The following is a 57,671-nucleotide window of genomic DNA, read 5'->3' on the forward strand; positions in this document are numbered from 1 at the left end:
GTGAAGAACCAAAAAAAAGCCCCATCACACCGGACGGGGCTTTCACATTCCAACTCAATCGCAGTGCTTAGAAAACCACACCCTGACTACGCAGGTAATCGTCATAAGTACCGCTGAAGTCGATCACCCCACTTGGGCTCAGCTCAATAATCCGGGTCGCCAGCGACGACACAAACTCCCGGTCATGGCTGACAAAGATCAGCGTGCCCGGATAGTTCTCCAGCGCCAGGTTCAGCGCTTCGATGGATTCCATGTCCAAGTGGTTGGTCGGCTCATCCATAATCAGCACGTTCGGCTTTTGCAGGATCAACTTGCCGAACAGCATGCGGCCTTGCTCACCACCGGAAATCACCTTCACCGACTTCAGGATCTCGTCGTTGGAGAACAGCATGCGGCCCAAAGTACCGCGAACCACTTGCTCGCCTTCCTTGGTCCAGCGGCCCATCCAGTCGAACAGGTTGGATTCGTCTTCGAAGTCCGAAGCGTGGTCCTGGGCGTAGTAGCCCAGCTCGGCCGCGTCGGTCCACTTCACAGTGCCCGCGTCCGGGGTCAGTTCGTTGACCAGGGTACGCAGCAGAGTGGTCTTGCCAATACCGTTCGGGCCGATGATCGCCACGCGCTCGCCGGCTTCAACCTGGAAGCTGAAGTCCTTGAACAGCGGCTTGCCGTCAAAGCCTTTGGCCATGCGATCGACGATGACCGCCTGGCGGTGCAGCTTCTTGGTCTGGTCAAAGCGGATGAACGGGCTGACGCGGCTCGACGGCTTGACTTCGGCCAGCTGGATCTTGTCGATCGCCTTGGCGCGGGAAGTGGCCTGCTTGGCTTTCGAGGCGTTGGCCGAGAAGCGGCTGACGAACGATTGCAGCTCGGAGATCTGGGCTTTCTTCTTGGCGTTGTCCGACAGCAGTTGCTCGCGGGACTGGGTCGCCACGGTCATGTATTCGTCGTAGTTGCCCGGGAACAGGCGCAGCTCGCCGTAGTCCAGGTCGGCCATGTGGGTGCAGACGCTGTTCAGGAAGTGACGGTCGTGAGAGATGATGATCATCAGGCTCGAACGTTGGGTCAGGATGTTTTCCAGCCAGCGGATGGTGTTGATGTCCAGGTGGTTGGTCGGCTCGTCGAGCAGCAACACTTCCGGATCGGAAAACAGTGCCTGGGCCAGCAACACGCGCAGCTTCCAGCCTGGCGACACTTCGCTCATCGGGCCGTTGTGCTGCTCGATGCCGATACCCAGGCCCAGCAGCAATTCACCGGCGCGGGATTCGGCGGTGTAGCCGTCCATCTCGGCGAAGTCGGTTTCCAGCTCGGCCACGGCCATGCCGTCGTCTTCGGTCATTTCCGGCAGCGAGTAGATGCGGTCGCGCTCGGCCTTGACCTTCCACAGCTCTTCGTGACCCATGATCACGGTGTCGAGCACGCTGAATTCTTCGTAGGCGAACTGGTCCTGGCGCAGTTTACCCAGGCGTACGTTCGGCTCCAGCATGACCTGGCCACCCGATGGGTCGAGGTCACCACCGAGAATTTTCATGAAGGTCGACTTGCCGCAACCGTTGGCACCGATCAAGCCATAACGGTTGCCAGCGCCGAACTTGACCGAAACGTTCTCAAATAGCGGCTTGGCGCCGAACTGCATGGTGATGTTAGCTGTGGAGATCAATTACTTTACCTATCAATAGCTTGAGGTGCGCTAATTTGGGCCGGGCCCATTTTGGGGCCCAGGCCAACGGGCATACGTCGGCAGCGACAGCCAGGCGTGGGCCCAGTCGCTGAGCAGAAAAATGGGGTGCATGTTGGAATTTGGCGCGCATTGTCGCATATGTCAGGCGGGAGTTGTATGGCGCTGCGAGGATGGATTCACCCGAGTCTCCGGCATCGCCAGCCACAACAGCCCCAATGCAACCGCGGCCACACCCGCCAGGGTCAGGAAAGCCGCGTTGTAACCCGCCCACTGCACGACAAAACCCGCCAGGCTGCTGCTCAGGGCCGCTCCCAGGCCGAATACCGTGGACAGCGCCCCCAGGCTCACATTGAAGCGCCCGGTGCCCTGGGTCAGGTCTTTGACAATCACTGGAAACAGCGCGCCGAACACTCCGGCCCCGACCCCGTCGAGCATCTGTACCGCAACCAGCCAATAGGGGTCATTGGACAGCGTATACAGCACGCCCCGCAGGGGCAGGATCATGAAGCCGGCGAGCAGCAGTGGCTTGCGCCCCCACACGTCGGCCTTGACGCCCACCAGCCAGGCCACCGGCACCATCACCAGTTGGGCCGCGACAATACACGCCGAGGTCAGTGGCGTGGCCATCTGCAGGTTGATCTGCGACAGCTTCTGGCTGACCAGCGGCAACATCGCCGCGTTGGCCAGGTGAAACAGCGCGCAGCAGATGGCAAACAGCAGCAGAGGTTTATTCGCCAGCAGTACGGACATTCCCGAAGGTTGTTCGTGTTCGACGCCGTGGGCAGGGTCGAAGCCCCGCGCCACGTCGTGGTCGATCGCCTTGGCCGACACGCAACTGACCGCAATCACACTGGATACCGCCATCACCGCCATCAGATAGAACACCGCCACCGGGCCAAACAGATAAGCGAACCCGCCGGCGAGGAGGGCCGCCACCGCGTTGCCTGCGTGGTTGAAGGTTTCATTGCGGCCGGTGCGGCGGGTGAAGGCGCGGGGGCCGGTGATGCCAAGGGAGATCGCCGAGATGGCCGGTGCGAACACCGAGGCCGCCGCTGCGCTGGCAGCCTGGGTCAACGCTACCAGGCTGAAAGAACTGACGAAGGGCAGGGCCAGGCAGCAGGCAGTCACCAACAGCGCGGCAATCGCAATCACCGCCCGCTTGCTGCGGGTTCGGTCAATCAGCGCCCCGGCGGGTGTTTGCGTCAGCAGGGCCGCGATGCCGGCGAGGGTCATGACCACGCCGATGCTGGCGGGGTCCCAGTGATGCACGGCCAGCAGGTAAATCGCCAGGTAAGGCCCCAGCCCGTCACGGACATCCGCGAGGAAGAAATTCAGGCTGTCCAGGGACAAGGTATTGCGCAGGTCAGAGCGAGTGGCCATGGCAGGTCTTCGAGCAAGAGGTCGGTAGCGATAGTGACCCGTGGCGTGAAGGGATAGTTCTGGCGTCTGAGTCGATCCCCGGCGCTCTCAGAGGTAGAAACATCTACAACGGTGGGATAATTGCATCGAAAAATAGCGCAAACCAACGTTTTCTCAGTGAATTTTATGGTTAACAGTTGAACATCCAATAAACGTGGCTTATTTTTCGTCCGTTCGCCCTACAGCGACGGCTCTTTACCGGTTCAGGGATGGCGAGGCTGTTGGTGTAGGGCGAGCTTCCTTTTTCGCAACAATTAGAACGTTTTGGAGACGCAAATGGACGTGCTGTCAGCCCAAGAGGCTATCTCCAGCAACAAGCACGCCTGGAACGAATCCGCCAGGCTGCACAAAAACACCGCCAACTGGAAAGCCTTGCTTGAGGATGTCGCCAAGCCCGGTTTCTCGCGCCTGGATCCGACCTTGACCGCATTGCTGCTCAAGGTCGGTGTCAATGGCAAGGATGTGGTGCAACTGGGCTGCAACAATGGCCGTGAAAGCCTGTCGTTGTTCGGGTTGGGCGCGCGCACGGTGGTGGGGATCGATCAGTCTGAAGCCTTTCTGCAACAAGCTCGCGAACTGGCCGAGGCTTCGCCCCACAATGCCGAGTTCATCGAGGCCGACATTCACCATTTGCCCCGCGGGCTGACCGAACGCTTTGATATCGCCTTGATCACCATCGGCGTGCTGAACTGGATGCCGGACATCGCGCTGTTCATGGCCCACGTCGCCAGCAGCCTGAAGCCCGGCGGCAGCCTGGTGATCTACGAAACCCATCCGTTCCTGGAAGTGTTTGACCCGACGGCGCCCAACCCGATGTTGCCGGCGAGTTCGTACTTCCGGCGCGAGCCGTTCGTGCAGCAAGAGGCCATTGTCTACGAGGGCGATACCGAAGGTGTTGCGGCTGCCTCCTATTGGTTCGTGCACACCCTGGGGCAGATCGTCAGCGGGGCCATCGCCGCCGGGCTGCAGATCAGCCATCTGCAGGAGTTTGCGCACTCCAACCGCGAGGCGCTGTACGACCCGTATGAAAACCAGCCGGCGCAATTGCCGCTGTGCTACACCCTCACCGCCATTAAACGCCCGGCCTGACTGGCTGCCAGGCAGGCAAAAAAAAGCCCGCGAGGACGGCGGGCCAAGGTGTTCACTGGAGTAGGTAGCCTTCACCCTATAGGTGGAGAAGTGAAGGCCATGTGAAAACCATGTCGCAGGAACGGATGGCCCCTCCGGTCAGCCTCTGCGGACGAAGGTCCGCATGGTTTGCCCCGGGCCCGTGCTGAAACGGGTGGGCCGGGGCATGCCTTCGTCGGCGGCAATAAACACGAAATGGTCACCCTCCAGCTGATAACTGGCCGGCAACTGCTTGCCGGCATCATCGCCCATGGAGTCTACCCAGGTAATGCTCTTGGGCGTGGTAGCAGGGTCCAGGGTAAAGCTGCCCGCCAGCAACACCTCGCCGCCAGGTGTAACGACCTTGAACTGGCTGCCGCTGATGGTGGTGATGGCGCCGGGCGCGCTGTGCTCATCGGCAGGGTTGAGTACGCCACTGTCTTCCAATGCGGTTTGTTCCCAGGTTCCCTGGAGCGCGTGGAGATCATCCTTTGAAACATACGTCATACAAACTCCTTTTTGATTAAAAACGGCCAGTCAATGCCCTGGGTTAGCCATGTCTGAAGGATTAGCTGAACCGATTTTGTGAGAATTGTCTGAATTCTTAATATTGTGTCCGAATTTTCCTAATAGTCTCGGGTAGTTAAGGCTATTTTATGCCCAGCTTCAGACACGGATGTTTACAAGCTGGTCTACGCTCAGCGCATCGGGAATGACCCCTAAGTATCTGAATGAAAACAATCTTCAATTATGTGGGACTTTTCCGGGGTCGGGGTGGTCCGATGACCATCGTTAGACCGTATGTGTTGTGTGTCGAGGGCGTTGTCCCTCTTTTTCACGCGGTTATTCAGCATTTCATGAATATGTGCGGCCGTTGACTGTCGACTTTTTTAAGGTGCATCCGTTTTGAATAAAACTCCTCGGTTCCAGGCTCATACAGCATCGGATGAAATTGATCTGTTTGAGTTGTGTCACGGCATCTGGCGGCAAAAAAAATTAGTGCTTGGATGCACGATTCTGGCGGGTGTCCTGGGCGTTGGGTATGCATTTCTGGCACCGCGGGAATATCAAGTCAGCAGCGTGCTGCGTCCCGCCGCCATCAACGAACTGGATGCGCTGAACCGCTCCGAAGTCTATAAGCTGCCCCCGGCCGATGCCCTGAACAAAGTGGGGGCACAACTGGACTCCTACGAAGCCCGCCTGGGGTTCTTCAAATCCCATGAGGAGCTGTTCAAGGCGGTCCAGAAGCCCGGGCAAAGCCTGGAGCAGAGTTTCGAAGAGTTCAACCGCAACTCCATCAACCTGAGCCTGCCTGACCCGAAAAAAGCCGACTCCCTCAGCAGTTATATCCGGCTTGAGTTGCAATACCCGAAAGACATCGATGGTGTGGCGATTCTCAACGGTTTTGTGGATTACGCCATCAATTTGGAACGTGCCCAGGTCGGTGCAGACCTGAAGGTGATCGTCAATAACCGCCTGAACGAACTCAAGGGCAAGATTGACGCGGCGCGTTCCAACTACGAAACCGAAAAGGAATCGAAGATTGCCAAGCTGCTTGAAGCCGACAGGCTTAAGCGGGCCCAATTGGGGGACGAGTTGGTTGCCCTGCGCTTACAGATGAAGATGGAGCGAACGGACCGGCTGCAGGAGCTGGCCGAGGCCATTTCCATCGCCAAGTCGATGGGCATCAAGACACCGACGACCCCCTCGTCGATGGCGGATGCCTCCCGTGGTGGCTCGAATCAAGTGATGCGCACCGAGGTCAATAATCAGAAGATTCCGCTGTATTTCCTGGGTACGGAGGCGCTTGAGGCGGAGCGCACGGCCTTGCAGGCGCGTACGAACGACGACTTTACCAACAGCCGCATTGCACAAATTGGTAAAGAGTTGCAGATGCTCGAGGTTAACCGCGAAGTGGAAGTGCTGAAAAAGCGCGGTAATGAAGACATTTTCTTGCAGGATGTTGAACCGTTACGCGCGGAAGTCGCGCGGTTGCGGGGTCTCAATATCGACATGAGTGGCCTGAAACTGGTCACCATTGACCGCCGTGCTCAGGAGCCACTGGAGCCGATCAAACCTAAAAAGGTACTGGTCATCGTGTTGAGCCTCATTGTGGGCTTGATGCTGGGTGTAGTGACGGCGTTGGGTCGCCAATTAATCCTGGGTCGCCGTGAAGCCGTGCCTTATTCGCTGCAGGATGACCCTCGACTCTCTCAGCGTCCACGCAAGGATGACGAACCGCACATTTAAGGCCGACAGCCTTCGGGCTTGCCGCCAGGCAAGTCCGCTCCCGCTCTTACTCGCACAGTCAATGGACACCTTTTCACAATTCTTGATTAACCTTTGGTTACAAAGTGTGGCTAAAATAGCTATCAATGGCCATGACCGGATTGTCACCCAGCCCGTCGTGTTGCCTGTTTGTGAATTGTGATTTCAGGTGCTGCATCTTCAATCCTCGGCCGTCGTGGGCACGCAGGAGCAGCCTGTTCTCTTCTGACTTGTGACGAATACCTTGAAACTCATTATTGTTGCTCTCTACGTTCTCTCTATTGCGTACGTTCACCTGCGTGGCCGGGTGCGACACAAGCTGGGCCGTCAGCTCAGCGATCACTCGACCTTCCTGGCGCCGGTGAACTGCTTTCTCTACCTGTTTTCCAAGCTGCCCAGCCGACCCTACCTGTCCCCCAGTGACTTTCCAGACCTGAGCCCGCTCCAGGAACATTGGGAAGAGATTCGCCTGGAAGGCCAGAACCTGCTGCGCGCCGGCGAGATCAAGCGCTCTGACCAATATAACGACGTGGGTTTCAACTCGTTCTTCAAGTCGGGCTGGAAGCGCTTCTATTTGAAGTGGTACGGCGACAGCCATCCTTCGGCGATGAAGCTGTGCCCGCGCACCACTGAACTGGTGCAAAGCATCGGTTCGATCAAGGCCGCGATGTTTGCCGAGCTGCCGCCGGGCTCCAAGCTGGTACGCCACCGTGACCCTTACGCCGGTTCCTACCGTTACCACCTGGGCCTGGACACGCCGAATGACCCGGGCTGCTACATCAACGTGGACGGTGAAAACTACTTCTGGCGCGACGGCGAGCCGGTGATGTTCGACGAAACCTTCATCCACTACGCCGAAAACACCACGCAGCAGAACCGCATCATTTTGTTCTGCGATATCGAACGCCCGATGAAGTACCGCTGGGCCGCTGCCTTCAACCGCTGGTTCAGCCGCAACGTGATGGCGGCGGCCGGTTCGCCCAACGATGCCGGTGACAAGACCGGTGGGTTGAACCGCGCCTTTACCCGCCTGTACAAGATCCGCCTGCGGGGCAAGGAACTGAAGAAACGCAACCGCGCGCGTTACTACCTGGAAAAGTGGGCGATCTTCGCCGGCTTGGCGCTGATCTTCATCCTGATCTGAATCTCTCAGCGGAGCGCATCAGCCTGGCGGATGCGCTCCCAGCTTGTCCCACATCTTCTTGCTGATTTTCTGCCGGTTGGCATAGCCCGCCCACGGGTCCTTCGTCATCCCCTGCAAGCGTTCATGCAGATTGGCTACCGTCCACTGCTGGGCGCCGTGCAAACGCTTCAACTCATCGCGACTCACCGGCACCGACACCGGCAGGCCCGGCCGCGCGCGCACCGAGTAGGCCGCCACCGTACTGGCGCCTCGGGCGTTGCGCAGGTAGTCGATAAAGATCTTGCCGACGCGATTTTTCGGGCCGGAGGTCGCGGTAAAACGTTCCGGCAGTTGTTGGGTCATGAACTGGGCGATCGCTTTGGCAAAGGCTTTCACCGTGTCCCAATCGTCCCGGCGCGCCAGCGGCACCACCAGGTGCAGGCCTTTGCCGCCGCTGGTCTTGACGAACCCATCCAGCCCCAACTCATCCAGCACTGACAAGGTCAGTTGCGCCGCCTCCACCATGCTTTTCCACGGCAACGCCGGGTCCGGGTCAAGGTCGAGCACAAACAGGTCGGGGGTTTCGATCTTGTCAGCGGTGGCGCCCCAGGTATGTAGCTCAACGGTGCCCATTTGCACGGCACCGATCAGCGCGGCCGCGCTGTCTATCTCCATCAGCCGTGCATGGCCCGGGTCCAGGGCCTGGTCCAATTGTTTGATATGCGGAATCGCCAGGCGCTCGGCATGCTTCTGGAAAAACGGCTCGCCCGCGATACCTTCCGGCGCCCTCAGCAAGGACACGGGTCGGTGGCGTAAAAAGGGCAGGATCCACGTGCTGATGCCCTCGTAGAACTGCGCCAACTGAAGTTTTTGGGTGCCGCTTTGAACGTCGATGACCCGGTCGGGATGGGTAACCCTGACGCCCGCCACGGCGCCGGTTTCAGCGGTCTTTTTGCGCGGTTTTTCCTTCAGCGACTTGGCCGCCCGCGGCTGCTCGTGAACGATCTGCTCCGCCGGCTTGTCGCTGCGCAGCCCGACAAAGGCTGCCTGGCGCACCACGCCTTCGCGGGTCCATTCGGCAAAGTGCACTTCGCCCACCAACTGCGGTTCAACCCAATGCACGCCTCGCGCCTGGGCACTGGTCAGCGGTTTGGCCAGTGGTGAAGCCTCGCGCTCCAGCGCCTTCAGCTGTGCGCTGATTTTTTTCAGCGCAGCTTGATCAAACCCCGTTCCCACGCGCCCGGCATACACCAGGCCGGTCTCGTCATTGACGGCCAGCAACAGCGCGCCAAACCCGCTGCGTGAACCCTGCGGGCGAGTGAAACCGACGATCACGAACTCCTGGCGCAGCCGGCACTTGAGCTTGACCCAGTCCGGGCTGCGGCTGGAGACGTAAGGGCTGCCGGTCCGTTTGCCGATCACGCCCTCCAGGGCCAGGTCACAGGCGCTTTCGAAGATGTCCCGGTGGTTGGCGGCAAAGGATTCGGAGAAGCGCAACAGCTTGCTTCGGCTGCGGGCCAATGCGTCCTTCAGCGCGGCGCGACGTTCTTCCACGGGCGCCTCCCGCTGGTCGCGGCCCTGGAGAAACGGCGCGTCAAACAGGTAATAGACGATGTCCAGGCTGCGGCCGATATCAAAGGCGTTTTGCAACGCCTGGAAGTCCGGCAAACCCTCGGCGTTCAGGCTGACGACCTCGCCGTCGAGCCAGCTGTCCTTGAGTTTCAGGGCCTCCAGGGCCTTGGCCTGGCGCGGCAGGCGATCGGTCCAGTCATGGCCATTGCGGGTGAACAGCCGCACCTCACCTCCTTGAATGCGCGCGAGGATCCGATAGCCGTCGAATTTGATCTCGTAGACCCAATCGCCGTCCGGCGCACGGTCCACCAGTGTTGCCAACTGTGGCGTGAACTGGTCGGGCAGGGCGGTTGAAAGTTTGCGGGTGGTTTTCTTCGGTGCTGCGGGCTTTTTCGCACGTCCCACGGTCGCATCGCTCAGCACGCTTTTCGGCTCGGCCTGGACCACATCGTAGTCAGCCACCGGGCGCGCCTGTTGATCGTTTTCCTTGATCAGCAGCCATTGCTCCTTATCGCCGCTGCCCTTGAGGCGGGTACGCACCAGCGTCCAGTCGCCGGCGAGCTTTTCGCCGATCAGGGTGAATTTCAGCTTGCCGGCTGCGTAGGCTTTGCGCGGGTCGTCGTGGGGTTGCCACACGCCGCGATCCCACACGATCACATCGCCGGCCCCGTATTGACCGGCCGGGATGCTGCCCTCGAAACTGCCGTAGCCCAAGGGGTGGTCTTCCACCTGTACCGCCAGGCGCTTCTGGCTCGGGTCGAGGCTCGGGCCCTTGGGCACCGCCCAGCTTTTGAGCACGCCATCGAGTTCCAGGCGCAAGTCGTAATGCAGGTTGCGTGCATCATGTTTTTGAATCACGAAGGTTAACGCCTGCGCCCGGTTCCGGCCGCGAGGCGCGCTGCCGGCAGGTTCGGCGGTTACCTCGAAGTCGCGCTTGGCGTTGTATTCACTCAGGGGCTTGGCCATGGCGGTCTACCTCATGAAGCCTTGCGGGATTTTTTCGCGGCGGGTTTCTTCGCCGGGCTTTTACCGGCCAGGCTGCGTTTGAGCAGTTCCGTCAAATCAATCACGTCGGCAGATTTGCGCTCATCCACGCCCTCGCCGGATTCCACGTCTTCGATCTTGCCGGCCTTGGCCTTCTTCGCCACCAACGCCATGATCTTGTCCTGGAAGCTGTCGCGGTACTCGTCGGGCTGCCAGTCGGCGCTCATGTCTTCCACCAGCCGCTTGGCCATGTCCAACTCGCCCTTGGCCAGGGTCGGCTTGGTCACGCCGCTGCCCAGTTCCAGTTCGTCCAGGCCACGCACTTCGGCGGGCCAGCGCAGCATGACCAGCACCAGCGCCGACTCCAGCGGCATCAGCGCTGCCAGGTGTTGCTTGGTGTGCAGCACCACGTTGGCCAGGGCCACCTTGCGGGTTTTTTTCAGGGTTTCCCGCAGCAGCGCGTAGACCTTGCCGCCGCGCTTGTCGGGCGCCAGGAAGTAGGGGGTGTCAATGTTCTGCAGCGGGATTTGATCGCTGGCCACAAACGCGATGATTTCGATGGTCTGGGTGGACTTGGGGTGGGCCGAGCGAATTTCGTCTTCGCTGAGGATCACGTAGCGGCCTTTCTCGTAGGCCACGCCCTTGACGATATTGTCTTTGGTGACTTCCTTGCCGGTGGCCTTGTTGATGCGCTTGTAACCCACCGGGTCCATGCTGCGCTTGTCCAGCCAGTCGAAGTCGACGCCCTGGGAGGACGTTGCCGAGACCAGCGACACCGGGATGTGCACCAAGCCGAAACTGATTGCGCCTTTCCAGATAGCCCTTGGCATGTCGATTTTCCTGCACGGTGTGAGTCTTCAGGTGACACGGCAGGTTCGGCAAAAGTTTCCCTGGATAGCCGGTTGGCGGTGGGGTTTTAGACAGATCGTGTTACACCTAATGAGAAACTATTTAGTTACCAAAGCCGAACCCAAGGCGTAGCGTGTTATCGAAAGCACGTATTACTCGCGCCCAGAGAGGCTTTGTCATGAACACCCGTTTGCGTAACCTTGCCGTATTGACGTTGGGCCTGGCCTTGAGTTCGCTGGCACAGGCGCAAAACCTGCCTGGCAGCAACAACCCCTACAACGGCCCGATTCACCAGGCCAACCCCAACAGCATGCAGGGCACCCAGCCCAACGCGCCGGCTGCGCGGGGCACCTTTATCCCGCCGGCCCAACGGCCGCCCACCCTGCAAAACGGCGGCATCGGCAACAGTGTCCAGCGCCGCGACGGCGCGCAGACCCCGCCGGCGATCCAGCCCAAAGCCCCCACGCGCGACGCCAATGGCAATCGCGGCGATTGAGTGTGTAAAGACGACAAGGAAACCCACCGTATGTTGCTACGTAAAACCCTTCTGGCGACCTTCTGCGCCGCTGCCTTGCTGCCTCTCGCGCTGCCCGTTTCGGCCGCCGACACCCAACAATTCCCCAGCGAACAGGGGAGTATCACCGTCACCCCGATCGCCAAGGGCCTGGACCACCCGTGGGCGGTGGCGTTCCTGCCGGACAAACAAGGCTTCCTGGTCACCGAGCGGCCCGGGAACCTGCGCTTCGTCAGCCCGGACGGCAAGCTCTCTGCGCCGCTGACTGGCGTGCCGAAGGTGTTTGCCAAGGGGCAGGGCGGCTTGCTGGACGTGGTGCTGTCGCCAGACTTCAAAGAGGATCGCCTGGTGTATCTGTCTTACGCCGAGGGCGGCGGCAAGAATGGCACCGCCGGTACGGCGGTGGGGCGCGGGCGCTTGAGCGATGACCGCAGCGGCCTCCAGGACTTCAAGGTGATCCTGCGCCAGGAGCCCAAGCTGTCCACGGGCAATCACTTCGGCTCGCGGCTGGTGTTTGACCGCGACGGATACCTGTTCGTGACCCTGGGAGAGAACAACGATCGGCCCACCGCCCAGGACCTGGACAAGCTGCAAGGCAAAGTGGTGCGAATCTTCCCTGACGGCCGTGTGCCGGAAGACAACCCCTTCGTGGGCCAGGAAGGCGTAAGGCCGGAGATCTGGTCCTACGGCCAGCGAAACCCTCAAGGCGCCGCACTGAACCCCTGGAGCGGCACGCTGTGGGAAAACGAACATGGCCCCCGTGGTGGAGATGAAATCAACATCATCGAGCGTGGGAAAAATTACGGCTGGCCGCTGGCGACCCATGGCATTAACTATTCCCTGACGCCCATTCCGGAGGCGAAGGGCAAGACCGCTGAAGGCACTGTGCCGCCGCACCACGTCTGGGAGAAATCCCCGGGGGTGAGCGGCATGGCGTTCTACGATGCCGACCGTTTCAAGGCGTGGCAGCACAACGTGTTTATTGGGGCGCTGGTGAGCCGGGAGTTGATTCGCTTGCAGTTCGATGGTGACAAGGTCATCCACGAAGAGCGTCTGCTGGACGGCTTGAAGGCGCGAATCCGCGATGTACGCCAGGGACCGGATGGCTACCTGTATGTGCTGACGGATGAAGATAACGGTGTGTTGTACCGGGTGGGGTTGAACCAAGACTAGCGGACACTGCAAATACCCCTGTGGGAGCGGGCTTGCTCGCGAAGGCGGTGTGTCAGTCGCTGAATTGGTTGACTGAACCACCGCCTTCGCGAGCAAGACCGCTCCCACACAAGCCCGCTCCCACAGGTGCGCAGCGTCAGGCCTACAACCCCAGCTCCGACAAGCCCGGATGCTCATCCGGACGCCGCCCCAGCGGCCAGTGGAACTTGCGTTCGCTTTCCTTGATCGGCAGGTCGTTGATGCAGGCAAACCGGTTCGCCATCAACCCATTCTCGTCAAACTCCCAATTCTCGTTGCCGTAGGAGCGGAACCAATTGCCGGAGTCGTCATGCCATTCATAGGCGTAGCGCACCGCAATGCGGTTGCCGGTAAACGCCCACAATTCCTTGATCAACCGGTAATCCAGTTCCTTGGCCCATTTACGGGTCAGGAAACCCTTGGCTTCTTCGCGGTTATGGGCGAACTCGGCACGGTTGCGCCATTGGGTATCCAGGGTATAAGCCAGGGATACCCGTTGCGGGTCCCGGGAGTTCCAGCCGTCTTCGGCCAGGCGGATCTTTTCAATCGCCGATTCGCGGGTGAAGGGCGGCAACGGTGGGCGTATTTCTGCGTTGGTTGACATGGGACGGCTCCTGAACACGTTGAAGTAACAGTGGGGTCAAAGTTGCAATAAGGTTCGCGCCATGGCGTGCGCGTTATCAGCAGCGGTTAAATCGCCCATCACCAGGGCGACGGTAATGGCGCCATCCATCAGGATCAGCAGGTACGCGGCCTGGCGTTCCGGCTCGGGGGTGCCATGTGCTCGACACAGTTCGAGGGCGTACTCGAACAGTTTCTGTTTATGGGCCTTGGCCAGCAGGCGCACGGGGTCTTGCGGGTCGCCGGTTTCGCCGCTGGTGTTGATGAAGGCGCAACCGCGAAAGTCGTCGGAGCCGAACCAGGTCTTCAGTGCACTGAACAGGCCCAACAGCCGCTCGCCGCTGGTTGCATGGCGTTCCACCTCGGTGCGCAGCCAGTGCATCCAGCGTTCGTCACGGCGTTGCAAGGCAGCGATCACCAGTTCGTCCTTATTGGCAAAATAGCGGTAGACGCTCTTTCGAGAGACGCCGGCGGTCTTCACCAGAAGGTCCATGCCGGTGGCGGCGATGCCGTTCCGGTAGATCAACTTTTCGGTAACGTCGAGGATGATGTCGCGAGTAATATCGTTCATGTTAACCACAGTAGAACGATCGTTCTCCTTGGTCAATTAATTATTTTTAACTCTGGGCGGGAAGACCTGAGCCACCCCATGGTGTAAGCTCTCGAGTCCTTCGGATTCGACCCCTTGCGAGCCCTATGCCGTCGTTATTCAAACGTTCCCTGTTGCCCAAGCTGCGCGGTTTTCCTATCGCTCCCGACGCTATCGAGGTGCTGTCCGGCGCGGCCGAGTACCGCCGCTGCCTGCTGGAGAAAATTTCCCAGGCTACCCAGCGCATCTACATCGTGGCGCTGTACCTGCAGCAGGATGAGGCGGGGCAAGAGATCTACGACGCGTTACACGCCGCCAAGGCCAAACGGCCCGGGCTGGATATCGTGGTGGTGGTCGACTCGTTGCGGGCCCAGCGCGGCTTGATCGGGGCCGGCAAGCAACCGGGCAACAGTGCCTGGTACCAGGCCATGACCGAGTCCCACGGCACCCAAGTGCCGATTTACGGTGTGCCGGTGCAAACCCGCGAACTGTTCGGCGTGCTGCACCTCAAGGGCTTTGTGATCGACGACAGCGTGCTGTACAGCGGTGCCAGCCTGAATAACGTGTACCTGCACAAGTTCGACAAATACCGTTATGACCGCTACCACCTGATCCACAACAAGGCCCTGGCCGACTCGATGCAGCACCTGGTGGAGCACGGCCTGGTGGCCGCCAAGGCCGTGCATCGCCTGGACCTGCCCAACCCACCGACCACCCGCAGCCTGCGCAACGACATCGGCGACCTGCGCAGCCGCCTCAAACACGCGGTGTACGACACCACGGCGGGGCAGTTGCCCAACGGCAACCTGTCGGTCAGCCCGTTGCTGGGCGTGTGCAAGAACAACCCCCTGAGCCGGGTGATCTGCGAACTGATCGCCAGTGCCCAGCACCAACTGACCATCTGCACGCCGTACTTCAACCTGCCGCTGCCGGTGACGCGGGAAATCAACCGCGCCCTGGCGCGCGGGGTGAAGATCGACATCATCGTCGGCGACAAGACCGCCAACGACTTCTACATCCCGCCAAGCGAACCGTTCAAGGTCATCGCAGCGCTGCCCTACCTTTACGAAATCAGCCTGCGACGCTTTGCCAAGCGCCACCAGCGCATGATCGACAGCGGCCAGTTGAACCTGCACCTGTGGCGCGACGGCGACAACACCTATCACCTCAAGGGCATGTGGGTCGACCAGCGCTACACCTTGCTGACCGGCAACAACATCAACCCGCGAGCGTTTCGCCTCGACCTGGAAAACGCCTTGCTGATCGATGACCCCAAGGGTGAATGGGTAGGGCCACGGCGTACTGAACTGGCACAGATTTTCCAGCACACCACGCGTATCGAGCGCTATCAGCAGTTGGAAACACTGGTGGAGTACCCGGCGGCCGTCGGCAAGTTTTTGCGCCGGGTCAGCCGGGTGCGGATTGAGCGGTTGCTTTACCGTATTCTGTAAACCTCAGGTCGGTTGCCCGGCAGCCGGCCAACGACTCAAGCACTGCACCCGATTCGACACTTGGGACTTTGCCTATTCGCCGGACGTTATTCGCCTTGTAGTTTCTCTGTTGACGGTTCTTAAGGACGGGAACTCTTGCCATTTTCATCGGTGAAGAGAACTTAACGTGTCGATAAACGTATCAAGCAATACCGCAAGAACCCCCAGCGCGCCTTCGGCCCCGGTGCAGACCCCGCAGGCTCAAGCAACGCCGTTGACTGAGCCCCTCTCCCAACCCTCGCTATCGCTTGTACCCTCTGATCCTTCGTCAGGTACACCGTCTGAGCACCAAGGAAAACGCCTGCCTCGCAGTCAGTTAAGGCAGGTGTCACTGAATCAGGCATCACCGCAGGACGTCACGGGGGTTTCTCCGGGAGGCAATGGCATACCGTCTCTGGAGCAGGCCAGACAAGCAGACGGCAGGTTGCAGAAAAACCTCACTCACTGGCTGACTACCGGCAAACTCAGGGCGCAACCCATTCCCGAAAATGCCTCTATCGAACCCTTTGTGGGCGCTTACCGCACGGCCGTAGGCGACCCGCAGGTGCAGGCATGGTTTAAGTCGAAACACCTGAATCTATCGACCGTGCGGGTGTACAGCGACAGGGTCGAAGGGGTGGTCGTGCGTGACGGCCAGGAGGTACAGGCGCAGTTTTCGACCACGGATGGTTCTGGCTGGTGGGAGGTCAGTGCGAAGGTGCGGGCTACCCAAAAAATGTTAAGCCCGAGCGATATCGGCATTCTGCTGCCGGATGCCAGCACCGGAAGTTTTAATCATGTTGATACGATTCTGGACTTTTACGGGGTCGTTATTCCTAACGACCCTACCGCGAGCAAGGTACTTGGCGAGCAGCTCAAAACCAGCGGCTGGCCGGTTATTTCCGACGATAAAAGAATTCAGTGGGCTCAGCAGCTCGCGCAATGCTCACAGCGGAACACCGACAGGGAAGGGCGTTCAGGTCTGGCCGTTCAGTTGAAGACGCTGCTCAACGGCAAGCGTGAGGGCGACGACCTTAAGCTGTCGGAGCAAACCGCAGTCGTTTCCCCTGAGTCGACCCTGGCGCAGAAAAGCCAGGTACCACGGCAACGCTTTCTCGAGTTTTTGGCGTCGCCACCCTTCAAGGCCTTTATTGAGAAAACCGGGTTCGGCGGCGCCAATCAGGGTTTCAGAATATCCGAGGGTACGCTCCAGTTACGCGACTCAGCCAACCAGTGGATCTCCCTGAAACGCTTTTTCGATGATGAAGTCAGTAAGGTCTCGGCGGGTGGAAATGCACAGGAGCGGGCCGCGGTTGACCGACTCAACGCTGACTTGAATCAACTGGTAGACATGAGCAACCACACAGGTAAAGCGCTCTATTCCACCTTCACCTATGACGTGCGCCAGGTACTGGAGTTTAACTGCCTGGGCAGCCCCGTCACGGTTGCGCAAACCCGCGACGCGGTTGACTGGTTGAACAGTCAGCTGCCGCCGCCGCCCACGGCCGGTGACTATGCGGGGCTGTCACCTTACACATGGACGGCCGGAGCACTATCACCGGGGAATTACCCCGTGTTGAAGGCGATGTCCAACGGGCCGGGCTCGGTGTCTGAACGGTTGGCCCGCTATGCGGTAGTGGCCCAGGCCAAGGCGGGCGGGGCCGCCGAACCCGACCTGACGCTGCACACCTTTTTTGATTCCCCCGACGCGCTGGCCAAGGCCGAGCAAATGGCCCGGGCGCTGGAGTTGGCGGAAGTGGCCGACGGCCGGCCGCTGTCCAGGGCCATGCGTCATCAGTTATTGAGCACTGCGCTCAAGCTGAGTGTGGACCCGGATCTACCCGGTAAGCCGGGTCTGGTTGCCGGCTACGACATCTATCAGCCGAACAACCTCGGGCGAACGCTGGATGAAGTGCGCAGCGATATTGAAAAACACCTGGAACGAAAGGGCGTCAGCGCAAGCAGTGCGCCGTTGGTGGCGCACCTGTTCCTGGCACAGGCGGCGCCCGAGTTTTTGATCCGGCCGGACCCCACTGTTTCGCTCCAGGCGCCAAAGGAACTGAGGCTGTCCCCGGGGCAAGTGACTGTGGGTTCCACGGCCTGGCTCGACATGCGCCTGGGCTGCGCAATGGCTGAAAAGCTAGCCGGTGCGGGCAGTTCGCGAGCAATGAACTATACGCAGATTCTGAACCTCACCCGCCTCAATGCCACGACACTGGAGCAAGAGGAACTGATCAAGGACCTGGGGGCCAAGCCCTTGCTGGATTGGGCGATCATGGCCGGCATTTTCCCCAAGACCCGGGACGGACGTTATTCGCCGGGTGACTATGAGGCGGCGTCAAAAGCCTTTGCCGCACGAGAGGAGGCCACGCGCCAGGCGTTCGCGACCCTCTCCCAATGGCCGGGCCCTGCGCCCGTGTATGTGCCCAACAGTTTCTCTTCGACAAAAACCGGGCAAATCGCTGAGGCCATCCTCAACAGCACGTTCGATGGGCGACGAGAACAACTGCTGGAATATGCCAATGAGCCGACAAAAATGGAGCAGCGATCCAGCTTTCCTTTTGACTCCGGCAAAGTGTTTACGATCGACAACCTGCGAACGGTTCTGAGCCTCACCCCGTTCGTGGGGAGCGTTGTGAATATTGCCGATGGAAATATCGGTGAAGGCCTCAAAGGCTTGCTGATCGACTTTACTTCCTTTGCGGCAACCGGCGGGCTAGTGACCGCCAAGGCGTTCTACAAGGGCATCAAGGCCGTGGTTCCTTTGGGCAATCGCGCCTTCAGCATGACCGCGTTGAAGGGGAGTGGACCGTTCTTGCGCAGTCTCTTCAACCCTCTGGACGGCACGCTCAACGTGCTGAAGTCGGGCGCAAGCGCATTAAGGTTCAGCAAAACCATGTTGTCCGGCAACTGGGTTTCCGTGGGCGAGGGCTTGTTTATGGCGGCGACGGCATTTGAAAAGTGCCGGTGGGGGATGGGGGTCTATGATCAGTTGGCCGCCAATGCTGCAACCCAGGCTGCCAATCGATACCCGGGGAGTCGCGCAGGCACCAGTCAAAATAGCCCGGTGTATGCTGTTCAGAAGGGGTCGAAGTGGTACGCGATCGACCCGGCTACGCGTCAACCAGCCGGGGCACCGCTTGAAGATTTCAAGGCCGACAGCGCCCTGGAGTAACGGCTTGCCAGCCACTCAGGCTGGCGTTTGAAACGTGGCTCGCAGGCCCCCGGGCCGCGTACTTTGCAGTCATGCGAATACGCGACCCGAGGGGTTTTATCAGTTCAAGCCAAGCTTGCCACGCAAGGTCGACAGGTCTTCTGCCAGGGTGTTGACCGGGCCAACCAGGGCTTTACGGTCAGCTTCCTTGACCTTGTCGTAGGTCTCAAAGCCGCCATCCTTGGTTTTGTACTTGGCCAGGATCTTGTCCACGGCGGCGAAGTTCTTGTCGACTTTGGCAACGAATGCCTTGTCTTGCTTCTCGATCTGCGGACGGAACAGGTCGACGATTTTCTTCGCGCCGTCGATGTTGCCCTGGAAGTCATACAGGTCGGTGTGGCTGTAACGGTCTTCTTCACCGGAGATTTTGGTTGCGGCCACTTCTTCAAGCAGGGCAGCAGCACCGCCTACGACTTTTTCCGGCGGGAAGGTCAGGCCGTCCACGCGGGTTTTCAGGTCGAGCACGTCGCTGTTGAGCTTGTCAGCCAGGGCGTCCAGGCCTTTGGTGGTGTTCTCGGAGAACAGGGTGTACTCGATGCGGTGGAAGCCGGTGAAGTCTTCGGCTTTCACGCCTTTTTCGTGGTCGTCGACACGGGAGTCGATCGAGGCGTCGAGGTCGCTGAACAGCTCGGCGATGGGCTCGATGGACTCATAGTGAACGCGGGTGGGCGCGTACAGCTTCTTGGCGGTCGCCAGGTCGCCTTTTTTCACGGCGTCGGTGAACGCCTGGGTCTGGGTGACCAGCTCACCGATTTCTTCGGTGACGTAGATCTTGTAGTCCGACACCGGCCCTACCAGGTCCAGCGGCGCGGTGGCGGCGAAGGCGGCCAGCGGCGAAAGGCTCATTAACAACGACAATGCGAGGGACGACTTCTTCATGGGACGATTTCCGCTCTGGGGTGTGTTTTAGGTGTTGGCAGTGGTGTGTGGATGTGTCGCATCAAGCAGCGTGCGCCCGATGAAATCCTGGGCCCCGGTGACGCCTGGCAAGGTGAAGAAATAACCGCCGCCGACCGGCTTCAGGTATTCCTCCAGGGGCTCGCCGTTGAGCCGGGTTTGCACGCTGATAAAGCCTTTCTCCAGGTCAGCCTGGTAGCAGATAAACAACAGCCCCATGTCCAGCTGACCGTTTTTATTGACGCCGTTGGAGTAGTTGAACGGCCGGCGCAGGATCAGGTTGGCCTGGGTCTGCGGGGTACGCGGGTTGGCCAGGCGGATGTGGGCATCGAGCTTGGTCAACTTGCCTTCCGGGTCCTTGGTGTAGTCCGGGACCTGGGTTTCTTTCTGGCCATCCATGGGCGCGCCACTGGTCTTGACCCGGCCAATGATGCTTTCTTGCTCTTGCAGGGGCGTGCGGTCCCAGCGTTCGACGAAGTTGCGGATGATCCGCACCGCCTGGTAGCTGCCATTGGCGGCCCAGGCCGGTTCGTCGCTGCCGGGTTGAACCCACACAATCTGGTCCATCGCCTTGTTGTCGTTGGAGTTCGGGTTGGCCGAACCGTCGCGAAAACCGAGGAAGTTGCGCGCACTTTGTGCCGGCTCGCCGGGGCGGGCAGGGGCCTGGGGCGGCACGCTGCCTTCCTGTTTCCAGCGCACCAGCAGCAGGTCCGGCAGGTTTTTCACGATGTCGCGCAGGGCGTGGATATTGGTATCCGGGGTGTTGGAACTGAACTGCAGGCTCAGGTCGCCGTGGCACTGCGCCGGTTCCAGCGCATCGTTGGGGAAACCCACCATGCGGATCAGGCGCTTGGGCTTGGCCGCGGCCAGGCCGAAGCGTTCGTCGAACAGCGACTCGCCCACCGAGACGGTGATGGTCAGGTTATCCGGCGTTACCACCGGGCCGAGGATGCCGGAGTCGGTGGGTGGCAGTTTCGGGTCGACCTGCACCACGGTGCCGCCGGTCATCAGGAACGCGATGCGCTCGTTCAGGGTGCGGAACAGCCGCTCCAGGTCTTCGCGGTCGCTGGCCAGCACATCGAACGACACCAGCATGCCGCAGGCCGGGCGCGGGGTGACGATACCGGTCTGGTGCTTGCCGTGGTAATCGTGATGGTCCTGGGTCTTTTCACTGCTGGGTGCGGTGGTGACTTGTGCGGCCGCGTTGGCGGCCATCGCCGGGCAGCTCAGGCTGCTGCCGGCAATCGCGGCGCCGGTGGCGGCCATGCCCAGCAATACACGACGACGCTGGGAAGAAAATTGTTCTGAATCACTCATGTCTACGGTCGTCTTCACTTCAGGCCGGAAAGGCCAAGGGCGGGGTCGATTCCATCGAGTGCAACGGCCAGAGCCTTGGCCTTGTCGGCGATCTGCTTGCGCTGATCGGCCGTGACGCTGTCATACGTGGCGTAGCGGCCATCGACTTTGAAACCGTTGAGCTCGGCGTCGAAGGCGCTGATCGCACTGTCGATGCCCGGCAGCAACGGCGCGGCAGACTTGGTCAACAGGGGGCGCATCAGGTCGACCACCTTGCGGGCGGCGTCCAGGTTGGCGGCGAAACCGTTGAGGTCGATATGGCTGTAGCGTTCTTCCTCGCCGCTGGCGGCGCGTACGTCGGCCAGGGTGTTGAGGTTGCGCACCACAATGCTCACCAGTTGCTCCGGCGGCAGCGACTGGGCCAGCAGTTCTTGCTTGAGGCGGGTGACGTCGGTGACCAGGCGCTGGGCAATCGGCGCCAGGCCATCGAGGTTGCGCTGCTGGAACAGGCCGTACTCAAGACGGTGGAAGCCGCTGAAGTCCGGGTCCTGTTCGCGTTTTTCAAAGTAATCGGCGCGGGCGTTGATCCCGTTGTCCAGCTCTGCCAGGCGTTGCGAAGCCGGGGCCAGACGCTGGTAAGCCTCGCGGGCCGGCACGTACAGCGCCTGGGCCTGGCTCAGGTCGCCGGCTTCAATGGCCTGCTCGAGCGCGGTGACGGCTTTGACCAAGGCGCCGCCCTGGCTGCTGAGGTACACGCGGAACTCCGACAACGGGCCGATAAACGCCACCATCGACGGTTTGGCCTTGGCTTGCGCGTCGGACTCGGCCGTTGGCGTCACCGTCAAGGTGCCCCGTGGGTTGCTCAACAGGCCGCAGGTGATCTGGTAGTCGCCCGGCAGCAGGTTGGCGTTGATCACCTGGCTCAGGCCCGGGGCGATGTTTTCACGCTCTTCGACTACCAGCACGCCGTCGAGGATTTCCCACTCAACGGCACGGTCCGAGCGGTTGATGATACGGAAACTGGCGTGGCCGGCCGGCACGGTGAGGGCATTTGGCTCACAGCTGTGGGCGTGGATGGTCACCGCGATTTCATTGTGGTTGGCCTGGCGCTTGGAGGCGGCCAGTTGGGAGGCGTAGTAGAACAGGCCACCGGCGGCGATCATGACGACCACCGAGCCGCCCACCGCCCAGCGCAAGGCACGGGAGGGCGGAGCCGGTTGAGGGGTTGGGTTGGACAAGAGACGGTCCTTACTGGCTGGAAACGGAAGAAGTGGTACGGGTAGCCGGCTTGCTCGGCGGCGCGGGCAGGAAGAACATCACCAGGGCCACCACCAGGTAAATCAGGTAGGCACCGAGGGTGCTGACCGTCGGGGCGTCCTGATAGCCGAACATGCCGGCCAGCACCGAACCCAACGGGCCATCCATCGGCAGCGTCGCGCTGAAATCGAACAAGACGGTTTGCAGGTGGTTCCACACCCCGGCTTCGTGCAGGGCTTGTACTGAGTTGGCGAGGATGCCGGCGGCCACCACCAGGATGAACAAACCGGTCCAGCGGAAGAACGCGCCGAGGTTCAGGCGCATGCTGCCGGTGTAGATCAGGAAGCCGACGATGATCGCCAGGATCAGGCCGAGCAGGGCGCCAATCGGTGCACCAGGGCCTTCGCTCTGCTGGAACACCGCCAGCAGGAAGAACACGGTTTCCAGGCCTTCACGGGCCACGGCGAAAAACACCATGGCGATCAGCGCGGTGACCTGGTGTTTGGAACCGGCCAGGGCGTGATCGAGGGATTCATGCAGGGAATGCTTGATGGAACGTGCCACCTTGCGCATCCAGAACACCATGGAGCTGAGAATGCCCACGGCCACCAGGCCGACGATGCCTTCGAACAGTTCCTGTTGTTTTTGCGGGAATTCGGCACTGACCAGTTCCAGTCCACCGCCGACCAGCAGCGCCAGGGCGGCTGCCAGAAACACGCCTATCCACACTGCGGGCATGTACTGGCCACGGCCAGTTTGCTTGAGATAGCTGGCAATAATGCCAACGATCAAGGCAGCTTCTATGCCTTCGCGCAGCATGATTAAAAAGGGAACAAGCATTCGGCACCGAATCGTCACTAGATAGGATGCTAAGTTGTAACATAATGATACTCATTACTAAACAGGGAATATTGACCTTTACTGAACGTTGACTGAACGGTGGTGGCAAACCGCAACCCCCACTAGAATGCGCAGCATCGTTCCAGCCACCGGATTGCGCCATTCCCCATGTCGGAAAAAGACACGATCTCCATCCATCTGGTGCGCGAAGCCCTGTTGCAGAGCTGCGCGCCGGGTGCGGCGACGGATGAAGTATTGATCAAGGTCGGGATTAGTCCAGCGCTGCTGGAACAGCCAGACGCCCGTGTTCCGGCGACGGCTTACGCGCGGTTATGGCGCTTGCTGGCGCGGCGCATGGACGATGAATTTTTCGGCATGGACCCGCGCAAGCTCAAGTCCGGCAGCCTGGAATTCCTGTGTCGCGCTTCCATGGCCCAACCGACCCTGGCTGCGGCGCTGGAAACCGGCCTGGGCTTTCTGTCGCTGATGTTCGAGCGCATGCCCGCACAACTGGTGCACCAGCAGAGCCTGGCGGAAATCGTCTTGTGGGAGCCGGAGCCGCAACCCAAGCGGGCTTTCACTTATTTCGCCTACTGGATGATCGTCCATGGCGTTGCCTGCTGGCTGGCGGGGCGGCGCATCCCGATCCTGGCGATTGAATTGCGCTGCCCGCAACCGGACTTTTGCGACGACTACCAGGTGATGTTCTCTGACAACCTGCGCTTCGACCGGCCCCGCACCCGGATGATCTTTTCCGCCGACTGCCTCGACCTGCCGATCAAGCGCAGCCCGGAAGAGCTCAAGCGCTTCCTGGCCCATGCGCCCGCCAACATCCTGGTCAAATACCGCGACCCCGACAGCCTCGCCACCCGCATCAAGACCGACCTGCGGCACATGCCCGCCGACACCTGGCCGGAAACCGAAGGCCTGGCGGCCTCCCTGTGCATCTCGGCGTCAACCCTGCGCCGGCGCCTGGCGGAAGAAGGGCAGACCTACCAAGGCCTCAAGGACAGCGTGCGCAAGGAACTGGCGATCGTGTGGCTGGCCGACGCCGACATCAGCTTTGCCGAAATCGCCACCCGCCTGGGGTTTGCCGATGCCAGCTCGTTCTACAAGGCGTTTCGCAAATGGTCGGGCTCAAACCCCGGGCATTACCGAAGTTTGATTCTCAATGAAGCCAGTTGAATCACGCAGCCTCGCTTTATCCATTTGCTAACTCTTCAGGGAGATATCTGTTGCGAAAATTATGGGTTGTGTTTTTTTGCTGCGCGCTATTCCCGCTGACCGCCTGGTCGGCGATGGGTATCGGTGATTTCACCCTGGGCATGCCGCGCCAGCAGGTCATCGAGATCCTGCAGCGCCATTTTCCGGCAGTGACACTGGAAAAGAACATGCTGTTTGAGCCGCCGATGCCTTACTACAGGGCACTTGAACCGAACCGCGCCTATAACCTGGGTGATGTTCCGATATACGTTGTGCGGGCCTACTTCGATGGGGCCGACCGGCTCAGTCAGCTGGGCATAAGCTTCAACACCACCGATGCCGAGCGGGTCAAAACGCTGGTGCCGTTGATGCGCCAGGCGCACCTGGCCCCAGGCACAGATGAAGGTCGGTATGAAGCGTTTTTCGATGACGGCGAGCTGACCTATTCCGTCAACAAAATGTTTGAGTGGACAACCGTCGAGATCGCTGACAAACGCATGTCTGACCTGAATATTCGGATGCGCGCCCACGACGACCAATTCGCCCGTTCGGTCCGGGAAAAGCACCCGCAGCTCTTCACCCCGTCCAAGTAGTGTGTGAAAAAATCAACGCGCCCGTTCCTGGTCGTTGATCCAGGCAAAAAAAAGCCCCGCGACCGAATGAGGGCGCGGGGCAAAAAATTGGCTGGATGCGACCAACCAAAGGAGCTCTTTAGATCACATCACTTGGCACTGGCGATGGTGGTACTCGGCTGCCAGCCACCACCCAACGCCTTGTAGATCGCCACGATGCCGCGATACAGATCCACTTCGGCCTGGGCCTGGGAATCTTCGGCGGCCAGACGCTCACGCTGCGCGTCCAGCAACACCAGGAAGTCCACTGTCCCTTCGCGGTAGCGAATCTCTGCCAGATCCGCCGCCGCACGACTCGCCTCACTCTGACGAATCAGTGAGACCAGGCGCTGCTGGCGTTTGCCGTAATCACTGAAGGCATTTTCCGATTCTTCCAGCGCCAGCAACACCTGCTGCTCATAGGTCGCCAGGGCACCGTCAGCCTCGGCATCCGCACCCCGCAACCGCGCCCGCACACTGCCCAGGTCAAACGCTGCCCAGGTGATGCTCGGGCCCAGCGACCAGGCATTCGCCGCCGCCGAACCAATCTGCGAACCACGCCCGGCGGTAAAGCCGAGGAAGCCGCTGAGGCTCACCCGTGGAAACAGATCAGCCTTGGCCACGCCAATCCGCGCGGTGGCCGCTGCCAACTTACGCTCGGCACTGAGAATGTCCGGGCGACGCTGCAGCAGTTGCCCCGGGTCACCAATCGGCAAGGCCTTGGCAATCGCCGGCAAGTCTTTCGGGCTCAGGTCCACGGTCAACTTGTCCGGGCGCTCGCCGAGCAGGGTAGCGATGCGATTACGCTCGCGCACTTCCTCGGCCTGCAGTTGCGGCACGCTGGCCTCTACCGCGGCCAGACGCGCATCGGCACGCACCACGTCGAGCTGATCGCCCACACCGGCATCCCGCAGGCTGACGGTGATGCCCCGTGAATCTTCCTGGTTCTTCAGGTTGGCAACGGCGATTTTCTCGCGCAGTTGCGCGCCCCGCAGTTGACCGTAAGCGTCCACCAGCTCGGCAATCATGGTGACTTGCAGCTGATACAGATCGGCTTCGGCCGCCTGTTGGTCAGCGTCGCTGGCTTCCAGGTTGCGGCGGATGCGCCCGAACAAATCCACTTCCCAGGCCATGTCCAGGCCCAGGTCATACCGCTCGCTGTTGACGCGGTTGGTGGTCTGGCCGGGAACCTGGCCTTTGCCCACGTCGCTGCTGACGCGGCTGGTGATCACCGGCATCACGTCGTTGGCGGCGTCGTCACGAATCGCCCGGGCCGCCCGCAGGCGGGCAAAGGCCACCCGCAGGTCTCGGTTGCCGTTCAGGGATTGCGTCACCAACTGGTTGAGGGTCGGGTCGTCGAACTGCTGCCACCAGATGCCTTCGTACTTCGCGTGGTCGTACTGCTTGGCGTCGGCGGCGGCCGTGACATTGGCCGCCTCCAGTGGCTGGGTTTTATAGTCCGGGCCCACGGCACAGGCGCTCAGCGCCAGTACCAGCAAGCTCGGCAAAAATACTTTCACGCTCATTGCTGTGTCTCCAGCTTCAAGGCCTTGGCCGCTTTACGGGCCTCACCGCGTTCAACAAACCGGCGGATCAGTACATAGAACACTGGCGTCAGCAGCAGACCGAAGAAGGTCACGCCGATCATCCCGGAGAACACCGCCACGCCCATGGCATGACGCATCTCGGCACCGGCACCGCTGGACAACACCAGAGGCACCACACCCATGATGAAGGCGAACGAGGTCATCAGGATCGGCCGCAGACGCAGACGGCAGGCTTCCAATACCGCCGCCAGCGGGTCGAGGCCTTCCTTCTGTTTATCCTTGGCAAACTCGACGATCAGAATCGCGTTCTTACAGGCAAGCCCCACCAGTACGATCAAGCCGATCTGGGTAAAGATGTTGTTGTCGCCGCCGGAGATAATCACCCCGGTGATGGCCGACAGCAGCGTCATCGGTACGATCAGGATCACCGCCAGTGGCAGGCTCCAGCTTTCGTATTGGGCGGCCAGTACCAGGAACGCCAGCAGTACGCAGAGCGGGAACACGAACAGCGCGGTGTTGCCCGAGAGGATTTGCTGATACGTCAGGTCAGTCCACTCGTAGGTCATGCCGTTGGGCAGTTCGTCTTTCAGCAGTTTTTCAATCGCCGCCTGGGCCTGGCCGGAGCTGTAGCCCGGTGCGGCGTTGCCGTTGATCTCGGCGGTGATAAAGCCGTTGTAGTGCATCACGCGGTCCGGGCCCGAGGTGTCGCTGACCTTGATAAAGGTCGCCAGGGGGATCATCTCGCCTTTGTTGTTACGCACTTTCAGCTGGCCGATCTGGTCTTCTTCCAGGCGGAACTGCTGGTCAGCCTGCACGTTGACCTGATAGGTCCGGCCGAAGCGGTTGAAGTCGTTGGCATACAACGAACCCAGGTAGATCTGCAGGGTGTCGAAGATGTCGCTGATCGCCACGCCGTGGGTCTTGGCCTTTTCGCGGTCGATGGCAGCATCGACCTGGGGCACGTTGACCGTGTAGCTGGTGAACAGGCCGAACAACTCAGGGGTGGTGCGGCTCTTGGTGATGATGTTCTGCACTTCTTTGTACAGCTCCTCATACCCCAGGTTGCCACGGTCTTCGATCTGCAGGCGGAACCCGCCGATCGTCCCCAGGCCCTGTACCGGCGGCGGCGGGAAGATCGCCATGTAGGCTTCCTGGATGCCGGCGTACTTGCCGTTCAGTGCGCCGGCAATCGCGCCGGCCGACATGCTTGGGTCTTTACGCTCATCGAACGGCTTCAAGGTCACGAACACGATGCCGCTGTTCGGGCTGTTGGTGAACCCGTTGATCGACAGGCCGGGGAACGCGACGGCGCTGTCCACGCCTGGCTGTTTCAGCGCGATGTCGGACATGCGCTTGATCACGTCTTCGGTGCGGTCCAGGCTCGCGGCGTCCGGCAATTGGGCGAAGGCCACCAGGTATTGCTTGTCCTGGGCCGGTACGAAACCGGTCGGCGTGTGGGCAAAGCCCAGCCAGGTCAGGACCATCAGGCCGGCGTACAGGAACAGTGCAATACCACTGCCGCGAATCACCCGGCGTACGGTACCGACGTAACCATGGCTGGCCTTGTCGAAGAAGCGGTTGAACGGTTTGAACAACCAGCCACCCAGCAACTTGTCGAGGAACCGCGAGAAGGCGTCTTTCGGTGCGTTGTGACCTTTAAGCAACACCGCTGCCAGTGCCGGCGACAAGGTCAGCGAGTTGAACGCCGAAATCACCGTCGAAATCGCAATGGTCAAGGCGAACTGCTTGTAGAACTGCCCGGTCAAGCCGCTGATAAAGGCCGCTGGAATGAACACCGCACACAGCACCAACGCGGTCGCGATGATCGGGCCGGTCACTTCGCTCATGGCTTTTTCGGTGGCCTGGAACGGTTCCAGTCCCAATTCAATGTTCCGCTCGACGTTCTCCACCACCACGATGGCGTCGTCCACCACGATACCAATGGCGAGTACCAGGCCGAACAGCGACAGCGCGTTGAGCGAGAAGCCAAACAGGTGCATCACCGCAAACGTACCGATCAACGATACCGGCACCGCCACCAACGGAATGATCGAGGCGCGCCAGGTTTGCAGGAACAGGATCACCACCAGCACCACGAGGATCAGGGCTTCGAACAGCGTATGTACCACCGCCTCGATGGAGCCCCGCACGAAGATGGTCGGGTCATAGACGATGCTGAAGTCCATGCCTTCCGGGAAGCTCTTTTTCAGCTCCGCCATCTTGTCGCGTACTTCGTTGGAGATCTGGATCGCGTTGGAACCCGGGCGCTGGAAGATCGGGATCGCCACCGCAGGTTGGTTGTTGAGCAGCGAACGCAGGGCGTATTGGCTGGAACCCAGCTCAACCCGTGCAATGTCTTTGAGGCGGGTGATTTCACCGTTGTCGCCTGCGCGAATAACGATGTTCTCGAACTCTTCCTCAGTGACCAGGCGGCCCTGGGTGTTCACCGACAACTGGAAGCTGGTGGCATTCGGTGCAGGTTGCGCACCCAGGGCACCGGCGGCCACTTGACGGTTCTGCTCGCGAATCGCAGTCACCACATCGGTGGCGGTCAGGTTGCGCGAAGCGGTTTTGTTCGGGTCCAGCCACACACGCAGGGAGTAGTCGCCCATGCCGAACAGTTGCACGTCACCCACGCCGCCCAGGCGTGCCAGCTCATCCTTCACATTGAGCAAGGCGTAGTTGGACAGGTAGAGCATGTCGTAACGCTTGTCCGGGGAGGTCAAGTGCACAACCATGGTCAGGTCGGGGGAGGCCTTGTCCACGGTAATACCGATGCGCGTCACTTCCTCAGGCAGTTTGGGCTGCGTGCGGGTGACACGGTTCTGTACCTGCACCTGCGCGTTGTCCAGGTCGGTGCCCAGGGCGAAGGTGATGGTCAGGGTCAGCTTGCCGTCGGCGGTCGACTGCGAGGACATGTACAGCATGTTCTCGACGCCGGTGATCGCTTGCTCCAGGGGCGCGGCGACAGTTTCGCCGATGACCTTGGGGTTGGCGCCCGGGAAGTTGGCGCGTACCACTACCGTTGGCGGTACCACTTCCGGGTATTCGCTGATCGGCAGCTGGAACAGCGAGATCGCGCCGGCGATCAGGATCAGCAGCGAGAGCACCGCTGCGAAGATCGGCCGCGAAATGAAGAACTTGGAAAAATTCATCTTGAGTTGTGTCCCTTAACCGCGTGGAGTCGCGACGGCTGCGAGCTTGGGCGCGGCTTTATCCGGCGCCACTTGCTCCAGGTTGCTGGCTTCAAGCGCTTGTCGTTGTTGTGCCAAGGCGGCGAGGGTTTCCTTGCTGGCCATCGGGATGGTTTCAGCAGCAACCGGCGATCCCGGGCGAACGCGCTGCAAGCCCTTGACGATGATCGTGTCGTCCTTGTTCAGGCCGCTGCGCACGATGCGCAAGCCTTCGATCTTCGGCCCCAGTTCCACGGCGCGGTAGGCCGGCTTGTCGCCGTCCATCACCAGCACGAACTTCTTGCCCAGGTCAGTGCCCACGGCCTCGTCGTTGATCAGCACGGCGGAGTAGGTGCCGCTGCCCACCAGCTTCAGGCGGGCATACAGGCCAGGGGTGTATTCGCCCTTGCTGTTATCGAACACGGCACGACCACGGATGGTGCCGGTGGCCGGGTTGACCTGGTTGTCGACGAAGTTCATCTGGCCCAGGTGCGGGTTGCCGTCTTCATTGGACAGGCCCAGGTACACCGGGGTGGTAGCACCACGGCGACCCTGGCGTGCGAGTTCGGTGTACTTGAGGTACACACGCTCATCGGCGTCGAAGTAGGCGTAGACCTTGTCGGTGGACACCACGCTGGTCAGCGGGGTGACGTCGGCGGTCACCAGGTTGCCGGCGGTGATCTCGGCACGGCTGACACGGCCGCTGATAGGCGAAGTGACGCGGGTGAAGCTCAGGTTCAGCTTGGCCAGGTCCAACTGCGCCTGGATACCCGCGACAGTGGCGTGGGCTTCCTGGGCGGCGGTGGTGCGCGAGTCGGCCAGTTCGGCGGAGATCGCATTGCTCTGGCGCAGGCGTTCGCCGCGCTGGGCTTCGTTATCGCTGCGGGTGGCGGCGGCTTTGGTTTGCGCGAGCTGTGCTTCGAGGCGGCGCACTTCAGCCTGGAACGGACGAGGGTCGATCTGGAACAGCAGGTCGCCTTTCTTCACCAGCGCGCCTTCAGTGAAGGCGACCTGATCGATCTGGCCCGACACCCGCGGACGAATCTGCACGGTTTCCGGCGCTTCGAGGCGGCCGGTGAACTCGTCCCACTCGTTGACCGGTTGTTCCAGCACCTTGGCCACGCTGACGTGGCTCGGTGGCATGGCGGCAGCTTGTTCCGGTGCCTTGCCGCAGGCGCTCATTACCACCACGGCCAAAATGGCCAGGGGAAAGCGCAAATGTTTGAGTGACTGTTCCATGAGGTACATCCGCCAATGTATTTAAGATGGGCGGATCATGCTCGGCGAGGTGCTATCTCACGAATCGAATGAAACAAAGGTAACTATCATTCGGAATGATATAAGCGTAAAGCAAGCCCTCTAGCATGGGGCTTTCGTTAGGGAGCTATCAATACGATTGATGACAAAGGACTGTTGCGCAGAATGCAAGGAACAGCACGGCCCTTAAACTGTCCTGCGGGCGTGCTATTCAAACGTGCACAGCGCCGGGTTGGTCGCTTTGCATTCGTTTCCGGTCCAGGCGCTGCCCACCGGCTTGGCATTGGCCTGGTTTTTCAGGGTCATGCTCACCGGTTCATGGTTCTGGTCCAGGTAGTGGCACGCCACCGAGGGCTGGCCCTTGTTACCCTGGATCACCGCCTTTTCAAACTGCACCTGGTGCAGGTCCGTCTGCTCCGTCATCGGGTTTTGCCCGGTCCATTGCAGGCCGCCGGGGCCGGTGGCCGCATAGACAACGACTTCCCCGGTAGCGGTTTTTTTGAACGCGTCGTTAATGGCGTTGCTGGCCGGGCACGCTCCGGTGGCTGCATAGGCGTTGCCAGCCAACGCCATCAGGGTCATCACGAGGGCTGAGGTCTTCTTGAACTCCCTATTCATCACGGGTGCTCCTGATCGGGCGAAATAGGCGTTGGCTGCATGCCACGTGATCTGAAGACTAGCCCAAACAGGCAGCGCCGGGCGCTGTTAAATCCACACGTCGTTGATCGCGGTGCGCTCGCCACCTTCGGCACCGGTGTTCAGCACGCCGCAGGGCTCGATCAACAGCAACTTGACCTCACCCAATGCGTGGGGCTTGTGCTCGACGCCTTTGGGTACCACGTACATTTCCCCTTGCCTGATCGTCACGGCGCCATCGCGAAAATCGATGCGCAGCGTGCCTTCCAGGACAATAAAGGTTTCATCGGTGTCGGCATGGTCGTGCCAGATGAAGTCACCTTCAATCTTCACCAACTTGAACTGGTAGTCGTTCATTTGCGCGACGACCTTTTGCGCCCATTGCTCGCTGAACAGGGTGTATTTTTGCGCGAAGTTGATCGGTGCGTAATTCGTCGAGGTGGAGGTGGCAGGCATTTGGAGGTTCCAGGGTTTCAATAGGCCAGGGCCCTAAGTTAGGCGCAACGGTCCCGCCGGATATTGAATGATCGTGCAGCGCGCAACGCCGTGGTGTGGACGCAACTGTTGGCTGGGCAACAGCAATCGGGCAGTTGTGGTTTACGCGGGACAGCGCACGGCCGACGGCTGTTTTCATCTGATTGATTCGATTGATATTTATTTATGGCATGGGCTCTGCAATGCACAGGTGAACCCTTTCACCCGTCGCTTCGCGGAGCCCTGTATGCCTTGCACTTTTTTCTCGCGTTCACGTTTTATCTGGCTTGGCGCAGCGCTGTTGCTGGGCCACGCCGCTGTGTCCCTGGCCGCGGAGGGCGACGACGCGGTGCCGTCCCTGGCCGGCAAGCGCATTGCCGTGAGCATGACCGGCACCAGTCACTACTTCGATATCAAGGCGTTCCAGGCCCAGGTCGACGAGATCAAGCGCCTCGGTGGCACGCCCATCACCCTCGACGCGGGGCGCAATGACAAGAACCTGGTGACTCAATTGCAAACCGTGGTCACCCAGAAACCCGACGCGGTGATCCAGACCCTCGGCACTCTCAGCGTGATCGACCCGTGGCTCAAGCGCATCAGCAAGGCCGGCATTCCGCTGTTCACCATTGATGCGCCGTCGCAGTACAGCCTCAACAACACCACCTCCGATAACGTTGCCACCGGCAAGGCCCTGGCCGACCAGTTGATCAAGGACGCCGGTGGCAAGGGCAAGATCCTGGTGTTCAACGGCTTCTACGGTGTGCCCGTGTGCGCGATTCGCTACGACCAGTTGAAGCTGGCGCTCAAGGATCACCCGCAACTGGAAATCATCCAGCCGGAGCTTCGGGATGTGATCCCCAACACGGTGCAGGATGCCTATTCCCAGGTGTCGGCGTTGCTCAACAAGTACCCGGCCGGCAGCGTCTCGGCGATCTGGGCCGCGTGGGACATTCCGCAGCTGGGAGCGAGCAAGGCGCTGATCGATGCCAAGCGCACCGAGATCAAGACCTACGGCGTGGACGGCACGCCGGAAGTGCTGGAGCTGCTGGGCCAGGCCAATTCGCCGGTAGGCGCGGTGGTGGCCCAGCAACCGGCGCTGATCGGCAAGACCGCCGTGCAGAACGTGGCCCGTTACCTGGCCGGGCAGCGCGACCTGCCCAAGGAAACCCACGTACCCACGCTGCTGACCACCGCCGCCAACCTGGCGCAGGTTCAGCAACTGCGGGGTGACTGATGGCAGCGGCCCCGGCGTTGCACCTGCAGCATCTGCGCAAGCGTTTCGGCGCCACCCTGGCGCTGGATGATGCGAGCCTGAAAGTCGAGCGCGGCACCATTCACGGCCTGGTGGGCGAGAACGGTGCCGGCAAGTCGACCCTGATCAAGGTCCTGGCGGGCATCCACAAGGCGGATGCGGGGCAGGTGAGCATTGACGGCCAGCCGTATGCCGCGTTGGCGCCGCGCCAGGTGGACGCGCTGGGTGTGCAGTTCATTCACCAGGAGCGGCTGTTGCCCGCGAGTTTTACCGTGGGCGAGGCGCTGTTCTTCGGGCATGAGTTACGCCGAGGTCCGTTTGTGGACCGGCGCCGGCAACAGCGCGAAGCCGAGCGCCTGCTGGCGGAATATTTTGAACTGCAACTGCCGGCCGGTGCGCTGGTGGGTGAGTTGAACAGCGCTGAACGCCAGGTGCTGCAAATCACCCGTGCACTGATCCGCAAGCCGAAGATCCTGGTGTTCGACGAGCCCAGCGTGGCCCTGGTCAAGCGTGAGGTCGACCAGTTGCTGCGGATCGTCAAGCGCCTGCGGGACCAGGGTTTGTCGATCCTCTACATCTCCCACTATTTGCAGGAAATCGACAGCCTGTGTGACGAGGTGACGGTGTTGCGCAACGGCCGTGATGTGGCGGTGGTGGAGCCACGCCATACCTCCAGCGCGCAGATTGCGCGGCTGATGGTCAATCGCGAGGTGCAGGACATGTACCCCAAGGCTCAGGTCGAACTCGGCGAGCCATTGTTGCAGGTGCGCGGGCTGAGCCTGGCCCGGCGTTACCGCCAGATCGACCTGGAACTGCGCCGGGGCGAAATCGTTGGCCTGACCGGGCTGGTCGGGTCGGGCGCCAAGGACCTGCTCAAGACCCTGTTTGGCGTGGTGCGGGCCGACAGCGGCAGCGTCCACCTTGACGGCCGTTTGTTACGCCTGCGTTCGCCCGGTGAGGCCATCGCCCAAGGGGTTGCCCTGGTGCCGGAAGAACGTCGCAGCCAGGGGATTGCGCCGCTGCTCTCGGTGCTGGAAAACCTCACCCTGGCCGGGCTTGAGCGCTTCAGCCGTTGGGGGTTGCTGAGCAAGCGCCAGGAACAGGCCGAAAGCGTGCGGCTGATCGAGGCGTTGGCGATCAAGGCCCCCGGCCCGCACGCCGCCGTCAGCCAGCTCAGCGGGGGCAACCAGCAGAAGGTGGCCCTGGGCAAATGGCTGAGCCGGCGCTCGGCGGTGTACCTGCTGGACGAGCCCTGCGTGGGGGTGGATGTGGGCGCCAAAGTCGAGATTTATCGCCTGATCGGGCGCCTGGTGGAAGAGGGCGCGGCGGTGCTGGTGTTGTCGTCGGACCTGCCCGAACTGCTGGGAATTTGCGACCGCATTGTGGTGTTGCATCGCGGCGAGATCGCCGGCCAATTCCAGGCCGGCGAGGCAGACAGTGATCAACTGTTGGCGTGTGCCACGGGTGCGGTGCAACCCAAGGTATCTGTGCCGGTGAAACGGGAGGTGGCGCATGTCCCTGCTTGAAACGGCGGCCCCGGGCTTGTCTCAGCGGTTGTGGGTGCTGCTATTGCGGCGTGGTTCGGTGGGCGTATTCCTCGCGATCCTGTTGGGGTTTGCGGTTGCCGCGCCGAACTTCCTGTCGGTGGGCAATATCGCCAATGTGTTCAGCCAGTCGGCCATTCTGGGCGTGCTTGCCTTTGGCCTGACCTGCGTGATTATCGGCGGCGGCTCCAACGTGGTGGCCGGCGGGCTCGACCTGTCGCTGGCGGCGAATCTTGGGTTGTGCGCGGCGGTGTTCAGCCGACTCAACAACGCCGGCCTTGAACTGTGGGCGAGCCTGCTGCTCACCTTGGGCTGTGGCCTGGCGGTGGGGCTGCTCAACGGCCTGGCCGTGGTGGTGCTGCGCCTGCCACCGTTGCTCGCAACCCTGGCCAGCATGAATGTACTGGCCGGGCTGGAGCTGGTGCTGACCGAAAACACCGTGGTGTCCACCGACTCACCGTTGCTCGATGTGCTCAGCGGCGGCACCTGGCTGGCCGTGCCGGCACTCGCGTGGGTGTTGCTGGTGACGGCCTTTGTACTGACGCTGTTGATTCAGCACACCGCCTATGGCTTGCGCCTGCATGCGGTCGGCGAGTATCCCCATGCCGCCGAGGCTGCCGGGATTCGAGTGCCGGCCTACGTACTTTCCAGCTATTTACTGTCGGGGCTGTGTGCGGCGCTGGCGGCGGTGTGTTCAGCGGCGTTTTTCAGCGGCAGCACCACCGGCTCCGGCGACATGCTGCTGTCGGTGGTGGCCATCGCGTTTCTCGGGGTGGTGTTTTCCCGGCGGCTGGTGGCGAGTATTCCCGGCACCTTGCTGGCGACCTTGTTGATCGGCTTTTTGATCAACGGGTTTCAGTTGCTCAACCTGTCGAGTTTCTGGGTCAACGGTGTGCAGGGGCTGTTGATTCTGCTGGTGGTCGCGGCGTCCAGTGCATTGAACCGGGGAGAGCATTCATGAGTGGGGTTTCAACGCTGCAAGCGCAGGGCGGCGGGTGGCGTGTGTTATTGCCCTTCACGTTGCCGCTGGTCTTTGTCGCCATCGTGGTGGTGTTCGCCTGGCAGGCACCGGGGTTTCTCAGTGGTGGCAACCTGAAAAGCCTGGTGCTGAATAACTTCGTGCTGCTGGCGATTGTGGCCATCGGCATGACCTACGCCGTGGCGGCCGGCGGCATTGATTTGTCGGTGGGCACGGCGCTGGATTTCGCCAGCTTCAGCTTTGTGGTGCTGCTGAATGCCGGGCACGGGTTGGGCATCGCAGTGGGCGGTGCGTTGGCGGCCGGGTTGCTGGTGGGGCTGTTCAATGCCGGGTTGATTGCCGGGCTGCGGATCAGCCCGTTCCTCGCCACCCTGGGCACCTTGTTTATCGGCACCAGCGCCCAACAATTGCTCTCGGACGGTGGCCAACCCATCTACATCGCCCAGGGTGTCAAACCGGAACTGGCGAGCTTCAGCCCGCTGGGTGTGCCGTTGCCGTTATTGATCGTGCTGGTGTTGGCGCTGGTCTACGGCCTGTTACTGGCCCGTGGGCGCCTGGGGCGCGAACTGCTGGCCCAGGGCACCCAGCCGCTGCTGGCGTACTACTCGGGGCTGTCGGTGCGGCGCATCGTCACCACCACGGTGCTGGCGGCGGCGCTGGCGTGCGCGGTGGCGGGGATTCTGCTCAGTTCGACGGTGAGCGCGTATGTGCCGTTGTCGGGCAATGCGTTCCTGCTGAACGCGATCGGCGCGGTGTTTATCGGCACCACGCTGAATCGCCAGGGCCGGGCGAATATCCCGGGCACGCTGCTGGGGGTGTTGTTTATCAACGTGATCGCCAATGGCCTGCTGCTGATCGGCTGGAATTTCTACTGGCAGCAGGTGGCCACGGGCGTGCTGATTTTTGTGGTGCTGGCCTTCAGCTTCGTGAGCCGAAGGATGGCCCAGCGGGCCTAGGGTTTATTCAGCCCTGAGCAGGGTCATGCTGGTTTTGACCAGGCCGCCAAGGTCGTTCTTGCTGGTAAAGAAGTAGCCATAGTCCTGCAGGTAAACCACCGTGCTGGTGGTGATGAGTTTTGCGCCGGTGCTGGTACAGCTCAGCTCCTTGGCGGAGCCACTCAGGTCTGCGTTGATCTTGCTGGCCGGCAGTTCGCGCTTGACCACGCAGGAATCGGTACGCGGCAGTACCCGGTCTTCTTCGGCGGTATTGCGGTTCAGCTCTTTCAGACTGAAGCCCAGGGTGGCGCCCACCGGCATCTGTTTCCAGTCACCCGTGAAGCTGAGCGCTTCGACGTTGCTGGCGTACGAGATAGTCAGGCCATCCCTTTTGGATTCGGCCTGGTAATTCAGATTGAACAGCCCGCGAAACATCACTTTTTGGGTGGTGTAGTATTTGCCGACTTCACGAACACGCACCTGTGCGCTGCGGGTATCCGGTTCAATGAACAACTCGGATTGCACGTTGCCGACGCCGAATTCGCTGCCCTGCACCAGGTGATGCAAGGGCTTGTTGGCGTTGGGCAGGCCCAGTGCGGTGATGGCGTCGAGCACCGGCGCCGGGATGGCGGGCGGCGTTACGGTCAGGGGGACCTGGGTGCGGGACGTTGCAACCGGTAGCTGCTCGAGTGCCGTTGAGGGCGTACAGGCGGCGTTCAAGAGGGCCTGGGTATCGGCGTCGGCGGCGCTGAACGGTTGGTCCTGGGGCGCTGTTTGCGTCTGGCCGAACGTCACCAGATTGTCGGTCGTGAGCCCGAAGGTGGCGAGGGTGCGATAGCTCTGGCGACTGCAACTGGCCTGCAAACGCATGCGCTGCTGGACGTAAGGCATCTTCTTTTGCTTGTTGATCAGAATGTGCGGCTCGTCGAACGCGCCCCAGAACTGCAACTGATCACCGGTGGATTTCAGGCTGGCACGGTCGATCAACAGCCAGCGCTCATTCGCTGCCCCTCTGACCACGCGCCAGTCCGGCCGGGGCGTGCGGGCACAGGCTTCGATAAAACCGGGGTTCTGTTGCAGATTAACGACCACCGCCGCCGTCAGGTCGCGCATCACCGTGAACCGTTCGGGCTGACCGTTGGCGGTCAGGGTGCCGGGAGACTCGATGAACAGCAGGTTTGCCGCCGGCGCGCTGCACGAGGCCCGAATCTGCGCAATATCCGGGGTGGTTGCGGTTTTGGCTGACACGATGTGCGCCTGGTAGCTCAGTTGGTCGCCATCGCGCATGACCGAATCCGCCAGCGGCGGCTGTTTGAGCATGTCGCCAAAGAGTGCCTGGCCATGGCTGACGGTGCTTGAGGGCTGAAGGCTGCAACCACTGAGCAGGCCAAGGGCGACAACAACCGCGATGCGTTTCATGAACCTTCCTTGCGATAGACGAAATCTCGATGAACAAAGGTTTTCGGCTGGCTGGGGCGGTTCTTGAGGGGGGAGTGAGGGCAAGACACCCGGGGCAAGCGCTCCCGGGGGCCTATTTTCTTTGTGGCGCTTATTTCTCCCAGTCGGCCTTGGGAATCAACAGGCCGTGGTTGCCGTTGTAGGCGGCGCGTTCAGGCTGTTTCCAGCCCTCCAGCAGCGCGTCGTCGAGGCGGTAGATTTCAACCCCCAGTGGCCGGCAGACCTTCAGCGGGTCTTCGGCGTCCGGCCCCCACATCGGCAGCGACAAGTCACCGCCGGGGCAGGTGGAGAGGGCGCACAGCAGGTCGATTTCGGCAAAGAACTCCAGGTAGTCGCCCTGCTTCGCCGGGCAGGCTTTCATGAAATACATGTCGTCGTGGTTGAGGCCGGTGCACTGGAAGATGTTCAGCACGTCGTGCACGTCGAACTCGGTCAGGCCGTGGGGCAGCACGGCGCGGGTCAGGTTGGAGTGGCAGTGGTGATGGAAGTCTTCGCCGGTGAGCATCTTGTTCACGTAAGGGTCGCAGCGCGTGCCCAGCAGGTCGTGCAGGCGCCCGCCGTGTTCGTCGATGCCGTAGTCGGCCAGGCTGTCGTCGGTGATGGTGACCATCGGCCGCAGAAAGGGCAGGTTCGACCACAGGCGGTCGTAGGTGGTGACGTGGGCGCCCTGGAGTTGGCGGGTGCGCGAGGCCCACATGCGTTCGCGGGGGTCGTTGGCGCTCCACACGTTGAAGTCGCCGACCTGCGGGCCCACCGGGGTGGTCACGCGGAACACATGGCCGGCGGGTACTTTCCAGGCGCGGCCGGTGCGGATCGGCACTTCGAATTGTTCGATCAGGGTGCGGCCGTCCCGGGACTCGCGCACGCGGTCATAGAAAGCTTTATCGACCTGCAAGGCGGCGCCTTTGCTGACTTGGTAGGCCGCTGGGTAGTCCTTGTACATGGTGGGTCCTCGCTTCAGGCTTTTGGGAGGCTGCTGATGATGTCCAGCAGCAGGGATTCGGAGTCGTTGAGGTAGCTGGCCAAGGCTTCGCCGGCCGCGTCCTTGTGGCCGTCAGCCAACAAGTCGTGGATCTGCCGGTCGCGCTCCAGCCAGGGTTTCTGGAAGGTTTCCTCGCTGGGTGCGTTGGAAAACACCAGGCGCATCTGGGCTGCGATATGGGTAAAAAACTCGTCCAGCAACGGGCTGCGCATCAGCCCGACGATGTGTTGGTGAAAACGCAGGCTGTGGGTACCGAAGGCCTGCCAGTTCTCACGGTCCTGGGCCAGTTGCGCGGCTTCGATGGACTCGAGCATCAGGTCGGACTGGTACTCGCGCAGCGGCTTGCTGGCCGCGATGGCCTGCAACTCCAGGGTGCGCCGCACCTTGAAGATGTCGCGCACTTCATCCACCCCCAGGCGGCGCACGATCACACCTTTATTGCGCACGTAACTGGTCAGGCCTTCACGGCCCAGGTGGTGCAAGGCTTCGCGCACGGTGTTGCGCGAGGCGTTGTAGGCGTTGACCAGCTCGCTTTCCACCAGCGGCATACCGGGCAGCAGGCGACCGCCGATGATGTCTTCGCGCAGTTCGATGGCAACCTGGTCGGCCAGCGACAGGCTGGGTTCCTTGGCTTGGCTCACAGTGGGGCTCCTTGGGCTCACGCCAGTTGGACGTCTTTGAGGAACTTGGTCATGCGCTCGCTGCGTTGTTCGAGCATGTCACGGGGGGCGGCGTCCTGGATAATCTCGCCGCCTTCCATGAACACCACGCGATCGGAGAGCTTGAACGCGAAGTTCATTTCATGGGTGACGATGACCATGGTCATGCCTTCGCGGGCCAGTTCCTCGATCACCGCCAGCACGTCGCCCACCAGTTCCGGGTCGAGGGCCGAGGTGGGTTCATCAAACAGCATCACCGAAGGCCGCATCGCCAGCGCCCGGGCAATCGCCACGCGCTGCTGCTGGCCGCCGGACAACTGGTGCGGGTATTTGCCCGCGTGCTCCAGCATGCCCACCTTGCGCAGCAGGGCCAGGCTCAACAGGCGCAATTCTTCACCGCCCCCATGGGCATGGTAGACGGGCGCCAGCATCACGTTCTCAAGCGCCGTCTTGTGGGGGAACAGGTTGAACCCCTGGAACACCATGCCCACCTGCACGATGCCACGCATATGCACCTTGTGCCCCAGCGCGCCTTGGGGTTCCTGGGTGCCGCGCAGGAACGGCTGGCCTTGCAGGGTGATTTCGCCGCGGTCCAGGCTTTCGAGGCCGTTCATGGTGCGAATCAGCGTGGTCTTGCCCGAGCCTGACGGGCCGATGATCGACACCACCTCGCCCCAGCGCACATTCAGCTCGACGCCCTTGAGCACTTCCAACTCGCCATAGGCCTTGCGCACGGCCCGGGCCTGCAAGGCGAACTCGCCGGGCTCGGCCTGGCCGCAGGCACGTGCCGTCGCCACCTGGTCGAGTTGGGCGGGGGCGATGACCTTGGGTTTGCGCCGGGTCACGTCCAGGTGGTTTTCCAGCACGCGCAGCAGCCAGCTGAACACCGTCACGATAAACACGTAGTAGAAGGCCACCGCCAGCATGGTCTCCATCACCAGGAAGTTCTGGGTGTAGAGCTGTTGGCCCACCAGCAGGATTTCCGAGAGCGAAATCACCGACACCAGCGAGGTGAGCTTGACGATGGTGATGTACTCGTTGGCCAGGGTCGGCAGCGCCACCCGCAGCGCCTGGGGCACCACAATCAACCGTTGCACGCCGCGATAACCCACGCCCAGGGCCTTGCCGGCTTCCCGCTGGCCCTTGACCACCGCCAGCAGGCCACCGCGATGGATCTCGGCGATGTAGGCCGCTTCACTCAGCACCAGGGCGATCAGGCCCGCCGAGTAAGGGTTGGACAACACCACGCTGGTGGACGGAAACACTTGGGGCAGGTTGTAGACGAAGATCAACAGGACCAGCAACGGCAGGCTGCGGAAGAACCAGATGTAGGCCCCGGCGCAGTCCCGCAGCCAGCGGCGTTCCGACTGCCGGGCGAGGGCCAGGAAAAACCCCAGCACAATGCCCAGCAGCCAGGTTTCCAGGCTCAGTTCGACCACGGTGCCGACGGCGCGCCAGAAGTCACCGTTCCATAACAAGCCCAGGGTGTAGTGCCAATCGAATTGCATACCGGTGCTCCGTGTTTCAGTTACCCAGTGCCGCACTGATTTCAGCGGCGTTCGGCTCGGCCAGGTTGTAGCGCGCGAGCAACTTGCCGTAGCTGCCATCCTGCTTGATCTGGTTCAGGGCGCCGGTCAGTTCCTGGAGCAACGCCGGGTTTTCCTTGCGCACGGCCAGGCCGACCACCACCGGGTAGATCAGCTCTTTGGAGCTGATCACGGTTTTGCCTTGCAGTTTTTCCACGGTGATCTTGGCCACCGCCGCGTCTTCCATCTGCACGTCCACCGCCTGGGCCAGCAGGGCCTGGGCCGCTTCCGGTGACGTTGGAAACTCGCGGGACTCGATCGCCGGCTTGCCGGCAGGGATGCAGTATTCAGCGGAGACCTTATTCAGCTTCGGCACCCAGGAGGCGCCCTTGATCGACCCGACGCGCTTGCCGCACAGGTCTTCCGGGCGCTGGGGTTTGAAGTCGCCGGCGCTGAGCACCATCAGCGAAGAACCGGTTTTCAGGTAGCTGAGGAACTCCACCTGCTTGGCACGTTCGGGCGTGACATACAGCGCCGAGGCCACCACGTCGAAACGCTGGGCATTGACGCCGAGGATCAGGTTGGCGAAACGGGTGTCGAGAAAGCGCGGTGTCAGCCCCAGCTGCTTGCCCATCAACTGCATGAACTCAGGGTCGAAACCCGCCGGGGTCTTTTGTTCAAGGTAGGTGTAAGGCGGGTAGGTGAGGTCGGAGCCGATCGACAGCTCGCCCGGTTTGAGGGTGCCCTTGATCTCGGCCGCCGACAGTAGCGGTGCCACACACGCCAGGGTGATCGCTAGCCCCAGGGTGCGCATGGTGTTCTTGCCCGTCAGACCTTTTTGCATGTTCGTTGCCTCGGTTGCTGGATGCAGGGGTGATTTGGATTGTTCAACAATCATGTATTAGTCAGTAAGCCTTTATCGTGCCAACTATTGGTTTTTAGGGGTTTTTGATGGGTTTTGACGGGGGTGAGGGTGCTTTTTTGTCGGCGCGCACACCAAATCGGGGCGATTCGTTACCGAGTGCTACGTTGTGGAGCAGGTTGTGGAGCAGGAATATTGCGGGGCATACAGAACGTACTTATTGATAAAGTGCCGGTTCAAAACCGAGAGTGAACCGCAATGACGTCGATGTCCCAACGCCGCTCAACCTTGATTGCCTTGTTGGTCGCCGTCACGTTTTTCATGGAGAACCTGGATGCCACGGTGATTGCTACCGCGTTGCCGGACATCGCCCGCACGTTTGGGGTAGGGGCGGTGGACGTGAACATCGGCATGAGCGCCTACATGCTCGCCGTCGCGGTGTTCATTCCCATCAGCGGCTGGCTGGCCGACCGCTTTGGCTCACGCCTGGTCTTTGGTTCGGCGATCGTGCTGTTCAGCCTGTCGTCGTTGCTGTGCGGATGGAGTGACAGCCTGCAGACCTTCGTCGCCGCCCGGGTGTTGCAGGGCATCAGCGGGGCGATGATGGTGCCGGTGGGGCGCCTGGCGGTGCTGCGCACCACCGAGAAAAAAGACCTGGTGCGGGCGATTTCATTTATCACCTGGCCCGGGTTGGTGGCGCCGATACTCGGGCCGCCGGTGGGTGGCTTTATTGTCACCCATGCGTCCTGGCCGTGGATTTTCTACCTCAACCTGCCGCTGGGCCTGCTGACCCTGATCGCCACGTGGGTGTTGATCCCCAAACATGACGAGGTCGACACCAGGGCGTTCGATTTCAGGGGCTTCCTGCTGGTGGGCGTCGCCAGTGCGGCGCTGCTGTACGGTGTCGAACTGCTTGGGCAAAGCCGTGGCAGTTTGGTGCAGGGCCTGTTGCTGAGTGGTGCCGGGCTGATGCTGGGGGGCTTTGCCTGGCGGCATATGCGTCGGCAGGCGCAACCCCTGCTGGCGCTGGCCGTGGTGAGCGTGCGCACCTTCAGTGTGTGCCTGTGTGGCGGGTCGATTTTCCGGGTGGCCATCAGCACCTTGCCGTTCCTGTTGCCGCTGATGTTTCAACTGGCCTTTGGCCTTTCTGCCTTCGATGCGGGGTTGCTGGTGCTGGCGGTATTTGCCGGCAACCTGGCGATGAAACCGTTCACCACGTCGGTGATGCAGCGCTGGGGCTTTCGCCCGGTGCTGATGATCAACGGCATTCTTGGCGTGTTGGCGATTGCGGCCTGTGCGTTGCTGGACCCGCGCATGAGCTGGGCACTGATCCTGTTCATTCTGTTCGTGGGCGGCCTGTCACGCTCCATGCAGTTCACCTTGTTCAATACCCTGGGGTTTGCCGATATACCCAAGGCGCAGATGAGCGACGCCTCAACCTTGTTCAGCATGTTTTTCCAGTTGAGCATGGCCATGGGGGTGGCGATCGGGGCGCTGTTGTTACGTTTTGCCATGAATTTACACGGCAACACCGGGCAGGCCGCGACCGCTGATTTCCAGCTGACATTTTTGTGGGTGGCGGTGATCGCGGGCGTGGCGCTGCTGGATAACCTGCGGTTGCCGCCCCGGGCCGGTGAGTCGGTGCTGCAACGCAAGTGAGCCACCATACCTTCGGGGTATGAAACAACACCTATTGAATATTGGACGGCATGCATCCTGCGCAGCAACCTGCCAAGACGTACAGCCGCAGGGCCCATAACAATAAAAGGCGCAACCATGACCGTGCTATTGAGTGAGCGCAGCCAGATTTTCGACCGTGCAGATGCCTACGCAGTCTCTGACTACGTGAACCAGCACGTCGGCAGCCACTGTATCCGCCTGCCGCCCAAGGGCCGCCCCCAGGCGAGCATCAGCCACCGGACCTTTTCCAGCCTGGACCTGTGCCGTATCAGCTACGGCGCGCCGGTGCGGGTAACGTCACCGGCCCTGGAAACCATCTACCACCTGCAGATTCTGCTGCACGGCCACTGCCGTTCGAACGCCCGTGGCGAAGAGCAGGTCCTGGGCCCCGGGGAAGTACTGCTGATCAACCCGGATGACCCGGTAGACCTGACCTATTCCGCCGATTGCGAAAAATTCATCATCAAAGTGCCCGTGCGCCTCCTGGAAAACGCCTGCCTCGAGCAGCACTGGACGTTGCCGCAGCCGGGCATCCGTTTTGCGGCTTCGCGCCACGCGCTCACCGAGATGGGCGGGTTCCTGCCATTGCTGGGGCTGATCTGCCACGAGGCTGAAAACGCCGCCGAGCCGGAAGTACAGGGCCTGTATGAGCGCATCGTGGCCAATAAGCTGCTGGCGCTGTTGGCCAGTAACGTCCTGCGGGTGATCCCCCGGCCCCAGCAAGGCGGCGGCTTTGAAGCGGTGCGCCAGTTTATCGAGGAGCACCTGACCGACGACATCAGCGTCGAACAATTGATGGCCGTCGCCAGGGTCAGCGAGCGGTCGCTGTATAGCCTGTTTGAACGCCAGGTCGGCCTGTCGCCCCGGGACTACCTGCGCCAGCGCAAGCTGGAGCGGGTGCACGCCATGTTGCAACTGGCCACGGCCCGCAGCGTCACCGAGGTGGCACTGGACCATGGCTTCGTGCACCTGGGGCGTTTCTCCGAGGCCTATCGCAAACGCTTCGGCGAGCTGCCTTCCCAGACGTGGAAGCGCCGGCTTGCGCCAGGCGGATAGCGAATTGCAGTCAGCGGATATTGAGGCCTAGAGCAAGCACATAAGGTGGGGTGGCCTGATACAAGAACAACGGAGGGCCTGCCCCATGATCAGCACATTCGACCGACTCGCCTCGCAACTGCGTGACTCCGTCCAGGAAGACCCCGCCACCGGGGTGTTCCGCTGCCGCCGCGACATCTTTACCGACCCCGACCTGTTTGCCCTGGAGATGAAGCACATCTTTGAAGGGGGTTGGGTCTACCTGGCTCATGAAAGCCAGGTGCTTGAGATCAACGACTACTTCACCACCTGGATCGGCCGCCAGCCCGTGGTCATCACCCGCGACAAACAGGGCACGCTCCACGGCCTGGTCAACGCCTGTGCCCACCGCGGTGCCATGCTCTGCCGCCGCAAACAAGGCAACAAAGGCTCGTTTACCTGCCCGTTCCACGGCTGGACCTTCAGCAACGCCGGCAAGCTGCTCAAAGTGAAAGACGCCAAGACCGGCGCCTATCCCGACAGTTTTGACTGTGACGGCTCCCACGACCTCAAGCGCCTTGGCCGCTTCGAAAACTACCGCGGCTTTCTGTTCGGCAGCCTCAGCGAAGCAGTGCCGGAACTCAGCGATTACCTGGGTGAAACCCGGGTGATCATCGACCAGATGGTCGACCAGGCACCCCAGGGCCTGGAAGTGCTGCGGGGCAGTTCATCGTATGTGTATGACGGCAACTGGAAGCTGCAGATCGAGAACGGCGCCGACGGTTATCACGTCAGCTCCGTGCACTGGAACTACTCGGCGACCATGGGCCGGCGCAACTACGAAGCCGAAGGCACGCGCACCGTGGACGCCAATGGCTGGTCGAAAAGCCTGGGCGGCGTGTACGCCTATGACCATGGCCATATCCTGCTGTGGACGCGCCTGCTCAACCCCGAAGTGCGCCCGGTGCATGCCCACCGCGAGGCGTTGGCCGAGCGCCTGGGCCAGGCGCGTGCCGACTTTATCGTCGATCAAACCCGCAACCTGTGCCTCTACCCGAATGTGTACCTGATGGACCAGTTCTCCACGCAGATCCGCGTGGTGCGGCCGATTGCCGTGGACAAGACCGAAGTCACCATCTACTGCATGGCGCCCAAGGGCGAAAGTGCCGAGGAGCGCACCACGCGCATTCGCCAGTACGAAGACTTCTTCAACGTCAGCGGCATGGGTACCCCAGACGACCTGGAGGAATTCCGCGCCTGCCAGACCGGCTACCAGGGCGCGACCACTCTGTGGAATGACCTCAGTCGCGGCGCCAAGCAGTGGGTCGAAGGCCCTGACGAAAACGCCCGGGCCATGGGCATGAACCCGCAGCTCAGTGGCGTAAAAACCGAAGATGAAGGCCTGTTTGTCCGCCAGCACGCCCATTGGGCGCAAAGCCTGCAACGCGCGATCGAGCGCGAGCGACAAGGCGTGATCGCCACGGACAAGGCGGTGCTGTCATGAGCCTGTCCCGTGACCGCCTGCTGGACTTTCTGTACCGCGAAGCCCGCCTGCTGGATGACCGCCAGTGGGACGAGTGGCTCGACTGCTACTCACCCCAGGTCGAGTACTGGATGCCGGCGTGGGACGACCACGACACCCTGACCGAAGACCCCCAGAGCGAAATCTCGCTGATCTATTACCCCAGCCGCGACGGCCTGGAAGACCGCGTGTTCCGGATCAAGACCGAACGCTCCAGCGCCAGCACCCCGGAGCCCCGCACCGCGCACCTGATCACCAACCTCGAAGTGCTGGCCGATGACGGCCAGCACGTGGAACTGCGTTTCAACTGGCAAACCCTCAGCCATCGCTACAAGACCACGGACATGTATTTCGGCACCTCGTTCTACCGCCTGGACATTCGCGGCGACCAACCGCTGATCACACGCAAGAAGGTGGTGCTGAAAAACGATTACATCCACCAGGTCATCGATATCTATCACATCTGAGGACACGCCCATGACGTATTCCATCGCCCTGAACTTCGAGGACGGCGTGACCCGTTTCATCGATTGCAAGGTGGGTGAAAAGGTCCTCGATGCGGCCTTTCGCCAACGCATCAACCTGCCCATGGACTGCTCGGACGGTGTCTGCGGCACCTGCAAATGCCGCTGTGAAACCGGTGCCTATGACCTGGGTGACGACTACATCGACGACGCCCTGAGCGAGGACGAAGCCAGTGAACGCCAGGTATTGACCTGCCAGATGGTGCCGCAGTCCGACTGCGTGATTGCCGTGCCGGTACCGTCGGGTGCCTGCAAAACCGGCACCGCGCAGTTTGCCGCGACCGTTGCGAGCATTACCCGGCACGCCGATGCGGCGCTGGAAGTCAGATTCGAACTGGACCAGGCACCGGTCTTTCTGCCGGGCCAGTACGTGAATATCGGCGTGCCCGACAGCGGGCAGACCCGCTCGTATTCCTTCAGCAGCAAGCCCGGCGACAAGCACGCCAGCTTTTTGATCAAGCATGTGCCGGGCGGGCTGATGAGTGGCTGGCTGGAGCGCGCACAGCCGGGGGATGGGGTGCCGATGACCGGGCCACTGGGCAGTTTTTACCTGCGTGAAGTGGCCCGCCCGTTGCTGTTGCTGGCGGGCGGCACCGGGCTGGCGCCGTTCCTGTCGATGCTGGAAGTGCTGGCCGAACGTGGGGAAGCCCGGCCGGTCACGCTGATCTACGGCGTGACCCGGGACCAGGACCTGGTGATGGTCGAGGTGCTGGATGCCTTCGCCAAACGCTTGGCTAATTTCAGCTTCGTCACCTGCGTGGCCGACCCGCAGACCGCGCACCCGCAGCAGGGTTATGTCACCCAGCACATGGCCGCCGACGTGCTGAATGACGGCGACGTGGACGTGTACCTGTGCGGGCCGCCGCCGATGGTCGACGCCGTACGCCAGCACTTCAAGCAGCAGGGCGTCACCCCCGCGAGCTTCCACTACGAGAAGTTCACCCCCAACGCCATCGTCACCGGCGACGCCGCCTGAGGAGCCCTCCCATGAATCCACGTTTCAACACCAAGGTCGCGCTGGTCACCGGCGCCGCCCAGGGCATCGGTCGCCGGGTTGCCGAGCGTCTGCTGGAAGAGGGCGCCTGGCTGGTGGCGGTCGACCGTTCGGAACTTGTGCATGAATTGCAGCATGCGCGGGCGCTGGTCCTTACCGCCGACCTTGAGCAGCATGCCGAGTGCGCGCGGGTGATGGCCGCCGCCAAGGCGCGTTTCGGGCGCATCGACATTCTGGTCAACAACGTGGGCGGCACCATCTGGGCCAAGCCGTTCGAGCACTACGCCGAGCCTGAAATCGAGGCTGAAGTGCGCCGCTCGCTGTTCCCGACCCTGTGGTGCTGCCATTGCGTGTTGCCGTACATGCTGGAGCAGGGCAGTGGTGCCATCGTCAATGTCTCGTCCGTGGCCACGCGCGGGGTGAATCGCGTGCCCTATGGCGCGGCCAAGGGTGGCGTGAACGCCCTGACCGCCTGCCTGGCCCTGGAGACTGCCGGCAGCGGCATCCGCGTGAATGCCACCGCACCGGGCGGCACCGAAGCGCCACCCCGGCGCATTCCGCGCAACAGCCAGCCACAGAGCGACCAGGAGCGCGTCTGGTACCAACAGATCGTCGACCAGACCCTGGACAGCAGCCCGATGAAACGCTACGGCAGCATCGACGAGCAAGCCGGCGCCATTCTGTTTCTTGCCTCCGATGACGCCTCTTACATCACCGGCGTGACCTTGCCGGTAGGAGGTGGCGACCTCGGCTGATCCACCGCTGTACCTGCAGACACTGACTCACAACAACAATAATGAGAGCACTGCCATGCGTACCCACGACGTCAATTCGATTATCGATAACGCCCGTTTCAACCGTTTCCACTGGCTGGTGGTCAGCCTGTGTGCCTTGCTGTTGATCTTTGACGGCTATGACTTGTTTATCTACGGCGTGGTCTTGCCGTCGATCATGAAGGAGTGGGGGCTGACGCCCTTGCAGGCCGGCGCGCTGGGCAGCTATGCGCTGTTTGGCATGATGTTCGGGGCGCTGATTTTCGGCAGCCTGGCCGACAAGTTCGGCCGCCGCAAAGGCATCGCCATCTGTTTTGCGTTATTCAGCGTCGCCACGGTGATCAATGGCTTTGCCAGCAACCCCACTGAGTTTGGTATTTGCCGGTTTATCGCCGGGCTCGGCTGTGGCGGCCTGATGCCGAATGCGGCCGCGCTGATTACGGAATACGCGCCGAAGAAACGGCGCAGCATCCTGATGGCGGTGATGTTTGGTGGTTACTCCCTGGGCGGCATGCTCTCGGCCGGTGTGGGGATTTTCATGCTGCCGCGTTTTGGCTGGTCGTCGATGTTCTTTGCGGCGGCGATCCCGCTGCTGCTGATGCCGTTGATTGTGTATTGGCTGCCCGAGTCCATCGGGTTCCTGATCCGCCAGGGCCGCCAGGAACAGGCGCGGGCGCTGCTCAAGCGGCTGTCGCCGGATACCCGGATCGACCCGGACGATGAGCTGCACATCAGCGCCGGCAAAGGCAAGGGCGCCTCGGTGGTGGAGCTGTTTCGCCATGGCCTGGCCTTGAGGACGGCGGCGATCTGGGTCGCGTTTTTCTGCTGCCTGTTGATGGTCTACGCCCTGAGTTCGTGGCTGCCCAAACTGATGGCGGGTGCCGGTTACAGCCTGGGATCGAGCCTGTCGTTCCTGCTGGCCCTGAACTTTGGCGGCATCGCCGGGGCGCTTGTGGGCGGTTGGCTGTGTGACCGGCTTAACCTGGTGAAGGTGGTGATCGGCTTTTTTATCGCCGCGCTGGTGTCCATCAGCCTGCTGGGCATCAAGAGCCCCATGCCGGTGCTGTACCTGCTGATCTTTTTTGCCGGCGCCACCACCATCGGCACGCAGATCCTGCTGTACGCCGGTGCCGCACAACTCTATGGCTTGAGCATTCGAGCCACGGGCCTGGGCTGGGCGTCCGGCATCGGCCGCACCGGCGCCATCGTCGGGCCGCTGCTGGGCGGCGCATTGATGGGGATTGAACTGCCCCTGCACCTGAACTTCATGGCCTTTGCCATTCCCGGGGCGATCGCCGTGCTGGCGATGACCGGGTATGCCCTGAATGAGCGTCGAGGCCAGCCTGCGGGGATAGCCGCACAGGCGCAGTGATTTACAGATCTGTCGATAACAATAACTAAGAGCAACGACATGAACACACCACGTATCTGGCTGTCCCTGTTGGGCATGCCCCTTGCGGCGACGGCGGCTGAAGGCGGTTTTATCGAAGGCTCCACCGCCAGCTTGCAGGCCCGCAATTACTACTTTAGCCGCGACTTCTCCGACATCGTTGGGGCCAACAAACAGTCGAAGGCCGAGGAGTGGGGCCAGGGTTTTATCCTGACTTACAAATCCGGCTACACCCCGGGGCCCGTCGGTTTTGGTTTGGATGCACTGGGCACCCTGGGCCTCAAGCTCGACAGCAGCCCCGACCGGACCAATACCGGTTTGCTTCCGGTCAAGGGCGATGGCAGTGCCCCGGACGATTACAGCCGTTTGGGGCTGACGTTCAAGGCCAAGTTTTCCAGGACTGAACTGAAGGTCGGTGAGCTGCAACCCAACCTGCCGGTGCTGGCGTTCAGCGATATCCGCCTGCTGCCGCCGAGCTATCAGGGCGTGAGTGTCAGCTCCGGTGAAATCGCCGGCCTTACGCTGCAGGCCGGCCATTTGACCACCACCAGCCTGCGCAACGAGGCGGGCGACGAGAAGATGATCGCCATGCTCGGCCACGTGCCGCAGCGCGGCGCCGAAAGTGATGCCTTCAACTACGTCGGTGGCGACTACGCCTTCAACACTAATCGCACCACCGTCAGCTACTGGCATGGCCAACTCAAAGACATCTACCGCCAGGAGTTTGTCGGCCTCAAGCACAGCCAGCCGATAGGCAACTGGGTGCTCGGCGCCAACCTCGGTTACTACGACGCTCGGGAAGACGGCGACACGTTGCTCGGCAAGATCGACAACCAGGCGTTTTTCTCCCTGCTGTCGGCCAGGCGTGGCGGGCACACGTTCTATGTCGGTTACCAGGCCATGTACGGCGACAGCGCTTTTCCACGGGTCTTCGCCAATATCTCGCCCCTGGGCAACGAGGTGCCCACCTACGAGTTCGCCTACACCGACGAACGCTCCTGGCAAGCACGGTACGACTACGACTTCGCCGCGCTGGGTCTACCGGGGCTGACCACCACCGTGCGCTATATCACCGGTGACAACGTGACCACCGGCGCCGGCTATGAAGGCAAGGACCGCGAGCGGGACCTGGATATCGGCTATGTGGTGCAAAGCGGCACCCTGAGCGGCCTGGGCATTCGGGTGCGCAACGTCATGGCCCGCTCGAACTACCGCAGCGATATTGACGAGAACCGGCTGATCCTCAGTTACACCTGGAAACTGCTTTAGACGCCCGCCTGGCACGGGGCTCGGCTAACGCGTGGCGGTATTGCGGATAGACGAGCCCAGTGTCTTGCGAAACATACTGATAAACGAGCGCACGCCCCAAACGCCGGCCACCTCCACGTACTGAGGAAACGCACGCGCCGATAGCCGCAACCGTTTTGGCCAAGAGGCATCAACGCCTCTCAAGGCTGATAGGAATAGGCAAACCTCCCAGATTTACCGGCATAGGTCGACGGTGATTACCTGACTACCATGGGTACACGTCAACCAAGAGGCATTTCCCATGAGTCTTCACAAAACCCTGTTTATCACCGGTATCAGCAGCGGCTTCGGCAAGGCCCTGGCGGCAGAGGCGTTGGCTGCCGGCCACCGCGTCATCGGTACCGTGCGCAACGCCGCGGCCCTGGAAGCGTTTGAAGCATTGTCTGCGGAGCGCGCCCACGGGGTAATTCTGGATGTCACCGACTTTGAGCGGATCGACAGCGTCATCGCCGAGGTGGAAACCCGCTTCGGCCCGGTGGACGTGCTGGTGAACAATGCGGGCTACGGTCATGAAGGCATTTTCGAAGAGTCACCGCTGGACGACATGCGTCGTCAGTTCGACGTCAACGTGTTCGGCGCCGTGGCGGTGACCAAGGCCTTCGTGCCGTACTTCCGTCAGCGCCGCAGCGGGCACATCCTCAACATCACGTCCATGGGCGGCACCATTACCATGCCGGGTATCGCCTACTACTGCGGTAGCAAGTTTGCGCTGGAAGGCATCTCCGACACCCTGAGCAAAGAACTCAAACCGTTCAACATCTTTGTCACGGCCGTGGCACCGGGCTCGTTTCGCACCGATTGGGCCGGCCGCTCGATGCAGCGTACGCCCCGCAGTATTGCCGACTACGATGCCAGCTTTGATCCGGTGCGCCAGGCGCGGGAAGAGAAAAGCGGCCACCAATTGGGTGACCCGCAAAAAGCCGCACAAGCGATGTTGACGTTGATTGCCAGCGACAACCCACCGGCGCATCTGCTGCTGGGCAGTGATGCGCTGGGCTATGTGCGGGAAAAACTCGCGCAGTCCCTGCGGGATATCGATCAGTGGGAGGCACTGACGCGGTCTACGGATGGTTGATGTCCGGGTCCCCAGGACACCGTTGACACCTTGGTTTTCGTAGGGGGTGAAGTCGAACTGAGGCTGACCGCCGCGAATATCGCTGCACCAAGGCGCAGGAATGACTGATCGAGGTTCGGTGAGCACAACGTTACGGAACGGCGATCAGGCGGGAACCCGTTTTGATAACTGCGCTCGACGCTCCATATGCTCATTCGCGACTCTCACCGCTTCGTCAGTTCGCCCCCACAGCCCCGTTATCTGCGCGACGATCTCCGGCCGCGCGGTACGTGGGTTCCCCGAGTTCATTGTCGGCTGCGGGTCGTACTCGAGCACGAGTTGCGTAAACTCAGCCGCGTCCCGACCTTTGAGCTCGGCGATGACCTTCAGCGCAAAGTCGATACCTGCCGTTACACCACCCCCTGTGATTCGGTTCCTGTCGACGCATACCCGTTCGTAGCTCGGTTCGATACCCAGTGCGATGAGCGGTTCGTAGAAAGGCCAATAGGTCGCTGCACGGTAGCCCTCCAATAATCCCGCCATAGCAAGCAGTACAGAGCCTGTGCATACGGCGGTTACATAGGTGGCCGTCTTTCCTGCGCGAGCAATGAAATCGAGCAGCTCCTGGTCCTTCATGATTTCAGGCGTTCCTCCGCCACCTGCGACAAACAGCACGTCCAGGTTATCTGGAACGTCATCAATCGTGATCGTGGGGTTGATGGTAACGCCCATATCGGTGGGAACGGGCTCCAGGGTCTTCCAGATGATGTGGGTTTTGGCATGAAGGCCGAACGCCGTCTGTGGGCCAGCCAGGTCCTGCAAAGTGAAACCAGGAAAAATCACCATGCCAATCTGCAGTTGGCGGTTTTCAATCGTATTGCTCATCTCATCAGACATTACCGTCTCCTCTCGTCGTACTTGACGAGAGAGTATTCCTGCTGGACGCTGCAGGTGAGTGGCTTAAACGACATCAAGCGATCGTTTTCTGCCAATTACTTTAAGGTTGAGAGCGGAGGCCAACGCCGTGCATAAAATTGCTGTTCTGGTATTGAATGACGTGGTGCCGTTGGACTTTGGTATTGCCTATCAGGTTTTCGCTTTGGCTTCTCAGGTCGATGGCAGCAACGCATACGAGGTGGAGGTGTGCGCACCCGAGCAGACAATTCGGTCCGCTGGCTTTGATATGCAGGTGCGGTACGGCCTCGACCGTCTTGAGTTAGCCCACACTATTGTCGTTCCAGGGTGTGAAGACCCGTTTGGAGAGGTTCCAGAGGCGGTAAGAATCGCTCTTCGCGAGGCCTATGTTCGGGGTGCAAGATTGGTATCAATCTGCACGGGGGCTTTTATCCTTGCCGCGAGCGGTCTTCTTGACGGAAAGCGCGCGACTACGCATTGGCGTTTCACCGAGGACTTGGCCAAGCTTCACCCAGAGATACACGTAGAACCTAACGTTCTGTTCGTCGATGAAGGAAGCATCGTGACTTCGGCCGGCGCGTCAGCAGGATTGGATATGTGTTTGCACCTCGTGCGACGCGATTACGGTCAGTCTGTTGCGGCAAACACGGCCCGCCTAGCGGTCGCGCCACTGTACCGTGATGGTGGTCAGGCTCAGTTTATTCGTCAGGAGCTTCCAGGCTCTCCAACGAGCTTAATGCCCTTGATCGAATGGGTACGGGACAATTTGAGCAGTTCGCACACGGTCGATAATCTTGCGGCACGAGCCAACATGAGCGCTCGCACCTTCGCTCGGCGATTTCAAGAACAGACCGGTACTACACCTTTACAGTGGCTTCTCACCGCTCGTATTGATCGAGCGCGGGCATTGCTTGAGGAGAGCGAGACATCGATTGATCAAACAGCATTTCTTTGCGGATTCGGGTCTGCGGTGACCTTCCGTTCACGGTTTCGGAGAGTCGTTGGCCTGACGCCCACGGAGTACCGGCGTCGTTTCAACTCGGCAAGCTAACGCTGTCATCGCAGAACCATGCCGGCGCTGTTTCCGGCAAACGAAGATGACGCCGCCGTCGCGGGGGATTCCATTACAGGCTATCCGGATCCCCAAAAAACATCTGAATCCGCGACCTTAACCAACGCTCCCCCGGATCATTGTCCTGGGACCCGCGCCACGCCATGTGCAATTCAAACGTGCGCACCGGCAATGGCGGCTCTTCAGCCCGCAAGCCACCCGCAGACGTCAACGCCTCAGCGGCATAGTCCGGCACGGTCGCGACAATATCGGTGCCCGCCAGCAACGTCCCCAGCCCATTGAACTGCGGTACCGCCAGCACCACATGACGCTTGCGGCCAAGTTTCTCCAGCTCTTCATCCAGAAACCCGCTCAAATCCCCGGCGAACGACACCAAGGCGTGGGGCCGTGCGCAGAAGTCGTCCAGGCTCATGGAGCCCGGCATGCTGTCGGCCCTCAGCAGCATCGGCTTGCTGCGGCGCAATACCTTGCGCTTGGCGTTGGCCGGCAGGTCGGTGGTGTAGCTCACGCCAATGGAGATTTCCCCGGAGGCCAGCAGGCCGGGCATCAGGATGTAGTTGACGCGGCGCACCACCAGCACGATGCCCGGGGCTTCGGCGCGCAGGCGCTTGAGCAGCAGGGGCAGCAGGGCGAATTCGACGTCGTCCGACAGGCCGATGCGGAATACGGCGGTGCTGGTGGCCGGGTCGAATTCGGAGGCGCGGCTGACGGCGGTGGAAATCGAGTCGAGGGCCGGGGAGAGCAGGGCGAAGATCTCCACCGCACGGGCCGATGGCTCCATGCTGCGCCCGGTACGCACGAACAGCGGGTCGTCGAACAGGCCGCGCAGGCGCGACAACGCCGCGCTGATGGCCGGCTGGCCCAGGAACAATTTCTCGGCAGCACGGGTCACACTGCGTTCATGCATCAAGGTTTCGAATACGATCAACAGGTTGAGGTCGACACGACGCAGGTCGTTACGGTTCATCTTGTGTCCCAGGCGGCGTCAGTAAACTTGACGGGAGCGGTCATATAAGAACAATGACCGGCATGAATCTTACGGGGAAAGGCTGGTACTCTGCACCGGCTAATTCAGTTTTCCTGCATGGTTTGGTGCGTTTTCCGTATGTGCGGAATCAATGACAGGCATGTCGACTATTAACGGCGACCGGTGGTCTTGCTCCGAAAGCCCAGATAGAGTTCATGGCAATAGAGGTTACTTTGACGAGGTTTGCGATGTCCCGCACGATCCGTTTTCACAAGTTTGGTCCGGCCGAGGTGCTCAAATGCGAAGAGCATGCAGCCGCTAAGCCCGCACCGGGCGAAGTGCAGGTGCGCGTCGAAGCGATTGGCATCAGCTGGTACGACATTCTGTGGCGCCAGAACCTGGCGTCGTCCCATGCTCGCCTGCCATCAGGCCTGGGCCATGAAATGGCCGGTGTGGTCGTGGCCGTAGGCGAGGGCGTCGATGACCTGGCAGTCGGTGACAAGGTCGCCAGCTTCCCGGCCGAGAGCCCCAATGATTACCCGGTATACGGCGAACAGATCGTTCTGCCGCGTTCGGCCCTGACCCGTTACCCGGATGTGTTGAGCCCGATCGAAGCCAGCGTGCACTACACGCCGTTGCTCATCGCCTACTTTGCGTACATGGACCTGGCACGGGTCAAACCCGGGCAGTTCGCCCTGGTGACAGACGCCAGCCACTGTGCCGGCCCTTCGTTTGTGCAACTGGGCAAAGCCCTGGGTGTGCGGGTGATTGCCGCGACCAAGACCAGTGATGAGCGGGAATACCTGCTGTCCCTGGGGGCAGAGAAGGTCATTGTCACTGAAGAACAGGACCTGCTGATGCAAGTCAACAAGTTCACCGATAACCGCGGCGTTAACGTGGTGTTCGATGGCTTGGGTGGCCCACAGATGTCGCTGCTGGGTGATGTGTTGGCGCCCCGTGGCAGCCTGGTGTTGTACGGCCTGCAAGGCGGCAATCAGACGCCATTTCCGGCCTGTGCCGCGTTCCAGAAGAACATTCAGTTCTTTGTGCACTGCATCGGCAACTTCACCGGCAAACCGGAGCTGGGGATCATCCAGGACCAGGTTGCCTTGCAGCGAGCCCTGCGTGACATCAATCAACTGACGGCCGACAAGGTGCTGGTACCGCTGAAAACCACGGTATTTCCGTTCAGTCAGTTCGTCGAAGCGCACCGTTACATGGACGAATGTCCGTGCCGTGAGCGCGTTGCCTTGCAGGTAGAAGCTGTTTGATCTGTGGGAATATTCTCAAGCGAGTATTCCTGCCCCCGGGCGCATGGGGTATATGCGCCATTTGACAGGGTTTAACCTGCTCACCGTTTGATCCGGGAATTTAAGGTTTGAGCCCGGTAAATCATACGCTTCCCCCTTACGCCGCCCTGAATCCCAGTGCGGCGTTGTCGTGTCTGGACGGCCCATACCGATGGCCCGCCGCCATCTGAACTGGTTTTTGCCCGGGTTCTGTATCTGTTAATCATTATTCAAGCGCTGATAATTGCCCCGTCACTTTCATCTCAAGGATTGAGCAATGATTGAATATCTGAAATCGCCACGCGTGTCCGTTACCCCCAATAACGTTGTGTATGCCCGGCCAGGCGCAAAACCATTATTAAAGTTGGTAGTGTCGGAAGTTTCTTTAGTTTGTAAGTTAAAGCGGAGTAGGAAGTTGTCAGGGTATTCCTAAGGCCGCCCATTTGAGCTTCGCGCCCCGGCGCTTGGCGCTTTTCCCGGGCTGGAAGCCCCGAAGCGGCCATTGCGTGATAGCACGCGGTGCTAATCTCATTTCAATGTCATCTGTTGCAACAGACAACGCCCCTACAGAAACAACAGATCCGGCACATACCGTTAACGGTCGCCCGAAACTGATATTTCAACTCAGGTAGTAGAACTATGAGCGCTATTCACGAGCAAGCCATGAACTATGTCTATCAACAAGTATTACAACGCTTGGTAGGGCATTTCTCTCGAACTGAACGCACTTCCCTTCAATTGTTGATTCAACGCATCGTGGTGGCGGCAGGCGGCATGGAGCGGATCGGTGAATACAAGGTGCTGGTGGCCCACGGCACCGGCGCCGGCAGCAGTTACGCCTTGACCTTGCTGCGTGCGGCCCAGCTGACGCTTGCGGGCCGCACGCCGCGTACCTTTCAGTTACGCGTGGCGACATTGCGCCATGCCGGCATGACGCAAACGGCGCTGGACACGCTGCATCGAGGCTACAGCGCGCTGTTCCTGCATGATGACCCGCGGGTCGAACTGTTGATGGTGGAGAACCGCCAGGTGTTGCCGTTCAACCACCTGCGGCCGGCGTCCGATATGGCGCAGGACACCAGCCGGCGCAACATGCTGATGGTGGGCCATCTGACCTCGGGGGACCTGGGCCAGACGTTGTGCAATGACGCCTACCTGGCGCTCGGCGATTTTTATCAGCGTG

48 protein-coding genes (1 of these 48 running past the window's edge) are annotated in these 57,671 nt (G+C 61.1%); 25 read left to right on the forward strand and 23 right to left on the reverse strand.

Annotated features, from left to right (window positions below; translation table 11 throughout):
* Positions 1-67: 67 nt before the first annotated feature.
* Entirely contained in the window at positions 68-1,657 is a 1,590-nt protein-coding gene (locus HX855_RS03245) for an ABC-F family ATPase (RefSeq protein ID WP_088426621.1), read from the reverse strand.
* Between the two features lie 162 nt (positions 1,658-1,819).
* A complete protein-coding gene (locus tag HX855_RS03250; protein WP_177084875.1) occupies positions 1,820-3,058 on the reverse strand; it encodes an MFS transporter in 1,239 nt (412 codons plus the stop codon).
* A gap of 315 nt (positions 3,059-3,373) precedes the next feature.
* On the opposite strand from HX855_RS03250, the gene HX855_RS03255 reads away from it, so the two are divergent.
* Positions 3,374-4,186 carry a bifunctional 2-polyprenyl-6-hydroxyphenol methylase/3-demethylubiquinol 3-O-methyltransferase UbiG gene (locus tag HX855_RS03255; RefSeq protein ID WP_177084877.1) on the forward strand — a complete coding sequence of 271 codons (813 nt, stop codon included), beginning with the start codon at positions 3,374-3,376 and terminating at the stop codon, positions 4,184-4,186.
* Between the two features lie 138 nt (positions 4,187-4,324).
* Here the strand turns inward: HX855_RS03255 and HX855_RS03260 are convergent, their stop codons facing one another.
* On the reverse strand, positions 4,325-4,711 hold the full coding sequence (locus HX855_RS03260) for a TIGR03067 domain-containing protein (protein WP_177084879.1): 387 nt from the start codon (positions 4,709-4,711) through the stop codon (positions 4,325-4,327).
* Positions 4,712-5,110: 399 nt separating this feature from the next.
* Here HX855_RS03260 and HX855_RS03265 point away from each other — a divergent pair, with 399 nt between their 5' ends.
* A complete protein-coding gene (locus tag HX855_RS03265; RefSeq protein ID WP_177084881.1) occupies positions 5,111-6,454 on the forward strand; it encodes an LPS O-antigen chain length determinant protein WzzB in 1,344 nt (447 codons plus the stop codon).
* 262 nt (positions 6,455-6,716) lie between these two features.
* Positions 6,717-7,616 (forward strand): lipid A hydroxylase LpxO, encoded by a 900-nt coding sequence (gene lpxO / locus HX855_RS03270; RefSeq protein ID WP_177084883.1) that lies wholly within the window; start codon positions 6,717-6,719, stop codon positions 7,614-7,616.
* 18 nt (positions 7,617-7,634) lie between these two features.
* Here the strand turns inward: lpxO and ligD are convergent, their stop codons facing one another.
* Together ligD and HX855_RS03280 are read right to left on the reverse strand one after the other, a co-directional pair.
* Positions 7,635-10,133, reverse strand: a complete 2,499-nt coding sequence (gene ligD, locus HX855_RS03275) for a DNA ligase D (protein WP_177084885.1) — start codon at positions 10,131-10,133, stop codon at positions 7,635-7,637.
* A gap of 11 nt (positions 10,134-10,144) precedes the next feature.
* The gene (locus HX855_RS03280) at positions 10,145-10,981 is read right to left on the reverse strand and encodes a Ku protein (protein WP_177084887.1); all 837 of its coding nucleotides are present in this window, start codon (positions 10,979-10,981) and stop codon (positions 10,145-10,147) included.
* A 197-nt stretch (positions 10,982-11,178) separates the two neighbouring features.
* Here HX855_RS03280 and HX855_RS03285 point away from each other — a divergent pair, with 197 nt between their 5' ends.
* Both HX855_RS03285 and HX855_RS03290 read left to right on the forward strand, forming a co-directional pair.
* Positions 11,179-11,496: a hypothetical protein gene (locus HX855_RS03285; protein WP_177084889.1), complete on the forward strand. Its 318-nt coding sequence runs from the start codon at positions 11,179-11,181 to the stop codon at positions 11,494-11,496.
* A 30-nt stretch (positions 11,497-11,526) separates the two neighbouring features.
* Entirely contained in the window at positions 11,527-12,687 is a 1,161-nt protein-coding gene (locus HX855_RS03290) for a PQQ-dependent sugar dehydrogenase (protein WP_177084891.1), read from the forward strand.
* A gap of 142 nt (positions 12,688-12,829) precedes the next feature.
* On the opposite strand, the gene HX855_RS03295 is transcribed toward HX855_RS03290, so the two are convergent.
* On the reverse strand, positions 12,830-13,309 hold the full coding sequence (locus HX855_RS03295) for a nuclear transport factor 2 family protein (protein ID WP_177084893.1): 480 nt from the start codon (positions 13,307-13,309) through the stop codon (positions 12,830-12,832).
* Between the two features lie 36 nt (positions 13,310-13,345).
* Entirely contained in the window at positions 13,346-13,897 is a 552-nt protein-coding gene (locus HX855_RS03300) for a TetR/AcrR family transcriptional regulator (RefSeq protein WP_177084895.1), read from the reverse strand.
* A gap of 125 nt (positions 13,898-14,022) precedes the next feature.
* On the opposite strand from HX855_RS03300, the gene pssA reads away from it, so the two are divergent.
* Positions 14,023-15,366: a CDP-diacylglycerol--serine O-phosphatidyltransferase gene (pssA, locus tag HX855_RS03305; RefSeq protein WP_177084897.1), complete on the forward strand. Its 1,344-nt coding sequence runs from the start codon at positions 14,023-14,025 to the stop codon at positions 15,364-15,366.
* A gap of 463 nt (positions 15,367-15,829) precedes the next feature.
* Entirely contained in the window at positions 15,830-18,559 is a 2,730-nt protein-coding gene (locus HX855_RS03310; protein ID WP_177084899.1) for a hypothetical protein, read from the forward strand.
* 99 nt (positions 18,560-18,658) lie between these two features.
* On the opposite strand, the gene efeO (HX855_RS03315) is transcribed toward HX855_RS03310, so the two are convergent.
* From efeO (HX855_RS03315) to efeU, 4 genes are read right to left on the reverse strand one after another with little or no spacing between them, the layout of a single operon-like run.
* Positions 18,659-19,477: an iron uptake system protein EfeO gene (gene efeO, locus HX855_RS03315; RefSeq protein ID WP_177044104.1), complete on the reverse strand. Its 819-nt coding sequence runs from the start codon at positions 19,475-19,477 to the stop codon at positions 18,659-18,661.
* Positions 19,478-19,504: 27 nt separating this feature from the next.
* A complete protein-coding gene (efeB, locus tag HX855_RS03320; protein ID WP_177084901.1) occupies positions 19,505-20,812 on the reverse strand; it encodes an iron uptake transporter deferrochelatase/peroxidase subunit in 1,308 nt (435 codons plus the stop codon).
* A gap of 14 nt (positions 20,813-20,826) precedes the next feature.
* Positions 20,827-22,029, reverse strand: coding sequence for an iron uptake system protein EfeO (efeO, locus tag HX855_RS03325; protein WP_177084903.1), 1,203 nt, complete (start codon positions 22,027-22,029; stop codon positions 20,827-20,829).
* Between the two features lie 10 nt (positions 22,030-22,039).
* Positions 22,040-22,888 (reverse strand): iron uptake transporter permease EfeU, encoded by an 849-nt coding sequence (gene efeU / locus HX855_RS03330; protein ID WP_026078249.1) that lies wholly within the window; start codon positions 22,886-22,888, stop codon positions 22,040-22,042.
* Between the two features lie 168 nt (positions 22,889-23,056).
* Here efeU and HX855_RS03335 point away from each other — a divergent pair, with 168 nt between their 5' ends.
* On the forward strand, positions 23,057-24,073 hold the full coding sequence (locus tag HX855_RS03335; RefSeq protein WP_177084905.1) for an AraC family transcriptional regulator: 1,017 nt from the start codon (positions 23,057-23,059) through the stop codon (positions 24,071-24,073).
* Positions 24,070-24,684, forward strand: coding sequence for a hypothetical protein (locus HX855_RS03340; protein WP_177084907.1), 615 nt, complete (start codon positions 24,070-24,072; stop codon positions 24,682-24,684). Before HX855_RS03335 ends, HX855_RS03340 begins: the two co-directional genes overlap by 4 nt.
* 128 nt (positions 24,685-24,812) lie before the next feature.
* Here the strand turns inward: HX855_RS03340 and HX855_RS03345 are convergent, their stop codons facing one another.
* From HX855_RS03345 to HX855_RS03365, 5 genes are all read right to left on the reverse strand, one after another.
* Positions 24,813-26,228 carry an efflux transporter outer membrane subunit gene (locus tag HX855_RS03345; RefSeq protein WP_177084909.1) on the reverse strand — a complete coding sequence of 472 codons (1,416 nt, stop codon included), beginning with the start codon at positions 26,226-26,228 and terminating at the stop codon, positions 24,813-24,815.
* Positions 26,225-29,404, reverse strand: a complete 3,180-nt coding sequence (locus HX855_RS03350; protein WP_177084911.1) for an efflux RND transporter permease subunit — start codon at positions 29,402-29,404, stop codon at positions 26,225-26,227. The genes HX855_RS03345 and HX855_RS03350 overlap by 4 nt, the downstream gene beginning before the upstream one ends.
* A gap of 15 nt (positions 29,405-29,419) precedes the next feature.
* Positions 29,420-30,661 (reverse strand): multidrug efflux RND transporter periplasmic adaptor subunit MexE, encoded by a 1,242-nt coding sequence (mexE, locus tag HX855_RS03355; RefSeq protein WP_177084913.1) that lies wholly within the window; start codon positions 30,659-30,661, stop codon positions 29,420-29,422.
* 225 nt (positions 30,662-30,886) lie between these two features.
* Complete coding sequence (locus HX855_RS03360; RefSeq protein WP_177084915.1) at positions 30,887-31,297, reverse strand: DUF3757 domain-containing protein; 411 nt, start codon at positions 31,295-31,297, stop codon at positions 30,887-30,889.
* An 87-nt stretch (positions 31,298-31,384) separates the two neighbouring features.
* Positions 31,385-31,771 carry a cupin domain-containing protein gene (locus HX855_RS03365; RefSeq protein WP_177084917.1) on the reverse strand — a complete coding sequence of 129 codons (387 nt, stop codon included), beginning with the start codon at positions 31,769-31,771 and terminating at the stop codon, positions 31,385-31,387.
* A gap of 265 nt (positions 31,772-32,036) precedes the next feature.
* Here HX855_RS03365 and HX855_RS03370 point away from each other — a divergent pair, with 265 nt between their 5' ends.
* The 4 genes from HX855_RS03370 to HX855_RS03385 are packed head-to-tail and all read left to right on the forward strand — an operon-like array spanning position 32,037 to position 36,520.
* Positions 32,037-33,023 (forward strand): sugar ABC transporter substrate-binding protein, encoded by a 987-nt coding sequence (locus HX855_RS03370; RefSeq protein WP_177084918.1) that lies wholly within the window; start codon positions 32,037-32,039, stop codon positions 33,021-33,023.
* Positions 33,023-34,567, forward strand: a complete 1,545-nt coding sequence (locus HX855_RS03375) for a sugar ABC transporter ATP-binding protein (RefSeq protein ID WP_177084919.1) — start codon at positions 33,023-33,025, stop codon at positions 34,565-34,567. The genes HX855_RS03370 and HX855_RS03375 overlap by 1 nt, the downstream gene beginning before the upstream one ends.
* The gene (locus tag HX855_RS03380) at positions 34,554-35,546 is read left to right on the forward strand and encodes an ABC transporter permease (protein ID WP_177084920.1); all 993 of its coding nucleotides are present in this window, start codon (positions 34,554-34,556) and stop codon (positions 35,544-35,546) included. Before HX855_RS03375 ends, HX855_RS03380 begins: the two co-directional genes overlap by 14 nt.
* Positions 35,543-36,520: an ABC transporter permease gene (locus tag HX855_RS03385; RefSeq protein WP_177084921.1), complete on the forward strand. Its 978-nt coding sequence runs from the start codon at positions 35,543-35,545 to the stop codon at positions 36,518-36,520. Before HX855_RS03380 ends, HX855_RS03385 begins: the two co-directional genes overlap by 4 nt.
* Positions 36,521-36,523: 3 nt before the next feature.
* Here the strand turns inward: HX855_RS03385 and HX855_RS03390 are convergent, their stop codons facing one another.
* From HX855_RS03390 to HX855_RS03410, 5 genes are all read right to left on the reverse strand, one after another.
* Complete coding sequence (locus HX855_RS03390; protein ID WP_177084922.1) at positions 36,524-37,918, reverse strand: hypothetical protein; 1,395 nt, start codon at positions 37,916-37,918, stop codon at positions 36,524-36,526.
* 130 nt (positions 37,919-38,048) lie between these two features.
* Positions 38,049-38,900 carry a DUF1989 domain-containing protein gene (locus tag HX855_RS03395; RefSeq protein WP_177084923.1) on the reverse strand — a complete coding sequence of 284 codons (852 nt, stop codon included), beginning with the start codon at positions 38,898-38,900 and terminating at the stop codon, positions 38,049-38,051.
* Positions 38,901-38,914: 14 nt separating this feature from the next.
* The gene (locus HX855_RS03400; RefSeq protein WP_177084925.1) at positions 38,915-39,580 is read right to left on the reverse strand and encodes a GntR family transcriptional regulator; all 666 of its coding nucleotides are present in this window, start codon (positions 39,578-39,580) and stop codon (positions 38,915-38,917) included.
* A gap of 17 nt (positions 39,581-39,597) precedes the next feature.
* Complete coding sequence (locus tag HX855_RS03405; RefSeq protein ID WP_177084926.1) at positions 39,598-41,106, reverse strand: amino acid ABC transporter permease/ATP-binding protein; 1,509 nt, start codon at positions 41,104-41,106, stop codon at positions 39,598-39,600.
* Between the two features lie 16 nt (positions 41,107-41,122).
* Complete coding sequence (locus tag HX855_RS03410; RefSeq protein WP_177084928.1) at positions 41,123-41,968, reverse strand: ABC transporter substrate-binding protein; 846 nt, start codon at positions 41,966-41,968, stop codon at positions 41,123-41,125.
* A 276-nt stretch (positions 41,969-42,244) separates the two neighbouring features.
* Here HX855_RS03410 and HX855_RS03415 point away from each other — a divergent pair, with 276 nt between their 5' ends.
* From HX855_RS03415 to HX855_RS03455, 9 genes are all read left to right on the forward strand, one after another.
* Entirely contained in the window at positions 42,245-43,645 is a 1,401-nt protein-coding gene (locus tag HX855_RS03415) for an MFS transporter (RefSeq protein WP_177084930.1), read from the forward strand.
* A 117-nt stretch (positions 43,646-43,762) separates the two neighbouring features.
* Positions 43,763-44,722, forward strand: a complete 960-nt coding sequence (locus HX855_RS03420; RefSeq protein ID WP_177084932.1) for an AraC family transcriptional regulator — start codon at positions 43,763-43,765, stop codon at positions 44,720-44,722.
* 85 nt (positions 44,723-44,807) lie between these two features.
* On the forward strand, positions 44,808-46,184 hold the full coding sequence (locus HX855_RS03425; RefSeq protein ID WP_177084934.1) for a Rieske 2Fe-2S domain-containing protein: 1,377 nt from the start codon (positions 44,808-44,810) through the stop codon (positions 46,182-46,184).
* Positions 46,181-46,669, forward strand: coding sequence for a benzoate 1,2-dioxygenase small subunit (benB, locus tag HX855_RS03430; RefSeq protein WP_177084936.1), 489 nt, complete (start codon positions 46,181-46,183; stop codon positions 46,667-46,669). Before HX855_RS03425 ends, benB begins: the two co-directional genes overlap by 4 nt.
* A 10-nt stretch (positions 46,670-46,679) precedes the next feature.
* A complete protein-coding gene (gene benC / locus HX855_RS03435; RefSeq protein WP_177084938.1) occupies positions 46,680-47,702 on the forward strand; it encodes a benzoate 1,2-dioxygenase electron transfer component BenC in 1,023 nt (340 codons plus the stop codon).
* An 11-nt stretch (positions 47,703-47,713) separates the two neighbouring features.
* Positions 47,714-48,475, forward strand: a complete 762-nt coding sequence (locus HX855_RS03440; RefSeq protein ID WP_177084940.1) for a 1,6-dihydroxycyclohexa-2,4-diene-1-carboxylate dehydrogenase — start codon at positions 47,714-47,716, stop codon at positions 48,473-48,475.
* Between the two features lie 55 nt (positions 48,476-48,530).
* Positions 48,531-49,865 carry an MFS transporter gene (locus tag HX855_RS03445; RefSeq protein ID WP_177084942.1) on the forward strand — a complete coding sequence of 445 codons (1,335 nt, stop codon included), beginning with the start codon at positions 48,531-48,533 and terminating at the stop codon, positions 49,863-49,865.
* A gap of 39 nt (positions 49,866-49,904) precedes the next feature.
* Positions 49,905-51,152 (forward strand): OprD family porin, encoded by a 1,248-nt coding sequence (locus HX855_RS03450; protein ID WP_177084944.1) that lies wholly within the window; start codon positions 49,905-49,907, stop codon positions 51,150-51,152.
* A 280-nt stretch (positions 51,153-51,432) separates the two neighbouring features.
* Positions 51,433-52,266, forward strand: a complete 834-nt coding sequence (locus HX855_RS03455) for an oxidoreductase (RefSeq protein ID WP_177084946.1) — start codon at positions 51,433-51,435, stop codon at positions 52,264-52,266.
* 144 nt (positions 52,267-52,410) lie between these two features.
* Here the strand turns inward: HX855_RS03455 and HX855_RS03460 are convergent, their stop codons facing one another.
* The gene (locus tag HX855_RS03460; protein WP_177084949.1) at positions 52,411-53,142 is read right to left on the reverse strand and encodes a DJ-1/PfpI family protein; all 732 of its coding nucleotides are present in this window, start codon (positions 53,140-53,142) and stop codon (positions 52,411-52,413) included.
* 127 nt (positions 53,143-53,269) lie between these two features.
* On the opposite strand from HX855_RS03460, the gene HX855_RS03465 reads away from it, so the two are divergent.
* Positions 53,270-54,211 carry a helix-turn-helix domain-containing protein gene (locus HX855_RS03465; RefSeq protein ID WP_177084951.1) on the forward strand — a complete coding sequence of 314 codons (942 nt, stop codon included), beginning with the start codon at positions 53,270-53,272 and terminating at the stop codon, positions 54,209-54,211.
* Between the two features lie 73 nt (positions 54,212-54,284).
* Here the strand turns inward: HX855_RS03465 and HX855_RS03470 are convergent, their stop codons facing one another.
* A complete protein-coding gene (locus HX855_RS03470) occupies positions 54,285-55,199 on the reverse strand; it encodes a LysR family transcriptional regulator (RefSeq protein WP_003217142.1) in 915 nt (304 codons plus the stop codon).
* Positions 55,200-55,447: 248 nt separating this feature from the next.
* Here HX855_RS03470 and HX855_RS03475 point away from each other — a divergent pair, with 248 nt between their 5' ends.
* The gene (locus HX855_RS03475) at positions 55,448-56,470 is read left to right on the forward strand and encodes a zinc-dependent alcohol dehydrogenase family protein (protein WP_177084953.1); all 1,023 of its coding nucleotides are present in this window, start codon (positions 55,448-55,450) and stop codon (positions 56,468-56,470) included.
* Positions 56,471-57,127: 657 nt separating this feature from the next.
* Positions 57,128-57,671: the 5' end (the start) of a hypothetical protein gene (locus HX855_RS03480; RefSeq protein ID WP_256352975.1), read on the forward strand. It continues 878 nt past the right edge of the window; the window shows 544 of its 1,422 coding nt (coding positions 1-544); the start codon lies at positions 57,128-57,130; the stop codon falls past the right edge of the window.

This window comes from Pseudomonas sp. IPO3778, assembly GCF_013386825.1.
GTDB lineage: Bacteria > Pseudomonadota > Gammaproteobacteria > Pseudomonadales > Pseudomonadaceae > Aquipseudomonas.

Bases quoted from the DNA above. Each gene is read 5' to 3' on its own strand.
- HX855_RS03250 (WP_177084875.1), bottom strand. From the start codon at position 3,058: ATGGCCACTCGCTCTGACCTGCGCAATACCTTGTCCCTGGACAGCCTG.
- HX855_RS03255 (WP_177084877.1), top strand. From the start codon at position 3,374: ATGGACGTGCTGTCAGCCCAAGAGGCTATCTCCAGCAACAAGCACGCC.
- HX855_RS03260 (WP_177084879.1), bottom strand. From the start codon at position 4,711: ATGACGTATGTTTCAAAGGATGATCTCCACGCGCTCCAGGGAACCTGG.
- ligD (WP_177084885.1), bottom strand. From the start codon at position 10,133: ATGGCCAAGCCCCTGAGTGAATACAACGCCAAGCGCGACTTCGAGGTA.
- HX855_RS03280 (WP_177084887.1), bottom strand. From the start codon at position 10,981: ATGCCAAGGGCTATCTGGAAAGGCGCAATCAGTTTCGGCTTGGTGCAC.
- HX855_RS03285 (WP_177084889.1), top strand. From the start codon at position 11,179: ATGAACACCCGTTTGCGTAACCTTGCCGTATTGACGTTGGGCCTGGCC.
- HX855_RS03290 (WP_177084891.1), top strand. From the start codon at position 11,527: ATGTTGCTACGTAAAACCCTTCTGGCGACCTTCTGCGCCGCTGCCTTG.
- HX855_RS03295 (WP_177084893.1), bottom strand. From the start codon at position 13,309: ATGTCAACCAACGCAGAAATACGCCCACCGTTGCCGCCCTTCACCCGC.
- HX855_RS03300 (WP_177084895.1), bottom strand. From the start codon at position 13,897: ATGAACGATATTACTCGCGACATCATCCTCGACGTTACCGAAAAGTTG.
- pssA (WP_177084897.1), top strand. From the start codon at position 14,023: ATGCCGTCGTTATTCAAACGTTCCCTGTTGCCCAAGCTGCGCGGTTTT.
- efeO (WP_177044104.1), bottom strand. From the start codon at position 19,477: ATGAAGAAGTCGTCCCTCGCATTGTCGTTGTTAATGAGCCTTTCGCCG.
- efeB (WP_177084901.1), bottom strand. From the start codon at position 20,812: ATGAGTGATTCAGAACAATTTTCTTCCCAGCGTCGTCGTGTATTGCTG.
- efeU (WP_026078249.1), bottom strand. From the start codon at position 22,888: ATGCTTGTTCCCTTTTTAATCATGCTGCGCGAAGGCATAGAAGCTGCC.
- HX855_RS03335 (WP_177084905.1), top strand. From the start codon at position 23,057: ATGTCGGAAAAAGACACGATCTCCATCCATCTGGTGCGCGAAGCCCTG.
- HX855_RS03345 (WP_177084909.1), bottom strand. From the start codon at position 26,228: ATGAGCGTGAAAGTATTTTTGCCGAGCTTGCTGGTACTGGCGCTGAGC.
- HX855_RS03350 (WP_177084911.1), bottom strand. From the start codon at position 29,404: ATGAATTTTTCCAAGTTCTTCATTTCGCGGCCGATCTTCGCAGCGGTG.
- mexE (WP_177084913.1), bottom strand. From the start codon at position 30,661: ATGGAACAGTCACTCAAACATTTGCGCTTTCCCCTGGCCATTTTGGCC.
- HX855_RS03360 (WP_177084915.1), bottom strand. From the start codon at position 31,297: ATGAATAGGGAGTTCAAGAAGACCTCAGCCCTCGTGATGACCCTGATG.
- HX855_RS03365 (WP_177084917.1), bottom strand. From the start codon at position 31,771: ATGCCTGCCACCTCCACCTCGACGAATTACGCACCGATCAACTTCGCG.
- HX855_RS03370 (WP_177084918.1), top strand. From the start codon at position 32,037: ATGCCTTGCACTTTTTTCTCGCGTTCACGTTTTATCTGGCTTGGCGCA.
- HX855_RS03375 (WP_177084919.1), top strand. From the start codon at position 33,023: ATGGCAGCGGCCCCGGCGTTGCACCTGCAGCATCTGCGCAAGCGTTTC.
- HX855_RS03380 (WP_177084920.1), top strand. From the start codon at position 34,554: ATGTCCCTGCTTGAAACGGCGGCCCCGGGCTTGTCTCAGCGGTTGTGG.
- HX855_RS03385 (WP_177084921.1), top strand. From the start codon at position 35,543: ATGAGTGGGGTTTCAACGCTGCAAGCGCAGGGCGGCGGGTGGCGTGTG.
- HX855_RS03390 (WP_177084922.1), bottom strand. From the start codon at position 37,918: ATGAAACGCATCGCGGTTGTTGTCGCCCTTGGCCTGCTCAGTGGTTGC.
- HX855_RS03395 (WP_177084923.1), bottom strand. From the start codon at position 38,900: ATGTACAAGGACTACCCAGCGGCCTACCAAGTCAGCAAAGGCGCCGCC.
- HX855_RS03405 (WP_177084926.1), bottom strand. From the start codon at position 41,106: ATGCAATTCGATTGGCACTACACCCTGGGCTTGTTATGGAACGGTGAC.
- HX855_RS03410 (WP_177084928.1), bottom strand. From the start codon at position 41,968: ATGCAAAAAGGTCTGACGGGCAAGAACACCATGCGCACCCTGGGGCTA.
- HX855_RS03415 (WP_177084930.1), top strand. From the start codon at position 42,245: ATGACGTCGATGTCCCAACGCCGCTCAACCTTGATTGCCTTGTTGGTC.
- HX855_RS03420 (WP_177084932.1), top strand. From the start codon at position 43,763: ATGACCGTGCTATTGAGTGAGCGCAGCCAGATTTTCGACCGTGCAGAT.
- HX855_RS03425 (WP_177084934.1), top strand. From the start codon at position 44,808: ATGATCAGCACATTCGACCGACTCGCCTCGCAACTGCGTGACTCCGTC.
- benB (WP_177084936.1), top strand. From the start codon at position 46,181: ATGAGCCTGTCCCGTGACCGCCTGCTGGACTTTCTGTACCGCGAAGCC.
- benC (WP_177084938.1), top strand. From the start codon at position 46,680: ATGACGTATTCCATCGCCCTGAACTTCGAGGACGGCGTGACCCGTTTC.
- HX855_RS03440 (WP_177084940.1), top strand. From the start codon at position 47,714: ATGAATCCACGTTTCAACACCAAGGTCGCGCTGGTCACCGGCGCCGCC.
- HX855_RS03445 (WP_177084942.1), top strand. From the start codon at position 48,531: ATGCGTACCCACGACGTCAATTCGATTATCGATAACGCCCGTTTCAAC.
- HX855_RS03450 (WP_177084944.1), top strand. From the start codon at position 49,905: ATGAACACACCACGTATCTGGCTGTCCCTGTTGGGCATGCCCCTTGCG.
- HX855_RS03455 (WP_177084946.1), top strand. From the start codon at position 51,433: ATGAGTCTTCACAAAACCCTGTTTATCACCGGTATCAGCAGCGGCTTC.
- HX855_RS03460 (WP_177084949.1), bottom strand. From the start codon at position 53,142: ATGTCTGATGAGATGAGCAATACGATTGAAAACCGCCAACTGCAGATT.
- HX855_RS03470 (WP_003217142.1), bottom strand. From the start codon at position 55,199: ATGAACCGTAACGACCTGCGTCGTGTCGACCTCAACCTGTTGATCGTA.
- HX855_RS03475 (WP_177084953.1), top strand. From the start codon at position 55,448: ATGTCCCGCACGATCCGTTTTCACAAGTTTGGTCCGGCCGAGGTGCTC.